This is a genomic window from Desulfovibrio inopinatus DSM 10711 (genome assembly GCF_000429305.1).
GTDB classification, from domain to species: domain Bacteria; phylum Desulfobacterota; class Desulfovibrionia; order Desulfovibrionales; family Desulfovibrionaceae; genus Alteridesulfovibrio; species Alteridesulfovibrio inopinatus.
The window spans coordinates 3,890-61,560 of record NZ_KE386883.1; the positions used below are offsets into that span (position 1 = coordinate 3,890).

A 57,671-nucleotide genomic window follows, 5' to 3' on the forward strand; every position below is an offset into this window, starting at 1 on the left:
CTGATGGCCACTCACTTGGCCAGACTGATGGCCACTCACAAAAAATATTTTCCAGAAGTCAGATTGCGTCTCGCTTAACCGCCCGACAGAACGCCGTGCTTGAATATATTTTGAGTACTTCCGCTCCCATCATCAAATTTCGCGACATCGCCAACGCCGTTGGCAGCACAGAGACGGCTGTACGCAGTATTTTACGACGACTCCAGGCGCTCGACTATCTTTCATTCCGCAAAGCACGTGATGGGAATATTCAAGGCATAGAAATCACTTTGCATGAAGCGATTTCACGCCCACAGCAGCAACCATATTCACGCTATGCTCCAATTCCATCGACTGGAAACCACAATGTCAGAACGCCAAATATTGCAAAACACAGCGATCGTAACGCGATACAACACAAACTTTTGCATCTCAACGATGATGACATCAATTTCCATTGGGCAAATATATATCGTATCGGATTACGACAGACGCATATACAGCATATTGTTGAACGATTGAACGAAGTGGAAAAGTCATGCTATCGTGTCTTTCTCGCATTGGACCATGCAGATTTCGCTCTTAGTCAAGCAAACACCACGCACAGCACAGATGATACAGACGACAATGCGTCGAATACATTGACAGATATTATCCATACCATTGCCAAAAACGGCTATTACACACGGCCGGATGGCTATATTTCACCGGAAGAACGCGCAGAACTCGACGCTGCAGAAGAAGCACGGCGCCTTGCCCGCGCTCGCCAAGCGCGTGAAGACGCTGAGTTTGATTTGTGACTGACACAGCTTCCCCCCAACGAACGCACAATACGTCTGGAAGGGCAGCAGGGAACGGAACGACAGTGGCTCAAACAGCAATGGAGAGGAGATCACCGCACGAATGACGCATAATTAATATTCGTTTGGTGGTACATTGTACCAATGTCTTTTATATTAAAAATGCGATAAACAGATACGCGTTGTCCATCCCTCCAGGGAACGTCATGTTTGACGAACGGGAGAGCAAGCACAGAGAGGATCTCGTCTGCTTTTTTCTCTATCCGACGAAAAACACGTCAAAAATAGGGAAAAAAGAACGCAAATGGAATGGAATGCAAAGAACGGTCAGACGAGAGGTATTAAGCAAAGGCAGAATGGATACAATGAAGAACACTCACGAGGGGAGACCAAGCCATGAACCTAATTCAATACACTGGAATGATTAATAAAAATAATCATTCAAAAATGAATAATATAATGTTATAAAACAATAAGTTAGCAGGAAACTATATCTGTCACAAGATATTTTATTAAATAGTTGCTCAAAAAAGCGAAACCCCGGTGTTGGCGCACCAGGGTTTCAAAAAAGGGCAACGTAACTTCCCGAACCGGTTCAAAGCTTACCCAGCATCCGGTCGCGGGATCCACCGTCTGAGGAGGTCATCATGTCGAACATCGAAAACGAATGTCCGAACCAGAACCAAAAACCTCAAATGCTTACATGACAAGGAAACCGATCATGTGAGCATGTGGCGTCTTGCTATATCCTCAGCGTGTTCGTCTTCCTTGTAATAAGCATTTGATTCCCTGCTCGTCAAGGTTGATCCTGTATTTCAACAGGACTTCTGCATTTTCTTGATGAGCCAGAAAGGAAAAACAATGTCTTGTTACGTTTTGACACCTCGTTTGATCCCATCTCGCACCGCGGAATGGTTCACGGCACATAAAAGACGTACTGTTCATACGACTCGCCTCGTGGAATGTGATCTGCGCGTTATCGTTATTGATAACCATGGACCCCAACAATGAGAAACGCCGCCCGGAATCGACGGACGGCGTATGGTGAAGACGCCTTACACGTTTTCACGCTCTTTTCATGCGATGCTCATCGCATGACGCGGTCTCGTGTTTCCGGTCTCGCAAGGACCGAACATGACGCAGTTTGCCATCAAAACAGGAAAGTTTTCCAAGAAAGTCACCTGGGGCAATATTCGCCCCGGCGACATTTCTTCATATATTGCCGGAATACATCCATCACGCCTGGCCGGCGGCCAGGAAGGCATCTGGATTGGCGCCAAAACACAGAATGGAAGTTTTTGGCCGATTCTCGACGTTGAAAGTGACGACCACGAGAATGTGGCCGAAAACATCCGAGCGGCACAAACCTTGTTGTGTCATCTTTCTGACTTGGAACTCTTGGACGGGCTGGAAATTCTTGCTACCGGTCGCGGTTTTCGATTTGTGTGGCCGGTGCTCATCCCGCACGAGTACGGCTCCGCCTTCCTCGAACTCCTGAAGGATCTCCCGGGAGTCGACGCAGCGCCCACAAAAAGCGGCAATCCCATCAGATTGTTTGCCTATCGTGGACATCGTAAGCAGGGCGGTGACCTTGATCGACACGATCACATGCTGTCTTCGTGGGTGGACCTGACAGACGCCTATTTCGATGCCGCGGCGTATTGTCGTCTGGTTGCCGGCAAACCCGATCCGCATCGCATCGCGCAATGGGCAACACGCATCGCGCCGGTGAATCCCTTATCGGAACCATGGACACGGCTGCTTCAGAGTTATCAACGCCGTGTCACCATGAAACGCAATGTGGTGTCGTTTCGTCGCCCGCGCAAAGTCGGCATCAACTGGGAGCAGATTCTTGCCGCGGCCGCTCCCTATCAGCCCAGACCACGACACACGCCATACGGCGAAATGTACACGCTCAACGCCTGCCCGGTCTGCGGACGCAAAGACAAGGCCTGGATATCTTCCAATGGCCGTCTCAAATGCTGGCGTTCCTCGTGTGAAGCCGCAGTGTATGACGGAGGCTTGCACCCAGCCCAATGGGTAGAAGGCTACGAAGGCACCACACAGGAGATGGAATCGTTTCACGACGTACGGCAACATCGTACTCTCGATGATGCGCGAAGCGATATCCACAGCGCGCTCCATAGTCATGAGGACATCGTGTTGCGTGTTGATCCCGGTGTTGGCAAGACATTTGCCGCCATTCGCTATGCACTGCACGAGGCGCAACACAAGCTCGTTCTGTTCACGCTCCCCACCAATGGATTAGCCGAAGAAATGGAACAAGCCGCTCTGGACGCCGCTCAAGAGATGGAGCTTGGCGGTCTCGTGAATATTCTGGCACTTCGAGGACGAACGCCCGGCTCCAGTGATCGACGAGACGAGAAAGGGCAGTGCATCGACGCGACATGCTACCGATATGGCGCCGTCAAACAAGCGGCGGACCGCGGATTTTCCCCAGCCCTGACGGTGTGCGCGACATGCCCCCACAATCCCAAACGCAAGGGATGTCTCGATGTCTGCCCGTATTACGACAGCGCCAAGATTCCCCCGTACGGACTCATTTTCACGTCGCATCAAAAAGCGGCCGCGTTGCCGGATGACGTACGTTCGCGGGTCGATGTCTGGTTGGTCGATGAAAACCCGGTGCGCGATATGATTGAAAACCGCATGGTGCTGCCGGGAGCATTGGACAACATCGCCGCTCGATTGCCGGGAAAAAGTGCTCGCGTCATCGAGCAAATTGCCCAATGCGCGAACGAGTTATTACGCACCATGGACGGGACATTCACGTCCGGACGTCTCTATGCCACGACACCACCAGCGCAATGGGGCGATGCCCCCTCGTTATGGAGCTTATGCGCTGTGTCGGAAGAAGAGCGGCAGCGTTTGGCCGACGATCTCGATGCGCTCTACGGCATTCGCGACAATGAAAAGCCGGGTGCCTGGCAACAGCGTATTATGTCTGAAGATGTCTCGCTTGCCGCGTTACGCTGGCTCTGGACCGCGTTGGGGGATCAACATGAAGAAAAGGCGGCGCCGATTGCCTATGTCCACGTTCGGCGACATCACACCCAGCCCATAGAATACCGCACCGTGCGCAATATTGCTCCGGACATGGCGCAAGCGCGTCTGGTCGTTCTGGATGGAACCGGCGACAAGACCGAGCTGGATATGTTGTTCGGGAGAACCTTTCACGAAGTTGACGGCAGCGTCGATATGAGCGGCCGGCGCGTCTGGTTGCGTGTGGGACTCGGCAAACTCAAAGCACGCAAAATGAATCCAGCGGCATTGCGGCGCAAACTGGAAAAATGCCTGCACCATCTCAAACCCACCGATCAACGCGTCCTCATTGCCACACACCTGGCCATTGAAGACACCGTGCTCGACATGGCGCGGTCCATCGACCCGGACCGGGAATTTGCAACCATTCATTACTGGAACAGTCAGGGAACGAACCAGTACGCCCAGTTTGATGCGGTCATCGCCTTTGGAACGCCCACTCCGAATAAAAGCGCGGTGTATGATCATGCCGCCACCTTGTTTGACGACAAAGACCAGCAAGGCGCCTGGATGGAGCGTCTTGGGCAACGCGATCTTGTGCAAGCTCTCCATCGTATTCGGCCCATTCACGGAGAAAAAACCGTCATTGTCATGGGCTCGTCCTGGCCCACGGTCATGGGAGCGCCCGTCATTTACGACCAGCGCCAGGGCAAGAGCGAAGCCATGAGCGAAGCCATTACGCGCGCGCGAACCATGATGGACGGGCTCGGGGTCTATCTGCCCGACCTCATGCCATATTTTGGGGTAGGATTTCGCGGACGTCACAAGGAGGTAGAGGCCGCATTGGCGGAACTCAACGAAAGTGCCAAAACAACCGTGTGCATTCTTATACAGCGTTTTCTTAGAATCCACACGACTGAAAACGGACTTTCTCGGGTTATTCTTTCAGACACTCATGCCGCATCGAGTATCCTGGAAGCCATGAAACAAGACGGTCATCCGGAATTGCGCTGGCGCTTGAAGGGCTCAACGTATTGGAACAACGCCGTGGGCTATATCGAAGCCTTCATGGATGTTTGCCAGGCGCTGGGCATAGATACCGAACAGCTTGAAATCGAAGGAAAATTTATGACGCCAGCAGACGACAACGTTGCCGGCAATGTGCTGTATGCCCGTTCGGGACGCCATTTACTCCCAGATTCCAGCCTCGTGGCGTCACACGCCATGCCGCTTGATACAACTCGCTGGGCCGATCCGCCGAATGGAATGCAGCGACGAAAGCGATATGGTTGTTTTTGATAGGGGAGGGGGATGTTTTTGACACGAATAAGCATTCTTGTGTCATGTTCAAGTTAAATGCTATTTTCTTATTACCTGAATTTGGATGTCCTTTGGTCTTCTTTTTTCAAGTTCCTGTGTTCCAAGAGTTTCATAAAAATTTTTTCGAATAGTCTTCAGTTTGCCTGGTACAATATCAAACATCACGGGATCGCCTCTTTTGCTGCAGAGCAGCATAATTTTTATTGCCATAAAAAAAGGGAAGTAGTCTTTTGCGGGCTTATTGAAAATAACTTTTGTCTGGTCAGCTCCGTCCCACGTTGGAGATACAAAAGGAAACCCATCCTCCATATGATGTTGCGGAAAATTGAGAGGAGGAAACATAGAAATGTTCTTATCTTGAACTTTTACAAAAGCCTCATAGTCTTGAGCATGTTCCCAAAAGCGTTCAGGGTATTGAAGATACGCGTTGTCTACAGAAAAACCAGCCATCATTGCGAGTTCAGAGAATGTTTTGAATGTAAACCAGCGCACGTGATCTTCATTCCAGTAGCCATGAGTTCCAAGAGGCCAGTTTCCATGCATCAGCGCAAAAGGCACTTCCCAATATTGGGCATTTGGAGAGACGAGGATGATTTTTCCATCATCAGAGAGATATTTATTGATAATGCCAAGAAACTTCCAAGGGTTATAGATGTGTTCTAAAACGTCATGCAGTATAATCCAATTGAAATAGTTGAAGTATTTTTCTGGCAAGTCTTCATTGACAAGATCAATATTCCATGCGCCATCAAGTTCCTTTTCAACGTCAGGCCGTGGTCTCAACTCAAGGCCATAACACTCAGTACAGCCCTTGTTGTAAATGAGATTCATCAACAACCAGCCATCTCCATAGCCGATATCAAGAATTTTTGAAGAGTTCTCTGGAATCAAGTCGTAGGCTTCGTTTCGGTGTAATCCATCGTTGAGTAACTTTGTAATCTCTTCAGAAGGAGTTTTATGCATTATCAACCCGCTTGTATAAAAATATGGCTATGCCATTCGCTCCGAATTTACTTTGGAGCAGGCTATAAGCAAACGATCAAAACCTTGGTCGCGCCACCAGCGTCAATTGAGGTGGTAGTAGTATTCATTCCGATATTTTTGCAAGTTCTTCTTTTTAACGCCGTGATACGTCCTGAGAATACACGCTTTTGCATTGGAAACGACGATGTTGATGCATTTCAAAAAGGAAAAATTGGGTTCTTCATCTACGTGGTATACAACGTCTGAGATGTGTTCATGATCAATGCCTTTTGTAGACTTCGCTGCGATGTCCAACCTCAACGACCAAGATAATAAGCTGATCGTCTTCAATTTTTGCCAGTATGCGATAATCACCAACACGATACCGCCAGAAGTCCCCAAGAGGACCGGACAAGCATTTGCCAAGGTTGCGCGGTTCCGTTGTGGTACGTTCAAGAAGGAATTTAATGATCCGGTTAGCGGTCTTCTTATCTATCTTTGAAAGCGCCTTTTCCGCTTTGGGTGTAAATTTAATCTCCCAGGCCAAGGCGATTCACCACGTCTTCAGCAGGAATGCTTTCCTCTTTATTTGCTCTGAACTCTGCATATGATTCAGCCGCTAAGTAATAGTCTTCGAGGTCTTCGAGATGTGCAAGGATTGCTTCACGGGCGTAAAATGTTTTGGTTCGACCTGTTTTTTGGGCCAAATTTTCAAGGCGTTGCTCAATTTCTTTCGGTATGCGTATCGCAAGCATAACTGGCCCTCCTTGATATACTTGTATAGCGATTATATGCAAATTTGTCTACTTCTCTTATCTTTTTCTGGCCCGAGAGAACGCCAGGGGCAAGGCCGTTACGGTGTTCTGCGAGGCGTTAGAATCCTCACTCAAACCGGTCATACATTGCGTGATGACACTCTTTGAGAAAGACTAACATTTCAGCATAATCACCATTTTCATAGAATCGGATCATTTTTTCATTATATTCAATCTGCCGTTTGGCTGGAATCGAGAGCGGTGGAAATCCATAGCTCATCACATGCCCATTCAGCATGAGTAAGCCCGTTCGTTTATTCCCATCGTAAAAAAACTGGTTACGCGCAAAATCTAAATGCAGCCTGTAAGCCTGCTCACAAATATCATGCAATTTTTTGATATGTATGAGCATTTCCGAGAAGTTTTTGTCGAGAGTTTCAGCACGAGGTGGTGTATACTCCGTTCCAGCTATCCCAACTTGACCAGACCGAAATTGCCCTATTTCAAGCACTTCATCTTTGGCTATAATCGCTTGAATTGAACAAGCAATTTCTTTTGATAGAGAAAAAGTATCAGTTGAAACGAATGTAATAATTTTTTCCCATCCTAAAATTTGCTGCTTTAATTTCTCTTCGTCTGTAATTTTATGACCGCCTACTGTAATGCCTTGAATGTAGGTTTGCACCTCTGGCATCGTAAACGGCATTCCTTCGAGTTTTTGAATATCAAAAACAAGTTCAGAAAATACTTTCCTGGCTATAAATAGCGCTTTCTTTTTGTTTTGTTTCATCATTATATTTTTTGCCAAGTCGTTCTTGGCAGAATGTACAAATATTTTCTCCTTGTATCTTTGCAGACACCTTACATTGGGGTGAAATATTTGTAAGCGCTCACGGGGGATGGACAAATATCAAACAATGCACGTGTGGAGAAGCTTGAAGCGAGACAGAATCAAGATTCCTCCAATTTCAACGAGCCTCCGTCAACCAACTGATAGCCCTTTCAAGCCCAAACAGACAAGTTCCCCAAAGGCCAAGTGGAAAGGCTCTCGGCAACAATGGGTCAAAACTGTTGGAGAAAACGTCAACGGCTTGACGGCTTAATAATTAACCCGTAACAATTTGACATCTCTACAGGATTGACAGCAAAAATTCATTCTATCATTCACTGTATGAGTAATTTGCTGATAAAAAATGTATGAGTTCGGCAATACTGTGTACTCCCTTAGAAAAATCAATTTTTTTTGGGGGGAGGACAACTTTTCCATGTCGAGAATGGTTCACTGATAACTATATCAATAAAAAACGAGAATATTTCCTTAACAAGTCCGTTGAGCCAAAACAGCGTTCATATAAAAATATGTGGCTATGCCATTTGCTCCGAAATTCCCACCGACTTTACTTTGGAGCAGGCCATAAGCAAGCGATCAAATACTTGGTCACGCCACCAGCGCCGATTGAACCGGTAACAGTTTCATTCAGGTATTTTGGAAAGTGCTTCTTTTGCACATTGTGATATGTTCCGGGAACAAACGTTTTTGCATTGGAAACAACGATGTTGATCCATTTTAAAAAGGAAAAATTGGTTCTTCATTTACGAGATATTAAGGCCAGAAATATCACGTTTATCTGATATCATAAGGAAGGTATCTCGAAACCATTTGAGGAGCGGCGTTCTTGTTTTATGCAGCATAGTCTCTGCTGTGAGTGACGTTTGATATGTACACTTTTTACATTGGAATACTGTCCGCATTTCGGGCATTCAAACCCATGAAGTCAACGAAATGAATACAACCTTTGCTCACAGGCAGCCTCGTTTGGATATCTTTTTTGAAAACCAAAGAAACGTATGTTTTCATACTGTTTGGGTATAGCAGGTCTCCACTTCGAGGATTATTCAAGAAAGAATCACTCTTCGGACCTCAAATCTCCACATGAAAATAATACAATAAATTAATATAATTATTATTTATTTAGACAGATAGTGGTCTCTTTCATGGAGAGAGTCATAGAAAAAGATTACTTCCACCTCCAACCTGGAACAAAGATTGCTGAAACACACAACAGAAAGTATTTTTTGGTTAAGCCGTCAATATATTGACCCGATACGAAAACAGACCCAAATACCTGGAATGACATCTTGAGCGCACATAAAATACTCTCTCTGGAATGCTTGAAAAAAGAGCTCTCAACAGCAAGAGAGGCGAATACAATCGTCCATTGCCATGGTGTTTTCGATATATTGCACCCTGGGCACATTCGCCATCTTAAACAGGCCAAAGAGATGGGAGACCTTCTCGTTGTTACCATCACGCCGGACCATTATGTGAATAAAGGTCCGGATCGCCCAGTATTTAATGCTGAATATCGTGCAGAGGTTCTTGCTGCTCTTGGCATGGTCGACTATGTTTCGGTCAATAAATGGCCTACAGCCGTTGAGCTTATACAATATCTACAGCCCCATTTTTATGTAAAAGGGGATGAATACAGCGTTGCGGAAAAGGATATTACAGGGAAGATTGTCGATGAAGAAGAAGCGGTCAAATCCGTCGGTGGAGAACTCAAATTTACCTATGATGTCGTCTTCAGCTCATCCAACCTTGCAAACCGTTGTTTTCCACAACTCTCTGAAAATGGAAAAAAATTTATAGCAGACTTCACCTCAAAGCACTCCAAGGAAGAGATTTTGAATGATTTGAAATCTCTTCAAGATCTCAAGGTGCTGGTCATTGGTGAAACCATCATTGACGAATACAATTTTTGCGACACGTTGGGGAAGTCCGGCAAAGAACCTATCATCGCCTCCAAACTCCTCTGGACGGAAAAATATATTGGCGGAATCCTCGCTATTGCCAACCACGTGGGGTCGTTTACGGACAATGTTGAGCTTGTCACCCAGCTCGGCGAGGTCGACTCCCAGATCGAGTTCATCAACGAAAAATTACGAACCAATATCACGCAACACTTTTTGCCTATCCGTCAAGCTCCCACCATTGTCAAAAGTCGTTTCGTAGAGCGATATCCTTTTCAAAAGCTTTTCGAGGTCTATACCATCAGTAATTGCGATCCGACTCCCGAAGACGCGAAGGATCTCTATGAAAAGATGGAAGAATTGGTCCCTCAAGCAGATTTGGTCATTGTTGCCGATTATGGACACGGCATGCTGCTGCCGGAACATAGAAATCTTCTCTCGGAAAAAGCAAAGTTCCTCGCCATGAACACCCAGCAAAATGCTGGAAACCAAGGTTTTCACGTTTTTTCAGCTTACTCGAGGGCAGACTTCATATCCATTTCAGAAAATGAATTGAGATTGGAGGCGCGTTGCCGTTCACGAAGAATTGAAGATCTCATTAAAGAGGCCTCCGAGAAATGTTCATGCAGTAAGGTGCTTATCACCCAGGGTGAAAAAGGCTGTATTTGCTATGATCAGGAAACAGGCTTCGTTAAAATTCCGGCATTTACTCAAAAAGTCGTCGACCGCATTGGCGCCGGTGACACCGTTTTATCTATAGCCTCCATGTGTGCCGCCAAAGGAATGCCTGCAGATGTCATTGGCTTTCTCGGCAGCGTTGCCGGAGCGCAGGCAGTTGGAGACATGTGCAACAAGAGCTTTCTGGATAAGGTTGCTTTTGGAAAACACATTACTTCCCTTTTGTCATAAGGAAGACATTATGTCCTCACTCATGCGAGCACAACACTATTTTTCCGAATTGGGAAGGCTTCTTGCTGCCACCGAAGTAACCAATAGTAGCGGAGAATCTCTTGATTTTCAGGAAGCTACAGATCGAGCAGCCCAATTTATTCATTCTTTACGTCAAAGAAGTGGTGTTGTTGCTATAATTGGCAATGGAGGGAGTTCAGCCATTGCTTCACATATGCAAAACGATTTGGTGGCAGCGTCCTTACGGGCCGTTTGCATGCATGATCCTGCTATTTTATCCGCGACAGCCAATGATTTTGGTTACGAGCGGAGCTTTGAGCGTCCTATGAATCATTGGGTTCAAAAAGGCGATGTGCTCATAGCCATCAGCAGCTCCGGACAATCACACAATATTCTCAACGCTGTTCAAAAGGCATCACAGAATAATGGGTATATTATTACTATGTCCGGCTTTAAAAAGGACAATCCCTTGCGTCAGCTCGGTGATTTGAATTTCTATGTTCCGGATGCAGTATACGGCACGGTGGAGTCAGTCCATGGATGCATTGGCCACTACCTCACTGACCTTATTCAGCAAATAGCGCAAATGGAGGTATAGTATGGTATTCTGGATTGTAGTCGCTCTCGTGCTGATATGCGTTGTCGCATGTGGCATACTCAGAATTCGGCACAACAAAAAAAAGAAAACATTTCAAGATATTTATCCACTCTTCTAAATCATGTTCGATCAGATCTACACCACTGCCGCTCACATTCTGTTTGGAGTGTTCATCGGCTTTATCCTCCTCAATGTTCTTGCATGGGCTCTGATCCAAATCATCCCCAAAAAGCGGCTTGTTCTGAGCCGTGACCGTATACGCTGGGCTCCACCCAAAATTCTGTCTCTCTACGAAACCGGTGATAACTATACGTGGTTCGGTTTGAAAAGTGAGGAGGAGTTCCAAGCCTACTGGCAGGAATCGTTCCCAAGCGCCATTAATATCGCCTATGAAGCGTTTTCTGAATTTCAACATCATGAACGGACAGGGAAATATTGGAATGTCTCACCACATGGCTTTCGTCATGGCTTAGACCAAGGCCCCTGGCCGCCTCATCCTGATAACTACAACATTTTTTTCTTTGGAGGCTCAACCGCCTACCATATAGGTCCAGACTGGACGAGTATCGCCTCCCAGCTCCAAAAAAATCTTGGCACATTGGCCGACAAACCGGTCAAGGTCTACAATTTTGGACGTTGTGCGTTTTTTTCCACTCAAGAAAAAGTACTTTTTCTTCAATTGCTTTCCAATGGGTACACCCCAGACCTTGCTCTTTTTCTTGATGGTCTCAATGATTCGATCAAGGTAGACCTCGAAACTGCTACTTCGACGTTGTACAAAGAACTTCTTCGTGAGCGTTCGAGTCAACAAAAAGAACTTTCCGAATTCCAGCTCCAATCCAAAACGCGCTGGATTCGTCTGAAGTTATTTCTTCTTTCCCTCCCTGTAACGCGATTACTTGAAAAAGGGATGGATTTGTTGTCTCCAGCAGAGGTTGATGATGCGGTACACCATAGACAAAAGTACACAGCATATTCATCAACAGACATAGATAAAATAGTACATCGTATATTAACAAACTATCAGCAGATTGTCCTTTTGGCAGATCACTATGGAGTGACTCCCTTCTTTGTTGTTCAGCCTGTCCCCGCTTACAAGTATGATCTTCGTTACCACCAAGGCATGGTGTATGGTCTGGGACTCAATGAAGCCGTTAAAGACGTCTATCCACAGCTTCTGCCTGCATTGAAAAACAGTTCGTTTGCAAAAAACACCATCGACCTTTCAGCAATACAAGAAGGTTCAACGAAAAACCATTATATAGATGAAGCGCACTATACGGCACCATTTGCCAATGAAATAGCACTTCAAATTGCTGAAAATATCAAACAACATCCACTCTTACAAAGAGAGAACCAAAGGAAATAGCTCCCATGTTGGATATGATAGCATATAGGCAATACGAAACCATAGCCCGTGCTGCGCTTCCCAATTGGCAGATTGCCCAACGTCATAACCTGGACCATTTTGAAAAGACGGGTTTTCCTGTTCGTCTGACAACGCTGGCGGAAACACGCCAATTGTTCGATACCATGCAGGAGCATGGTTTCGCCAAATACCAGGAGGACTTTGGGGGCTTGAGCGAAGCGGATTTTACGACGTTAGTAGAAACGTGTGCCGCTTTGATCAATTTCCAACTCGTCCACTATCCTGAGCAGACTCCGCTTGTTCCTGTAGATACAGCGCTGGCAGCTTTGTGTTCTTGGAAGTACATAACAGGTCTGCAACCGAATCTTCGTTCGGTCTTGGAAATCGGCCCCGGCTGCGGCTTTCTTTCTCTTTTCGCCTCCCGTTTCCAACAGCTCGACAACTATTCCACGGTCGAATGCTGCGAAAGTTTTTACCTGCTTCAACACTACATCAATATTTTTGCCTTTGGCCAAGAATTCAGCCAAATGGCTTTTCCTCCCCGCACAGCCAATTATTACATACGTCCTGATGATGATCTTGTTGATTCCTTCACTTTAGCCGAAGGATTGCGCCCCAGGCGTCGAGCTTTTCAATATCCATGGTGGCGACTGCGCACTCTGCGGCAAACCGAAGAAAAATTCGACGTCATTGTCTCGAACTCGAATCTTCTTGAGTTCAATGCCGAGGCTTTGCAAGACTATCTGGAACTTTTCAAAGAAAAAGTGGCTGATAACGGCATCATCTTTGTTCAAGGATTCGGTTTCGAAACGCCTGAAAAGAATAAAGGCTATCTTTTCAAGCGACTCTATGAACGGGGAATTGCACCCATGTTCGTGACCCTCGGCTCCTTGTCCAAAGACAGGACGTTTTGGGCCGGAACAACACAAGGGGATTGCTCCTTCATTACAGAAGGTGATGTCAGAACGTTCGGCAGTGATTTCGCGGTACTGATTACCGAACGTCACGAGAGATTTGCAGAGTGCTATGATATGGCACACTACAAAAATGCATTCAGTGTGGATGACCCTCGCCTCGGTTGTTTTTTCAGTCCACCGCCTGCGGATGCAAAGCAATATTCCAAGAAGGATATCGTTAAAGCCGCTTGCGAACTGGTTATGCAACAAGGCTAAAGGAAAACAGGATGCATTTTATCCATTCTCCCGGCCAATTACCCGATGGGCGCCGGATATGCATTTACGGCATGGGCACACGCGGAGCGGAACTCTTTCAAGCAATATCCGAAACAACGGATTTAGACGTGCTGTGTTTTGTCGATTCGTTCACATCAAGTGAATATCTCGGCAAGCCAGTGCATAAACTGGATACATTTGCTCGATTGTACGAGCCTCAGAAAGACTATGTCGTTATTGCTTCGGCCTTTTATGCGGAAATTTCCATAGGCCTCGTTCAGGCTGGAATTCATGAGTGGAGTGTTTACGAAGAACTTCCTGACATGGGGGAAGCACGCAACAGCGCAGGCTCCATGTTCCAACGATGTTCCAATCCTTTAGGATATCGTGACCACGAAACCATGGCTAAAAAGAGTCTGCCGAATTGGCGCATTGCACAACGACATAACCTGGATCACTTCGAGAGATTCGGCTTTCCGGTACGTATTTCCACGTTTCAGGAAACGCGCCCGCTTCTGAACACCATGCAAGAAGGGCGGTTTGAGAAACTTCAAGATGAGTTGGGCGGTTTAGAGCCTGCCGATGTGACAACGCTGAGAGATGCCTGTATTGAGCTTGTGACATTTCAAAGGCGCCACTATCCTGGCAACAATGTTGTGATTCCCTTGGATACAATGTTGGCGATGCTCGTCGTCTATAAAAAGCTCACAGCCGTTGCTCCCGGTTTTCGCTCCATACTGGAAGTTGGGCCGGGGTGTGGATACTTGTCTTTTTTTCTCAAGGGACACCCAGGCCTGCAAAATTATACGTTAACGGAAAGCTGCGAGAGTTTTTATATTTTGCAAGACGCGGTCAATCGCCATGTTTTTGGCGAAGGTTTTCAGCAAATGATCCACGCTGAACCTGTCGAAGAATGGTTTATCCGTGATGACGATCCGTTGCAGAAGGTCTTTACCATGACGTCCATGGAAGCTGTAAAGAAAGCCCGACATTATCCTTGGTGGAGACTGGGTGACATTGCGGCCTCTCAAAATAGTTTTGATGTCGTCAACTCCAATGCAAATCTCCTCGAATTCAACCCTGATGCCTTACGGGACTATTTGAGTCTGTTTCATCGTACAGTAAAGGCTGAAGGTGTCTTTTTTGTCCATTGTTTTGGATGTGAAACTCCGGAAAAAAATAGACTGTACCTCTACGAAAATCTTTATCAAGCCGGATTCGCCCCACTTTTCATTTCCCATGGAGCACACATCAAAGCCAGGGAAGCATGGCAGATGCATATAGCTGGGCAGTGCGAATGCATTCAGTCTCATGATGCAAGAAAATTTGTTGTTGGCCATGGTGTCTTTGTCAAAGAAGGGCATCCTCTGTTTGCTTCCAACTACTCCAAGGATAATTACAAAGATATGTATATAACTGATTTTACAGGTATAGAGACCTTTTTTAAATCGCCATCCGAGAAAAGTAGATTCTATTCCAAAGAAGAGATCATTTCCACGATTCATGAGCAATTGCATGTTGCCATGCAGGAGAAAAAGGCATGAACACCGCAAGGAAAGTTTCTCTGGTTGTGCCCACGTACAACCAGGCGTCATACCTGGGTGCCTGTCTGGACTCCATTATGTTCCAGGATTACCCCAATATAGAAATTGTTATCGTCAACGATTGCTCCACAGATGCAACGCGGGAAGTCATTGAGGACTTCGTGGCTGCTGTTCCCACCGAAATGGTTTCCTATGCTTCGTATTTCAACGAAGACACCGGCAATATTGAACGGACGGAACACCATCGATATCCTCAGAAAGGCCGTGAAATCGTCGTTATACATAACGAGCAAAATATGGGGTCCACGCGGACATACAATCGTGGTTTTCAAGCGACGACCGGCGAATATTGTACATACATCGCTTCTGACGATATGTGCCACCCTCAAATGATCTCAGAACTTGTTGCCCCTCTTGATCGGGACGAAGCCGATTTTTGCTATTCGGATATGTTCATTTTCAACGATCAAGGACGAATTCTTCGGGAATTCAACGTTCCCGAATATTCTTTTGAAGCGTGTTTTACGAATTGGTATCTCTGCGGCGTCTCCAAACTCTACCGCCGCACACTCCATGAAGAGTTTGGTTGGTATAATAACGATTACCTTGCCAACGATCATGAATTGTATCTTCGTCTGGCCCTTGGTGGTGTTCGCTTTAAGCATGTTCCCAAGACATTGTATTCCGTCCGCATCCATGAAAATCGGGAAGTCGGCGTACACAGCTCTTCCAACTGGACAAAACTCTTGAATGAATCGCGCTCTCTGGTACAGGCGGCACGCCGAGCGATTGCTGAAGAAAAGATTGGAGGCAAATAATGGCGGTTTGTCTGGTTACAGGAGCAGGAGGCCTCATAGGGAGCTGCACAGCTCGCTTCATGGCCGAGCAAGGATTTGATGTCGTTGGAGTGGACAACGACATGCGTAGTTACTTTTTCGGTAATGAAAGTTCTACCAAGTGGAATATTACAAGCCTTTCTTCCAGCCTCACACGGTATACCCACTGCGAGAACGATATTCGCGATCAAGCCGCCATGGAGCGCCTTTTTGTTCACTACGGCAAAAATATACAAGCGATTGTCCATGCCGCTGCACAACCCTCTCACGATTGGGCAGCCCGAGAGCCGTTGACGGACTTTTCCATCAATGCTTCCGCCACGGTCTTGCTGCTGGAACTCACGCGCAAGCATTGCCCAGAGGCACCTTTTATCTTTACCTCGACCAATAAAGTATACGGGGATACACCGAATAGCCTTCCTCTGAGAGAGACCGATACCCGTTTTACTGTAGAGCCGTCACATCCCTACTCTCAGCACGGGATAGATGAGTCCATGTCCATTGACGTGAGCACGCACAGCGTCTTTGGCGCGTCAAAAGTCGCGGCTGATGTCATGGTTCAAGAGTATGGGCGCTATTTTGATATGAATACGGTGTGCTTTCGAGGGGGGTGCCTTACCGGAGCCGACCATTCCGGAGCGCAACTGCACGGCTTTTTGTCGTATCTCATCAAGTGCGGCGTCAACAGAACCCCGTATACGGTGTTTGGCTACAAGGGCAAACAGGTACGCGATAACATTCACGCCCAGGATCTGATTACCATGTTCTGGGAGTACATCCAAAATCCCCGTCCGGGAGAAGTCTACAATGCTGGCGGCGGCGTGCATTCCAATTGCTCTGTATTGGAGGCGATCACGCTGTTCGAGGAAGTGATGGGAATCCCCTTCAACTTTTCCTACCAAGACCAAAACAGAGTTGGAGATCACCTCTGGTGGATCAGCGATGTCAGGAAATTCCGTCAGCACTATCCAAACTGGAGCTATACCTATGACCTGCGCGCCATTTTTACGGAGATGGCAACCATCATCAAGGAACGAGGGAAAAATTGAGCGACGCACAGCGTTTTTTCTGGCTTGAAGAGGCCCAGCAGACGTACCTGCAGAAGACGTTTTTTGACGTGCCCATGCCCAGAGGACGAGAAGAGCTTGTCTATCGATCCGCATTGCAACATATGGATCAGCGGATAGTGGACGGCAAAAAACATATCGTCTTCAACTCATATTACTTGCAACCCGCTGTCTGCAAAAAAGCATGGGCATTACAAAAGACAGGCAAGTATTTTCTCACGTTCGTTGGCTGCTGCATACGCCAAGATCATGCTCCGCTCCGGTTCTTTGACCAGTGCTATGAGGCTGAGGATTACGATGAGTTGTATAGCATACTCGCGTCCTCCGCTCCGTGGGCTATATCTTCTGTTATTCAGCCGCTTATCAATGGTGCCATTGCTGTGGAAGCGGCCCAGAAAAACGGGTCGTTGGCTATTATCGATATCAATGATTCCGTGTACTACATGAACAACGATCCCTTTAGCTTTGAATGCATGCTCGAAGCGAAGATTCTTGATCAGAGTGCGGCCATCGTTCACAAGATGCCCAACTGGGGCGTTGACAAAATGCGCGATGCCTGGCGCTTCAATACCCCGGATTGGCAAATTCACAGTCTTCCGGAGCCGGAGCTGTTTCAGCCGTGTAGTGAATACGACGGGACACGTAACCCAAAATTTGTTTTTGCGGGCGGGATCATTCCGTACCATATCGCTATTACGAAGGGACATGAAAACCACATCATGACTCCGCTGATCCATGACATTTGCGGCAACGAAGGTGATATGACGTTCGTTGTGAACCAAAACGCCCGCAATATGTTCTGGGAAGAGCATAAGCGCTATATTGATTTTCAGGATGTCTACCCCAATTTTTCGTTTCAAAAAGGTGTTCCGTTTTTCGAACTGCCCGCGAAATTGGCCGCGCACGATTTTGCCATTTACTGGGAGAACATTCCTGAATCCAGCTATAACCCCGATCATTTCGCTATCAACATGGCAACCAAGATTTTCAGTTATGTTGAAGCCGGACTCCCCATTCTGGTGCATACCAAAGCACCGTACATCCTCAAGACCGTCATGGATAACGGGTTTGGCCTCACTTATGAGCTTAACGACTTGGCGAAGGCCCCAAAACTTGCTCGGGATTGTGACTATGCGTCATTGTGCGACAAGCTGAACGCATACAGAAACAGCGTCAACAGCGATCTGGCCAAGGCGCAGCTTGAACAGATATTTGCAATCGAATAAGGATCTTTATGTCGCATATACAGCTCGTCGGTCTTGCGGAAACCAAACCGTTGGATGGAAAACTGTGGAAGCTCCCTTTTGCTTTTCCCATCATCATCAGCCAATTGCAGAAAACGACACATACGTTCGACCATCTCGATACGTATTTGAATCGGCTCACCTTAGAAGAGCTCAGCAGCAAGCTGCAAAAGTCCGATAGTCGTATTTTCGGCATTAGTGCCTGGTCGCATAACTATTTACATGTCAAACAGCTTTCAGCCGATATCCGCAAGGCACACAAAGATGCCATTATCATCGTCGGCGGCATTATTTCGGGTAATGATCAAGTCCTTCTTGAAAAGACGGATGTAGACATTGTTTCCACGTGCCCGGAAGGTGAATCCGTTCTTCCTGATCTGTTGGATGAACTGGGGAGACCGCACCCCGATTTGCGCTCGGTCAACGGCATCTCATTTAAAGATAACAAGACCGGAACGATCGTCAGGACCGAGTCGCACAAGATAATGAATCAGATCGAATTTCAAAACCAGGAATTCCCGGCATACGAATATTTCGATGAAGAGCTGAAAGAGATCGCCTATAATCTGAATTCATGTACGGACCATCCCGTTCAGGCCTTTCCTATATTGACGTCACGAGGATGCCCCTTTCATTGTACATTCTGCGGTCACCTCTATGGCCACCGCATGCTCAGGAAAAAGTGGGAAACGCTCCTCGATGAATTCGACTTTTTGATCAATCGCTATGGTTTTACCGGGTTCTACGCATACGACACCAATATGTTCCTTAACGCCAAGGATATCGAAGAATACTGCCAGCTTTATGATGAGCGAGGAATGAATTTCAAGCTCATCGGCAGCTTGCGCCTCTCCTTTGGCAGTTACGACTTGTACAAAAAACTGGCGGATCATGGGGTTGCCGTTGGGCTGTTCGGCCTTGAGACCGGGAGCCAAGACATGCTCAAACGCATGAAAAAGAACCTGAATCACCAAGAGGCCAGACAAAGGCTCAAGGCTGCTATCGACGCCGGAATCACGATGCATGGCAACTTTATCTTCGGTACGCCGGGTGAAAACGTCCGAACCATCGCTGAAACGCGCTCGTTTATGTTGTTTATTGAAGACCTTATCGAAAAACAAAAGCGTGATTTCAAAAAGCAGGGCAAGATGAATACGTCCGGATACGGCTGGACGATCCTGATTCCTTCGCCCTCATCCGAGCTGTACCACGAAGCGATGGGTGAAAAACTCATCACGGACGAGGATGAATATCTCACCTCCCTCAGCGACGAAAAATTTCAGCGTCTGCTCACAGGCAGCTCTTCAAAGATCGCTCTGGCGCAGGAGGCAGGAAACCTCAATATGAGTGAGTTTACCTCACGTCGCGCTCTGGCGCATTACATCAAATTCAACTGGCATTACGTCAAAGTGCTGGCTGCCCTCCGCCATAGACAAAGACTCTTTTCAAACCCAAAGGCTGTGCTCAACAGCGCGGGGATCGCTGCCAAGAACTATGTAGCGTATCTCTTCCATACTGCTGTGGATACACTGAAAGGGCGCAAGGGCTACGTGCCACGAGACAAAAGGGGCCTGCCTCCGTTGATCCCCGAGCCGGGTATGACTTCGCGGCGAGGGTAAGCGCATGAAGCGGCATACAAAAGATTCACTCGTCAGCAGTATTTTGCTCGACGACGTATTTATGAATATGCGTGCGGAAGCTGTCGCTCACTTCATTGCGTCGTTACCGAACGAGGAAAAATTGGTCTTGTATGGGTGCGGTACCATCGCCCGTATTCTGGCTATGCAGCATGCCGAAGAACTCACAAAGGCAAACGTCATCTTTGCTACAACCGATGCTCCACGGGAAAATACATTTCACGGTTTTCCGTGGACCAAGGCCTCCCAGATTCCTCTCGATACGAGCAAAGTCCTTCTTCTGTCGGCAACGTATGAAGATGCCATGTGTGAAGAGATTGGCTTTCTCCACAACACCGATGTGATATTCCTCAAGCAGGCTCTTACCGAGGGTATCAATGAGAGCCTCCTCACCAAAGCGTTGCAGCATGTTTCGCATGAAATGGACAACGTGTTGCAATGCCTGGCGGATCGATTTTCCGACGATGACGACGTCATCTGTTTTCTGGATCCGGATCTCTCCATGCCCTATCTCGAAATGTATGCCAGCATGCGCAAAGCAGGAAAGAAGCTGGTGCTTCTTTCTCGGAGCCACGTACCGAGCAAGATTCCTTATGATAAGATGGAAGAATACGGCTTTGCGGACTTTTTTTACGAAGCCCCATCTCTCCATTATCTTTGGGTTATGATACCACGGCTTTTGCAAAAAGCGAATTTCTCTATCGTCAATGCGTGGTGCCTCTATTACACATTTTCTATTTTTAACCATGTTATAGAGACATCGAAAGCGCCCGTGGTTGTCTGGCTTGATTCCATTCTGAGTCAGGTGGTGCAAGTTGATGGAGCCCGACAACATCTTCTTGAAGAGCAAGGCATAGACGAGAAGCGAGCAACGGCACTCGAAAAAACGCTTTCCCATCGCGCAGCGGGATTGGTCTCGCGTATCCCTACGCAGATGATCGACAAGATGAAAGAACAGCATGAAAGCAAGGTGCCCTCACTTCTTTTCTACAGGCCGCTTCTCCCCATTGAGGCGCCCGTACAACGTACTCACGAAAGTAATCGTCCTCCCAAAGTCATTTTTGTGTGCTCTCTGCACACGAGACCCGATGTGACACTCAACATTGGTTGGCCTTTGGAGAGCATTTATGAACCCATCGAAGTCTTTACCAATCAGGGTATTGAATTTCATATTTTCAACCCTCTCGATGTCGGTGGGGGCTATGGTACGCTCAGAGAGATGGACCGAAAGAACCATCTACTCCATTATAGCGGAGCTATTCATCCAGAGGATTTACTCCAAGAAATTGCTGACAGCGATTACCTTTGGCTTGGGAGAAGGGTTCCGCCCTGCCCTTCCGGCTATCATGAAACTCACTTGCCGTTGACGATCTTCCAAGCTGTTTCCGCAGGCACTCCTGTGATTGTCTCATCCGAGCTTTCCTCTCTTGCTCAACTCGTGACCGACTTTAATTTGGGCTTTGTCCTTGCAAGCGAGGACTGGAAAAACGTTCGAAAACATATGGAAGCATTTGACTACGAAACATCGTTGCAAGACATAAAAGAATTTAGAAAATCCTTATCTCCGGAACGGATGGCCCTTCGACTTACCGATTTTTATGAAACGATCCACCGGAGCGAGAGGTAAAATAGACATGCCCCTCTCTCTCTCCGATCCCGGTTTGCGTGCAGAGCTTCACCGGCTTATCGCCAAAGCGTCAGACTGGGAAGCCGAGCGCGTCGAGATCGTCGCGTCCTGGCTGGAAAACCTGCCGGCGCACGAAAGCATCGGTTTTTATGGCTGTGGCAGCCTCGCACAGAAACTCGCCGTTGAGCACCCCGACATTCTCCGAAAGCGGCCGGTTCGTTTTTTTTCAACACAGCAAGAAGGATTGTCTTCTTTTCACGGATTTCCCAAAAGCGACCTTGCCGCCGTCCTTGCCGAGCCGCCCAAACATATTGCCCTGTTGTCAGCGACGTATCACCATGCCATGCGAAACAACCTGGCCCCCCTGCAAGACGTCCAAATATACGGTCTTGAAGATATCGTCGCAAACCACGTTCGCCCACAGGTACTGCAATCGTGTCTGGAGCGTATGCAAAAAGAAGCGCAAGACGTAAGAGCACAACTTGTGCAGTCCATCCCTGTCGGGGAACGGACGCTCTGCATCCAGATGATGAATTTCGGCTCTGTCTATCGCCTGAAGCCTTTCCGACGTATCAAGGAAGCCGGTTATCGACTTGCTGTTTTCGCTCCCCGGAATGCCGCCTTTCCCATTCCTCCCGACGACATGATAGAGCAAGGGTACGTTGATTTTATTTATACAGCTCCTTCCGATGAAACTTTGCAACTTGTTCTGTTACTCCTTCTCGAAGAGGATGATCTTTTCACCCTGTTTGAATTCCCGAAGCATTTTTCCAATATCTGGTACATCGCCAAAGTCACCGAGGTGGCTAAAGCCAAGACGATTGCCTACGCCGATAACTTTCTCTCAACTTTTTTTGAAAATAAAGACCACGCCAGAGAATTCAGCTCGCACATGAAGTTGGAAAAAAGCTCTATTGAAACGCTTTACGAATCCTTTTTTCGGCATGTAAATGCTCTTATTTACAAGGATTCTTCCAACGTACTCAACAATTTTTGCAATAGATTTTCAGCTCGTCCACAATGCCTTCATTTCTTGCCGTATATCGAGGGAGGTATGCTGCCCCATGCCCCACATGAAAGATATTCACAAAAGGATGGCATCACGCGCATAGCGTTTGCCCATAGCCTTCATCAAGGCTTCTATAAGGAATGGTACGACAAGGCGGTCTTTAAGGAGCTTATCGCTCGGATTACGGACACCGGGCTTGGTTTCACCGTCTTCAACAGCATGGATAAGAACGGTTCCGGCTGGGAAGAATTCATGGAGCTGGAGCAACAGAACCCGCTCTTTGCATATCGTTCTTGCCTGCCTTACGATCAATTGCTTGATGAGTTGCGCTACTATGATTTCGGTTGGCTCGGCTTCCTTTTTCCCCAGAAGGCTTCGGACTTTGTCCGCACGAATTTACAGCTCAAAATATTCGCCTATGCCCAAGCCGGATTGCCAACCATCGTATCACCTGAATTCGAATATTGTGAGCAACTTCTGCAACAATACGGTTTGGGTCTTGCTCTTCCTGCTCACGATCTGGAAAACTTGCCTGTCATCCTGAACAACTTTGATAGAACGACGTGTCAAAACAATATCGAATCGTTTTGTCGTCAACTTTCTGTGGACAACCACGTTGGTGATATGATCACCTTTTACAATATCTTAGCGGATGTGGAGCAACGTTCATGACCCGATGTCCTCTTTGTCAGGAAACCATGCGCCAAGCATATACGCACCCGAACGCTTTTTTTGCCGACCGAGATGTCAATCTGCCCTTGGTCATGGAAATTTGTCCTGCATGTGGTTTCCTCTTTCAATCGAGTGCCGCCACCCCCGAATACGAAGACGTCATGAACACGGGGTATGGGGAGTATTACGGCAAGGACATTTTCGCTTTTCCACGCCGAGATCGAGAAAGCCTCAAAGCCCTGGATATGTTGCTGCGTAATCTTCCTGACGTTCCCATGCCCTCTCTCCTTGAAATCGGCTCCAATAAAGGAGATCTGCTGTATATGGTCAAGGAGAAGCGACCGGAATGCAACGTACTCGGCATCGATCCCGGTATGTCGAATGACAGAGGGGTGCCCACAGTTCGGGAATATTTTCGTCCAGAACTCTTCGCCTCGACATTCGATGTGGTCATACTCAAACATATTTTGGAGCACTTCACAGACCCGAAAGGCTTTTTGCAGGGCGTTTCTCGCGTTCTGTCCGACAATGGACTCCTCTATGTCGACGTTCCCAACCTGAATTGGATTTTGCAGGATGGAACGGAAGGGTTTGTACTCCACCACGTAGGGTATTTTACCCTGAATACGCTTCGCATAGCTCTGGAAGGTTTTGAAGTGGTCGAGGCAGAGGAAGAGGCATCATTGCGCGCCGTGTTTCGCAAATCTTCTTCCCCAGCGCCCGTTACGCAGGAAGATGTCTCGGGGGTAGCCGCACAATGCGCCTTGTTGGAAGAGAACAGAAAGAAGGTCATGAACCGCATCCTCACGGCCGCACACAATGGAACACCTCTGATTTTTTATGGGGCGTACACCATATTTCGTCTGCTCTATAGAGAAATTCGTTACCAGGCTCCCCAAGCAGCATGCTCATTTTACGACGATAACTATGATGGCGAGAGCGAACCTGTTTTCGGTCTGAAGCGTTGTAAAGAACTCCATCAGGATGCCCTTGTCATCCTCTGCTCCAATAATAGCGAGACATTGGATGCTATGGAACAACGCCTGCAGGGCAGGAACCTGAACATCGTCCGCCCTTGGAGATCGCATGAGTGAAGAACGTGAAAGCAAAAAAGTGGTTGTTTTCGGGGCCGGTGGATTTATTGGCTCCGTCTTGACGCAATTACTTGGTAATATGGGCTGGGATGTGCGCCCCATGACTCGCAATGAATGCGACATGGCCTCGGCCGAAAGCATGGCTCAGGCGGTTGCCTCTCTTGATCCTGGTATGTCCGCCGTTCTCTGTGCCAGTATCAGTCGAGTTCAGGAAGACTCTATTCAGTCATTTCTGGAAAACATTATGATGGCTGAAAATTTTGCTGCGGCCGCACGACCGGGACAGTTTCGATCAATCATTTTTCTCAGTTCGACCGACGTTTACGGCAACAAGCCGATATGTCCTCTGACGGAACGTACTTTGACAGAACCTGCCGGATACTATGCGCTTTCCAAATTTGCCAGCGAGCGTATTCTATCCAATTCTGAGAATCTCGATTGCCCCATTGCCTCACTGAGGCTGCCGGGGATCTTCGGCCCGACCGACGACGGCAAGAGCATTCTTGGTCTCTTTGCAAAACGTATTGTCACTGGACAGACCATTCGTCTTTTTGGAGATGGCTCTACTTTGCGCGATTTTGTCCTAGTAGATGATTTATGCTCCGTCATTCTTGCTTTGCTGAACAAACCATACAATGGAGTTCTCAATATCGCTGCCGGAAAAAGCCATAAGTTGATTGATATTCTGCAACTCATGGCCGAAAAAGCAGGCTGCGAACTCATTATTCAACGCGAGCCACCCGGAGAACGATCCAATGATCTTGTCTTTGATGTCAGTGCCATGCATGGCGCGGTAGGGCCTCTGTACATGACGCCTTTGGAGACAGGTATCAATCGGCTCATCAAGCACGTTAAAGAGAGGATAGGCGCAACATGCTGAATGTTCTTCATTCTTTTGCGAACCTGAAGGCAAACACCATCGCCATTTATGGCGCTGGAGCCTACGGACTGTCTGTACGGAACGATATTGCTCAAGAGCGCCCAGATATCACGGTTGCCTGTTTTTTGGATACGTTCAAGCCGAGCGGCACCATTGATGATTTCGATTTGGTCAACATTAACGACGTCGATACGACACTGTTGCAATCTCTTGATGCCATAATCATTGCTTCGGCAAACTATGAAGACATTGGCGAGAAAGTTGAAAAACTGGGTTTCTCCTCTCTCTATATTCTTATGCGTTCGCTGGAAGACGAGAAGTTACGCCAAGATAAAAATGTTTTTGAAGCGACGGAAGCGCTCATCTCCGAACGTGATTACCACCGCTATTTTCACACCATGTATTACTGGCGCTACTTGGCTTTGCGCCAAGAGCACTTTGGAGACCCTGCACCGGTGCCACCTCTCATGACATCCATCCCTCCAGAAATGCGAGAGGCGTTCACCATGGGCGGACAATGTGAGATTTTGGACTACAAAGTATGGGATAAGCGCTATCCGTCCAACTATCCGCTTATTTACACCGACGAAGAAGTAGACGACTGCCTGCGGCGCATCGATGAAGGGGAAAACAGTATATATGGTCAGTTGGATGTCTGGTTCCGCGAAGCGCTTCAGAAGTACCCGATTGAAGGGACGGAAGTTGCCGTTATGGGATCACTGACTCCCTGGTACGAAAGTCTCTGCATCAAGTTCGGGGGTCACCCTGTGACCATTGATTACAATGCCATCATTTCCAAAACAAAACGTATCTCCACGCTGACGACCGAGGAACTCAAGTCGAGGAAGTCCGGCTTTGACCACGCGATTTCCATTTCCTCGTTCGAACATGACGGTCTGGGCGCGTATGGTGATCCCATCGATCCGGACGGTGATTTGAAGGCCATGCGCAACATGAAAAACGTTATTAAACCAGGCGGACTCATGTTCTTCAACGTGCCGGTTTCCTGGGACGACATGATCTATTTTAACGAATTTCGTTCCTATGGAAGAGTCAGACTCGCCATGATGTTCGAGGGTTTCGAGCTTGTCGACTCTTGGGGATATAGTGAATCACGACTCCAAGCCGAACCCAAGAAGGTGTTCAACCCTCTCTTCGTTCTCAAAAACAAATAAAAGAGCAACGAGTTCACGATATGAAAAAAGCCATAGTTATCGGCGGCGGGTTTTGCGGCTGCGTTGTCACGGAAATGTTGAGCAAGAAAGGATTCGAGGTCACTGTCGTCGAAGCCGGCGATTGTATCGGCGGCGGGTGCAGGACCTTCTTCTATCATGGCCATCCCTACACCATCGGCCCCAGACATATTCTGGTCGATGTCGACGAAATGTACACGTGGGAATACATGGAACGTTTTGTCGAAATGCGGGAACTGCAACACCACAGCCTCACCTACGTTAGCCAAGACGATCGGTTCTACACCTACCCCATCCACATGGATGACATCCAGTCTATGCCCGATAAAGATACCATCGAGGCTGAACTGGATAACCGCGGCGACGTCTCGCAATCCAAAGACTTCGAGGAATATTGGGTTAACTCCGTTGGTCAGACGCTCTACAACAAGTTCGTCAACACCTACTCAAAAAAGATGTGGGGAGTGAAGAACAACAAGGAAATCGACGATTTCGGCTTTTCTCCCAAAGGCGTGGCGCTGAAATCGGGTGATAAAGTAAGTTTTGAGGGGAGCAAGGTCATAGGATACCCGACCAACATCGAAGCGTTCAACCCCTTCTTCGATGCTTGTGTCCAAAACGCCACCGTCATCTACAACACCCCGGTGCAAAAGATCGACGTGGATAAAAAACGTGTGCTTGCCGGCGACCAATGGCTTGATGCCGATCTCATCGTCAGCACCATTTCGCCCGATATCGTTTTCGACTATTGCCACGGCGAACTGCGTTACATAGGCAGACACTTCATGAAGTTGATTCTGCCCTGCGAGCGCGTCACGCCGGAGCCATACTACTTTCTTTATTATGCGGGAGACGAGCCTTACACCCGCGTGGTGGAATACAAGTTGCTAACAGGATATGAATCGCCCAATACGCTGTTGGGCATCGAGATTCCTACGTTCGACAACAAAATGTATCCCTATCCAGTCAAAGCCGATATTGCCAAGGCCAAAAAATATCTCGAAATGTTTCCCGATGGCGTCCATTCCCTCGGTCGTATGGGAAAATATAACTACGATAATATGCATGTGGTCATTCGGGATTGCTTCAAGCTGATGGAGAACATCTAAGTTGGTTGTATGAAAAGCACCATCGCCATACTTGAGCTTGCCTCACCACAGGATCTTGATCCGAACGCCCGCATCGTTTTGTATGGTGCGGGCGACTATGGAATACATTACCTCGAACAACTCCGTCAGGAACGAAGCGACGTGGACGTCGTGTGTTTCCTTGACAGTTTTTGCGAACCGGGAGGCGTGTGCGAGGGGGTGCCCATCGTCAATATTGCCGACTTCGACTTTACTGAACAGCACGTGGATGTGGTTATCACGGCTGCTGGCGTCGCTCCCATCTCTCACGCATTGCAGGAACGAGGTCTTCAGCGCTGTTATACGCCTGTCGTTACCATGTATGGTGCACAATGGTTTCAGCACCGTGATATATTTGAAGCGCCGCTTGACTACGCCGCCCAAATGCAGGGCTATCGTTTTTGGGAAAACATTTATCGCTGGCGCTATCGTGCCTTGCTGCGAGAGCATTTTGGCTCCCCGGAACCGCTGTCGCCATTATCCGACACCATTCCTCAAGAACTGCTTGCAGCGTTTACCATGAACGGCGCATCGGAACTGATTCTTGACGTCCAAGATCAAAGGCATCCATCGAACTATTTGCTCGTCTACACGGATGATGAAATCGACGACTGCATTTCCAGGATCAAGCAAGGGGACTCCACCGTCTATGCCAAATTGGATGAATATGTACGCCAATCCCTGCAAGACCATCCCGTAGAGGGAAAAAGCATGGCTGTCTTCGGGTCCACGAGTCCATGGTATGAATCCATGTGCCTTGCGTATGGAGCACATCCGACCACGGTAGAATACTACCGGATCATCTCTCGAACTAACCGCTTGCGTACATTGACCGTGGATGAGCTCAAGGCAAGTAATGAGACATTCGATCACGCCATGTCCATCTCGTCTTTCGAGCACGACGGACTTGGAGCATACGGAGACCCCCTGAATCCCAACGCCGATCTTGAAGCTATGCAACGTGTGCGCGAGCTGCTCAACGACGGAGGACTGCTTTTCCTGAATGTTCCGGTTGCTAAGCAGGATATGCTGATTTTCAACGGGTGCAGAGTATACGGTGAACACCGTCTTCCCATGCTTTTTGAAGGATATACGCTCATTGATTCCTATGGTTACGATACCAAAAGAATGGATGCCGCACCCCGCGCCAGATTCGAACCCTTATTTGTTTTACAAAAAAGTTGAGTCTATGCACGCCAAGCCTTGCGCCATACTTGCACGTCCTTTAAGCAACAACGACCCTCTTTTCGCAGCACACGAGGGACGCTTGCTTTTTAGAGAAGCACTGCAAGAAATGCTCGCCCAACGTCTCTTTACGCAGGCTGTTGTCGCCGTTCCTGAAACGCTTTCTCCCGCCATGCGCGAAAAAGTAGAAGCGCTGGGCTTCCCGGTCTATTACGGGCATGAATCTCCACATATACGACTGGCCGAATTGTGCCGGCAGGCTTTTTTCGATTCCATTGGCGTCATCACGCCTTACGCCTGTCTTGTGAACAAAGACGCTCTCGATGAAGCGTGGGCAAAAGTCGATCACGGCGCAGATGGAGCATACGCTTCAGGCACCATTCCGGCGAAAGAGTTCACGGTTCTCGGTCGCAACGCGATTGCGGCCCTTTCTTCTCTGGACTCGTCCCCCTTTCCACCTGCTCTGCTTCCCAAGCGACTGCGTGAAACAGGTCTTGCGACATGCGTTCCTCTTGAGGGCATCGAAAGCCCGGCTGAACGTTTTGCCTGGGGAACATACTTTGCCGGGCATAATGCCGTGTTTCCTCCTGCTGTTTTGGACCTTTTTTTCCAGAAAACGGATCGTTCCGAGTGGTTCACGCGCTCTGCACATACACGGCTCCTTTACCAAGCAGCCCACATCAACAACTTGGCTCCTCTGGATGAAGCGCTGTTGCGCTGCGGCGATGATGGCGGAACCACTCTCGCCTCGCACGTTCATTTTCTCAGAACACTGTTGCCTCACCTGCCTACCCAAGGCGGAACGTTTCTTGAGGTGGGATGTAGTCGTATCCCGCTTGTGTCGAATCTGCTGATGAATCACTTCGAGAGAGGGGTTGCCATGGACCCCTTTACGTATTCTGAAGAAGGGCGCGATGCCGCTTTTGCCCTCTGCGATACACTTGAACAGCACGCTTCCGGACTTCTCCCCATTCCCGTGAAGTCAGGACATGGTCGTCCGGAAACGTTCAGTTCAACGTTGGAAGAACTGCACCTCGAAGAGTCCTCTGTTGATTTCTGCTTTTCTAAAGTCGTCCTTGAACATGTCAAAGATATTCCTTCGTTGTCTCGGGAATTGTTTCGGGTTCTGAAACCTGGAGCCTCCATGCTTCATCGCATCGACTTTCGCGACCATGGCGCCGAGGACGAGCCTGTCTATGTCAATTTTGACTTTCTTGCCTATTCCAAAGAGCAATGGCTGGCGAAAAACGAAGAAACCAACCTTTGGCGCATCAGCGATTTTGTCGAGTTGTGGCATGAAATCGGCTTTACGGTCGAGACTCTGGAACGTCAGCACCGCAAAGTAGCCCCGTCCCGTTTGCATCCGTCATGGGCTGAATATGATGATGAAGACCTTTACTGTTACGATGCAACCCTAAAAGCGACAAAACCGCACTAAAAAGGGAAGGATAACATGCCTCAGAGAGACTTCGTATCCAAATTACATAAGAAAACCACTCGTAATTACCTGGAACGGGTATGCGAACATGATAAGATCGAGTGTGGCACCATCGCCAAACAATACGGCAAGGACTATTGGGATGGTGACCGACGATACGGTTATGGCGGTTACCGCTATGATGGTCGATGGGAAGTTGTTGCTCAAGACATGATTGACCACTATGGCCTCAAGCCCGGCATGTCGATTCTTGATATCGGGTGCGGCAAAGCGCATCTGCTCTATGAATTCAAAAAGCTCATTCCCGACTTGAATGTTTGCGGAGTAGACATTTCAGAATGGGGTCTGCAAGATGCAAAAGAGGAAGTCCGTGAATTCCTTACACTTGCTCCAGCCCAAGACCTTCCTTTTGACGATAACCAGTTCGATCTTGTCTATTCGTTGGCCACGTTTCACAATTTCAAGATCATGGATTTGCAAAAAGCCATCCAGGAACTGAACCGTGTGGCCAAGAACCCTGCTCAATCCTACATCATGCTGGAATCATACCGCAACGAGGCAGAGCGTGTGAACATGATGTACTGGCAATTGACGTGCGAAAGTTTCTATTCCGTCGACGAATGGGAGTGGGTGTATAAGCACTTCGGATATGTCGGCGATTATTCCTTCATTTTTTTCGAGTAGCAAAGCCATGGAAAATATATACAGCCAAGCAAAGATATTCCATTTCAAGGACCGGCTCGATGCGTTGTCCCAAAAGAAAGCCGTAGCCCCGATACATATTCGCCTCAAGCCTATAAACGCTTGTAATCATCGTTGTTTTTATTGCTGCTATCGCAATGAAGACCTTTTCCTGAGCGAACTGATGAAGGAAAAGGATATGATTCCTGAGCAAAAAATGGCCGAGATAGCCCAGGACATGATCGATTGTGGCGTTAAGGCCGTGACCTTCACCGGTGGGGGGGAACCGCTCATATACCCTCATTTCGTCCAAACAGCCCGTACATTACTCAACGGTGGCGTCAAAGTGGCCACGTTGACGAACGGCTCAGCCCTCTGCGGGAGCGTCGCCCAGGTTCTGGCTGAAGGGGCAAGTTGGGTTCGCGTCTCCATGGATTCCACCGACGGCGAATCCATTCAGCAATCCAGAGGGACGGGACCGGAAGAATTTGACCGGATCATTGCCAATATCGAGGCTTTCTCTCAAAAGAAACACCGTGACTGCGAGCTTGGGGTGAACTTTATCGTCACCAAACTCAATGCGCATAAAGTCTATGATTTCATCAAGCTCTTGCGCGAGGTGGGGGCGGACCATGTGAAGGTTTCGGAATGCGTGGTCGGCACCGATGACAAGCAAAACAACGCGTATCACAAGGAACACTTCGCAAAAACGTTGGCCGAAGTGAAGCGCGCCCAAAGCGAGTTGTCACAAGACGGCTTCCGCGTAATCAATAAATTTCATGAGCTGGAGATTGAATATCAAAAGCCTTATGGCTGGTGCCCGTTCATTTGCGGTTTTCTCAACGTCATCGCCGCCGATCTGCGCGTCTACACCTGCCAAGACAAAGCGTATTCCACCGAAGGCATCCTCGGATCGCTCAAAGACCAAAGTTTAAAGGAATTCTGGCATTCCGATGCGTTTCAAAAGGCGGCGCTCGGTATTTCACCTTTACGGGATTGCCATCACCACTGCGTGCAGCATGGTAAGAATATGGCACTGATCGATTATTTGAGCACGGATACCCGCCACCTGGAATTCGTATAAAAGGAGCCCACGTGTTACGCGAAGAGAACGAACAAACACCAGAACGCAAGGCCGCTTTTGATCAAGCAATGGCCGAGGCTCGTTATTACGTTGAAAATCCGGATGCACTCCGCAAGGAAGTGGATACGTGGGAGAAAGAACGGGACCAAACACACTTGTATGCCCCGCATCCCGATCAATATGCCTATCGTATGATGAACTACAGGGGGTTCGTCCGTTTTCCCGAACGCCTCTGGAACTTCCTTATCGTCAAAGAAAACCTTCGCGACGAACACTGCATTTCCCTCCCGGTCATGATGGACATTGAACCGGACAGTCGATGCAATTTTCGCTGTATCATGTGCGCACGAGCCAAAGAAGGCGTTAAGGCAAAAGGCAGTCCTCGCCTGAAGCTCGAAGATTTCAAAAAATTCATGGATGCAAACCCGCAGTTTGTGGAAGTCAAGGTTCAGGGTGTTGGCGAGCCGCTGTTAAATCCCGACATCTTCGACATGATCAGCTACGCCATTTCCCGTGATACCTGGGTACGGACCACGGTGAATGGTTCGTTGCTGCACAAAAACGAAAATTACAAGAGGCTCATCGATTCCGGCATCGGAGAAGTCCAAACCTCATTCGATGGGACGACCAAGGAAACGTTCGAGCGCATCCGTGTCGGCTCCGACTTCGATCGTATTGTAGCCAATCTGAAGCTCATGAACGACTATGCCGCAAAGATGGACCGCGATTACACCCGTATGTGGGTTTTGCTGCAAAACAACAATCGGAGCGAACTTCTCGACTTTATCACGCTTGCGGCGAAAATGGGCTTTCGCAGGTTGACCTACTCCGTCGTACTTACCGGATGGGGCGAGGAGGATTGCTTCGACAACTTGAAGACAAAAGCCTTTTCCGACGAAGAAGAAGGCAAAATCCTTGAAAAGGCTCGAAAAGAAGGAATTGACGTCTCCGTATGGAACTGCACGGATCGATTCCGCGTCGATTCTCCGGAAACCGTGTGCCCTGTTCCCTTTACCAGAGCCTTTATCGCCTCAGATTTGCGCATCATTCCTTGCGGAACCATCGGGTATTCCCAAGACGTCAATTACGGCCAAGCCCTCGACTTCAAAAAGCACTGGAATTCTAAAATATACCGGGCGTTTCGGCGGGCTCATCTGACAGGAAACATTCCAGCTTTTTGCAGAGAATGTTACGATTTGGACAACGTACCGACCAAGGATTCTGAAGGATGAACGTCTTATTGTTGACCGGCGCTCCCCGGTCCAGCCGCATTCACGATTTTTTGTCCAGCCAGTGTGATTCGTTGGACGTGTCCTCCGATGTGCTTGTGCTTGATGATCTGATAAAGAAGAACATCGATTATATGGTTTGCCATGGGTACCCGCACATTCTTCGCCCGGAAGTGACCCAGGCATTCCATCGCCGTATCATCAATTTGCATAACACCTATCTTCCTTGGGGACGAGGCATGATGGGGAATGTCTGGAGTTATTTTGAAGATGCACCCAAGGGCGTCTCCTTGCACTTCATCGATGCCGGGGTTGATTCAGGAGAAATCATTCATCGCCGTAGCATCCCGCTTGGACTTGATGAGACGTTGCAAAGCTCGTGGAACATTCTCATGGATGCTTTGGAAGAGCTCTTCATTGCCCAATGGCCCACCATTGTGTCGGGCCAATTTCTCCCTGTCTCCCAATCCTCTTTGCGGGAACTCGGCTCGTACCATGATCGCTCCATGTCCAAGGCGTTCATGGAGTTGTTGCCGGAAAAGTGGAAAACTCCCGTCTCCACCGTGGCGGATCTCGGAAGAGCATTTCGCAAAAATCCGAAGGCGTTTGAAGAGAAATATGGTGTGACACTATATGCACAGAAGGAAAATGCACCTCTTTCTCCTGCATTTATGCGCTCTGTCGACTTTGACCCCCAAGGAGAAATTACTGTTCGAGAAGCAACCGCGGATGATCTGCTGCAAAATTGGCTTTGGGTCAACGACCCTCTCACAAGAAAGATGTTCAAACAAAACGAGTATATAGGATGGTCAGAGCATTGTGATTGGTATGAAAGAATGCTCAATAACGAAGAAGTCGTCTTGTGTATCGGCATGCTTGGAGAACATCGTATAGGCAATGTGCGCTTCGATAGGCGCATGGATCGCAGCTACGAAATGAGTATCAACCTCGATCCCAGCTTTCGTTATAAAGGCTTTGGCTCGCAGATGCTTACCAAGGCTATTTCGCTTGTACGGCAAAGCCGTGATGTTGAATTGCTTTTCGCCATGGCGAAAAAGGTCAACGTGGCGTCCATCCGTGTTTTCGAGAAAAGCGGTGTCCCGGCTGTGGAACGCCAAGACAAGCATCCCGGCATGACTCGTTTCGAGCCGGAAATCGAAGTGTACATGGAAAAGACCTTCTCTTAAACAACGTACACGAAGGATAATATCCACAATGAGCAAAGAGAAATTGGCTATCCATGGTGGTGAAAAAGTACGCAAAACGCCCATGCCGCCGCGCAAGGCATTTGGCCAAGCAGAACGAGCACTCCTCCAGGAAGCGATTGACTATTACGTCTCACGCGATGAGGACCCACCATATCAGGGACACTACGAGCAAAAATTCTGCGACGCCTTTTCCCAGTACATGGGCGGTGGGTTTACAGATGCCGTTGCGAGCGGAACCGCATCTGTTTACATTGCTCTGGCTGCACTGAATCTCCCCAAGGGCAGCGAAGTCATTATTTCGCCTGTGACCGATAGTGGCCCACTCAACTGCATCATTATGCAGGGATATATTCCGGTTGTGGCTGACAGTGCTCCCGGCTCCTATAACATGGGAGTTGATCAATTTTTAGATCGGCTTACAAGCAAGACCTCGGCTATTCTCGCTGTCCACAGTGCAGGCGAACCGCTTGAAATCGATCGATTGGTGAAGGAAGCCCACAAGCATGGCGTGAAAGTCTTGGAAGATTGTAGTCAGTGCCCTGGTGGACGCTGGAACGGTCAGCTTGTGGGGACGGTTGGTGACATTGCCGCTTTTTCCACGATGTATCGTAAAACACTGACAGCCGGAGCCAGTGGTGGGCTCGTCTGGTCGCCTGATCTGGATACATACCGTCTGGCCCTTGGGCATGCGGATAGAGGCAAACCCTCATGGCGTACAGACCTGGATCTCCGGAATCCTGGACACGCTCTTTTTCCTGCTCTCAACATGAATACCGATGAGCTTTCATGCGCCATTGGTCTGGCCTCGTTGGCCCGTTTGGATCAATGTGTCGCGGACCGCGTTGCATTTGTGAGTCGTTTCATTGAAGCACTTGGCGAATCACGTGTTTGCAGTCCTTACCCTTTCCACGACGGCTTTTCCCCTTTTTACTACCCCGTCATGGTGGACAGCGAAAAAATCACCTGTACCAAGACGGAATTCGCCCTGGCTGTGCGAGCCGAAGGAATAGGCCTTGGAGAGCATTACGGTTGCCTTGTTTCGACATGGGAATTTGCACAGCAGTATCTTTCCGACGATTTCGATACACCCAACGCCCGTCATGTTCGCGACAACTCATTTAATCTCTACGTCAACGAGCGCTACGGTGAGCAAGAGGTCGAGGATATTATTCAAGCCATACGCAAGGTGGAAGCGTGGTACTGCTGCTAGGATGCAAACGAGGCGGTCATTTTGAATAAGATCATGATTACAGGAGCCAATGGTATGATCGGCTCCAGCCTCACCCAAGCGTTTGGACACCAAGCTGTTCCACTGGGGAAAACGGATCTGGATATTACCAATCCGGTACGTTTCCGGGAGCTTTGCCTGAAGCACAAGCCGTCCATCGTGATCAATGCCGCCGGAGTATACGATCCCACGCCTCAAGTTGCTTTGGAGATGAATGTGCAAGCCCCCGGCAAACTCGCCCAATGTTGCGCGGAGCTGGGAATTCGATTCGTTTTTCTGAGCACGTCACGTGTTTTTGGCGCTCCGGGAAATCGTCCTTGGCTGGAAAGCGATATTCCGGACCCCATAGACGACTATGGGAAGAACAAACTCGAAGGAGAACGGCTGGTTCGGAAAGCTGCACAGACCGGTGATGTGTGTATATTGAGGTTGCCCATGGTTCTGGGTGTTCCTCGTAATCCGGAAAACCAAATCATCACACGACTTCTGTTACAGGTCGCGCAGGGGAAAAAAGTACAGGTGGCAAACGATGTTATGCATTCTCCGGTGGATGTCGAAACACTGGGGACAACAATTCGAAATACTCTTGATGCCGGCGTCACAGGAATGCTCCACATTGGGAGCGCCGATGAAGCCACACTGTACGACATTTTCAAGCTCACCACAGAGTTGTTGGGATTTCAGGCCGAAATTGAGCCCGTCAAGTCCGCAGAACTTGGAAACAGACCGCATCCCATCAACCTTGCTCTGTCCAGCACGAGACGAGACCCCTGTCCTGGCTGGCGTGATGCTGTAAAGAATTTTGTCGAAGCCATAAGGAACAGCGCGTTCTTACGCTAAAGGAGCACATGATTTATGGCCTATGCTTATTGTGCCGCCCACTTGCCTGCGAGAGAACTGTATATCTACGGTGCTGGAAGTCGAGGACGCGATCTGTTGCAGCGGATACGCTTGTATCGACCGGACATCACCGTTCTCGGCTTTATCGATTCCAATAAAGAAGGAACAGATAACGGCCTACACATTCATCGTTTCCAGCAATTTGCTCTCTCCGAACGTCATAAAACAGCATGTATCGTCATTGCTTCACAGTATGCCATGGAGATACGTGCGTCTTTGCTGGCCGAAGGTTTTACCGATATATGGATTTATGAAACGAGCGGCATCACGGCGTTGACGGAATCGTTATTCGCCCATGCGCCGACTCCCGACAAACTCACCATTCTTGATGTGGGTTCACGTTTTTGCGAAGGTAACTTTCAAGAATGGGATTTGCTTCTCCCTCCTGAACAGCTCCATGTTATCGGTTTCGATCCGGGAGAAGGAGCCAGCGAAGATGCTCGCCGGCACCTGGAACAGCGCGGCGTTGAATGTGAAATGTATCCTCTCGGCTTATGGAGTAAAAAAGGGACAATCCCTTTTTATGATATTGCGCCACAGGGACATGCCTCCTGCTATCCGCTCAACGAGGCGTTTGTAAAAAGATTACGTTATGCCCTTGCAGACGGCCCCATCACCTTCGACGAAACCCGCCCCGTTGGGAAGATCGATATAGAAGTTGATACCCTCGATACCTGGTGGGGAAATGCGAAACGCACAAGTCCCGACTTTGCCAAACTCGATATCCAGGGTGGTGAGCTTGAAGTTCTCAAGGGCGGTACGGCGGTCTTGGACGAACTTGTCGGTCTCAAAGTCGAAGTCTGGTTTGCAGAATTCTACAAAGGTGCTCCCATGTTTTCGGACGTAGATATCTTTGTACGCAAACATGGTTTCAACTACTCCATCGTTCCAACGGACGCGTGGTTGCCCACTATCCATGGTCGAAAAGCTGCCCCCGTGAATACGAAACGACTCGGTGCCTTCAAAGCAAATGGACAAACCGTCACGGCCGATGTCTTCTTTTTGCGTGATCCCATCGCCATGGACTTTGACGAGCTGTGCACGGCAAAATTCTTTACCGCGCATAAGATGTTGGCATTGGTGGCGTTGTGTGAATGTTTTGCACAATATGATTTTGCCTTGGAATTGGCGCAATGGCTCCCTGACGCCTTCAACCGCGCGGGACGTCAAGACGACGCGACGTGGTTCGCTCGAGCATGTGATGAGGGAACGAAGAAATATATCACCCTGGAAAAGGAAGAGTCGCGACATGCAGCCATATCTTCCGAACGTGCCGAATCAGGAAGCGCATGAAAACGCAATATGATTGGTCTTCCCTGGCGGGAGAACCCGTGAAGGAAGAGCGCCTTGTTTCCAAGGGACGCAACAGCCAAGTCTATCGTCTTGTCGGCATGGATGGAAAAGTGCTTCTTGGGAAACGCTATTTCTCCCGACCGCAAGACGGCCGAGACAGGCTCGCGGCTGAATTGACGGGGTTGCGTCTCGTTGCCAAAGCCGGGGTGAATGCGCCCGTCGTGATCGCCACGGACGAGAACGCGAAAGCTGTTATCATGGAATTTGTGCATGGTGATGCCGTGTGTACGCCGCGAAACGAAGACATCAAGCAGGCTGTGGATTTTCTCGTGCGGATCAACCAGCCCTCCACCCGCATCGAGGCGACAGGCATTTCACTTGCTTCCGAAGCATGTTTTTCCGGAAAAGCACTGGAAGCAAACCTCTACGCACGGCTTGGCAATATCCTTGCTACCCGTGTGGAATGCGATATTTTTTCTCGGGTCCACGTCCTCGCTGCCTCCCTTGAGAAATATATTGCTCAATATGCTGAACGCGCGCGATGCGCGTTGCAGTCTCAGGGAAAAAGCTGGGATGAGGAACTCACGCCTGAAAATTGTGTCTTATCGCCCTCGGATTTTGGATTTCATAATGCCTTACGTCGTCCCGATGGCAGCTTATGCTTTTTGGATTTTGAATATTTCGGCTGGGATGACCCGGCAAAAACGCTCTGCGATTTCGTCCAGCATCCTGCTATGCATATGAACACAGAGCAAAAAACGTCTTTTATTCGCCTTTTTGCCGATGTCTTCGGACACATGGCGTTTACGGCGCGTGCGCGGGAATTCTTTCCTCTCTTCCGTTTGAAGTGGTGCTTTATTTTTCTCAATGAATTCGTGGCTCAAGATAGAGCGCGAAGAGAGTTCGCCGGCTGCCTGGAAGACTCGTCCAGAGACGCCATCCTCGAACAGCAATTGGGCAAATCCCAAAAGTACATGGAAACTCTACATGAAAAAGATGAATGGTTTCGCTCAGTCTTGGCATGACAAGGCCATGGCCGCCCCGTTGGATGATCGATCTCGGGAACTGCGCCGGGACGTGATCAAAATACTTGAATGCAGCCGTCGTGGTCATCTGGGGTCTTCGCTTTCTCTCATTGAGGTGCTCCGGGTGCTCTACGATGATATTCTGCGCTTTGATCCTGCCCGGCCCGACTGGCCCGAACGTGATCGGTGCATTCTCAGCAAGGGGCATGGCTGCATTCCGCTGTATGTCTTCTTGGCTGAAAAGGGATTCTTCCCCAAGTCCGAACTTGCGTCTTTCTGCCAATATGAAGGCCTTCTCGGTGGACATCCCGACGCCACCAAAATTCCCGGTGTCGAGGCCAGCACGGGCAGTCTGGGACACGGACTTTCCATCGGCGTAGGTATGGCATTAAGCGCCCGTTTGGACAAAAGAGATTCCAAGGTCTTCGTCATTGTCGGTGACGGGGAATGTAACGAAGGCAGCGTGTGGGAAGCCTGCATGAGTGCTGGTGTGAACGCCTTGGATAATCTTTGTCTTCTTGTCGATTACAATAAATACCAATCGTATGATGCCACATGCTGCGTGCAGGACCTGGAGCCGCTGGCGGACAAATTTGAGAGTTTCCGCATGGCCACACGGCATGTCAATGGACATAATGTTGCCGAACTGCAAGAGACCCTCCGGCAGGTTCCCTTTGAAAAGGGAAGGCCATCGGCCATCATTTGCCACACCGTCAAAGGCAAAGGCATATCCTTTGCCGAGAACAATCTGGAATGGCACCACAAAAGCAGCATCTCCGATGAGATGATGAAATCGATATCCTGTGCACTGGACGAAGCGCCTTAGATCTGCACACACGCGAGACGGCAGAAAGGATAGTTATGAGAAAAAAATGTCTCAATATGGTCCATGAGCTGGCCCGAAAAGACCAACGGGTCTGCTTTATCGGTTCGGATCTTGGGTTTAAAACCCTCGATACATTCCGCCAAGAGTTCCCCGAACGCTTTTTCATGGAAGGCGTCAGTGAGGCGAATGTCGTTGGCATGGCCGCTGGTTTGGCAATGGATGGCCGCGTCGTCTACGTCAATACGATTGCCACCTTCCTGACTCGCCGCGCCCTCGATCAAGTCGCCATTGATCTCTGTCAGCACAAGGTCAATGTTCGCCTTATCGGCAACGGCGGTGGGCTTGTTTACGCTCCATTGGGGTCGACACACTTGGCCCTGGAAGACATCACGCTCATGCGTTGTCTCCCAAACATGACTGTAGTTTGCCCCTGCGATGCCGATGAAATGGAACGCTTCATGCTCCAGACGGGAGACTACTCCGGCCCCATCTATATCAGACTCGGCAAAGGCTACGACCCCATTGTCTCGAAAGAGGAAAACGGCTTCACCATCGGCAAAGGCATCGCCTACCGTCAGGGAGACGATCTCCTGCTCGTCACAACGGGAGTCACTTTGCAGCAGGCCGTCACCGCGGCCGAAGAGCTGGAAAAAGACGGAATCAGCGCCGGCATTCTTCACATGCATACAGTGAAACCGTTCGATGCCGAGTTGTTGATTCACATGGCGGCATCCGGCAAGCCGATTATCTCCATTGAGGAACATACGCTCAACGGGGGCTTGGGAAGTGCCGTCGCCGAAACACTGGTGGATAATTTTGCTGGAAACCGTTTGCTTCGGCTCGGCATTCCAGACATTTTCCCCGATTACTACGGATCACAAAACGATCTTATGCACCGTTTGGGAATCGATGCCGCAGGAATCCTGCAGGCCGCCAAGCGTCTGCTCGACCGATAATATTTCGTCGGCCTTTTCCCCGAAAAGCATAACCTCTAGGCGAAGTCGCAAGACTCTTAAGGCAAAAGTATATGACACAAAAACGCCCTACGGCGCTGGTCACAGGGGGAGCAGGGTTCATTGGAAGTCACTTGGTGGACCGCCTGCTGGACGAAGGCTACCGCGTCCGCGTTATTGATAACTTCTCCACCGGCAGACCCGATAACCTGGCCCATCAAGCCAACTCTCCTGATTTGGAGTTGTTGCAAGCGGACATCGCTGATTACGCCTCGATCGAAAAAGCGTTTCAGGGAGTGGACCACGTCTATCACCTGGCCGCGTTGGCGGATATCGTGCCTTCCATCCAGCAGCCCCGTGAATATTACTTATCCAACGTGGATGGAACGTTCAACGTCATGGAGGCTTCCAAAAACGCCGGTATCAAGCGTTTCATGTATACGGCGTCATCGTCCTGTTACGGTATTCCCGATACCTACCCCACCCCGGAGACAGCCGAAATACGGCCTCAATATCCCTACGCGCTGACCAAATATCTCGGAGAACAGACGGCGTTGCACTGGGGACAAGTGTACAAGTTTCCTGTCGTTTCTCTGCGACTCTTCAATGTGTTCGGTCCTCGCTCGCGGACATCCGGAACCTATGGCGCGGTATTCGGTGTTTTTCTCGCTCAAAAACTCGCGGGCAAGCCTTTCACGATTGTCGGCGACGGCACCCAAACCCGTGACTTCACCTATGTTACCGATATTGCCAATGCCATGTTCTGCGCCGTGCAGTCCGATATCGGCGGCGAAATATTCAATGTCGGTTCGGGAGGACACTACAGCGTTCTTCAACTTGTTGAACTGCTTGGCGGAGAACACACGTTTATTCCGAAGCGGCCGGGAGAACCGGACTGCACCTTTGCCGATATTACCAAGATCACCAAGCTCCTTGAATGGACACCTCGTATCTCCTTTGAACAAGGAGTTGCCGAAGTTCTGAAGAATATCGAATATTGGAAAGAGGCCCCTGTGTGGACTCCGGAAGCTATATCCGAAGCCACGGCAGACTGGTTTAAATATCTCTCCTAACGGAGCTATTGAAAAATAATGAGCAATCTCTTTAACGACGTTCTTGTTACCGGCGGCGCTGGATACGTGGGCAGTGCCTTGATTCCGCAAATGTTGGAACAGGGCTATAAAGTGCGCGTTCTCGACTTGTATCTTTATGGCGATGACGTTCTTGATGCCGTAAAGGACCACCCCAACCTCACCCAGATCAAGGGAGACATGCGAGATCGCGACCTGTTGGACAAGTCTGTCGCAGGATGTGATAGCGTCATTCATCTGGCATGCATTTCGAACGATCCGAGCTTTGAGCTGGACCCTGCCCTTGGGAAGTCCATCAACTACGATGCTTTCTTGAACCTTGTGGACGCGTCCAAAAAAGCCGGCGTCAAGCGCTTTACCTACGCCTCTTCTTCCAGCGTTTATGGAATTAAAGACGAGCCCAATGTCACCGAAGACCTTCCATTGGAGCCGTTGACGGATTACTCCAAATACAAAGCCATGTGCGAAGACGTCTTGATCAACGAAGCGAACGATACGTTCGTTCCAATCGTCATTCGCCCTTCCACGGTCTGCGGTTACGCTCCACGACTGCGGCTGGACGTTGTCGTCAACATCCTGACGAATCACGCCTACCACAATAAGAAAATCAAGGTCTTCGGCGGTGAACAGCTTCGTCCCAACATCCACATCACCGACATGGTCAATGTGTATCTTCATGTCATGCGTTGCGAAGATGCCGCAGTGAACTGCAAAATCTACAATGCAGGGTATATGAACCATAAGGTGAAAGACTTGGCGGAAATTGTTCGATCGAATGTTCAGGGAGATATTGATGTCGAAGTCGTTCCCACCGACGACAATCGTTCCTACCATGTCTCTTCGGAAAAAATTCGTAAAGAACTCGGCTTCGAGCCGGCCTTTTCAATCGAAGATGCCGTTCGCAGTCTGGTACAGGCTTTCGATGCCGGTCTTGTGCCCAACTCCTTTACCGACTCCAAGTACTTCAACATTAAGAGGATGCAAGAAGTCAACTTGAAGTAGCCCGCTTACAAATAGAAAGACTTCTCCGGGGACCGGTGAAGACATTCGCCGGTCCCCGGTTATCCCTATTGAGGCAAAATGATTGTTTTTCTCGGTAACTGCCAGGCTTCCATGCTGTGCAACATCTCCCTGTCCCGGGGAGAAAAGGCAAAGTACTTTTTTTTCCCTTCCATGAAATTTGGACCGCATCGCTTGTCCAAAGCCAAAGACCGGATACGTCGTGTTTTGGGCGATGCCGGACTGATGAAGGCCCAAAACAAAGGGCATTTCTATCTGTTGCCGAGCCTTGATGATATCGTCAGCCTACGCCCCCAGAAAATCGTCCTGACCTTTCCCCAAGAATATAGGCGGCATCCCGCCGATGCTCCTGAAATTCATATTCCCGACTCCGAAGGACGATTCGAAACACTCGCTTCTCTCAAAAAACTTGAAGAGGATGTCGGGCCGCTTCAATACAACCGTCTTCGAACCGGTAGAACACTCTCATCCTATTTCGACAACGTATCTGACATGCTCATGCGTTTGCGCAAAGCATTGCCCGATGTTCCCATCATTCTCGTCAAGCGCTTGTCGCATTTGGACCACTACGGGCCAAATCCATTTTCTTGGCTTCATTTTTGGGCAAATGGCTGGCGAGAAGGCTATGAGCGTATCGCTCGCCTGCAACGCCACATCGGGCTATGCCACGTCATCGATTACGACAAGATCATGGCCTCCATGATCTCTTCCGGGCGAACGGTCAATGAATTCACAGGGATGACGTTTTTTATCGATGGTGAAGGTTCCGATGCGACCCTGCGTATAGGACGTGATCTCGAACATCTTCACCCACGATTTCTTGCTGATGCGTATGACGAGATTCAGAATCCGACGTTCGAACCTCTCCCCGCGTCGTGGCCACCTCCATGGGGTGAAGAACTCTTGCGTCAGCCGTCGCAGGCTGAGTCGCTTCCCGCAGAACGTCTTCTTCCCTTTTCAGGCGCTGCCGTTCCATTCGCTCGCAGTTTTTTGTCCGACAATTTTCCCATCCCATGGAAAAACATCACAATGCGGCTGTTGGTCGTCCCTTTTTGCGATGCCCAAAGCATCGCTGTCAGAGAGATCGATGAACAAACCGTCATGCGGTACTTAGGCGATAAACGTAAAGTGGTACTTTATGGAGCGGGGGGACGCGGACGCCAGCTTCTGGCTTTTTTGCAGGAGACAGCTCCGACATGCGAAATTCTTGGCTTCATCGACTCGAACCCGAAACTTGTTGGAAGCACCGTTGCCGGTCTTACCGTGTATGATTTGCAGGGCGGTCTTGCAACCGGGGCTGAAGTTATCATTCCGGCTTCCTACGCTATCCATGAAATTTCTGAGAAAATACGTATGCAACAGCATCGGCTCGACGCGCCTGTGGCCATTGCAACGGGAATCCATGAGCTGTTTACGCTCCATTGTTTCTCCGCCCTGCGTGAAGTCATTACTCCTGAAAATTGATATCCGAAAAGGCAAAGCATGATCCATAACGTCAAGCAACTTCCTGGCCCGGCAAAAATTTGTATCTATGGTGCCGGTGGCCGAGGAACAAAACTCTTGGCCGACATTCGAGCATACCGGCCAGACCTGGATGTCCTTTGCTTTGTTGATTCATTTCGCCCTTCAGGCATGTTCCATGGAATTCCTTTAAGAAATATAGCCGATCTTCAGCAAGACCGTCTCGATTATATCATTATCAGCTCTTATAAATATGATAAAATTGTTGAAGTACTTTCGGAGAGGAATATTGCGCTGCCATATTACGTTTATCTCGACCTTCTTCCTGAATGTAGTCAAAATAAATATCCTTTAGAAACAAGCAAAGTGCAATATGACGCTCTCATGCACTTTGATTCGTTATCGAAAATTCCGCTTCAGCAATTGAATATTACAGTTACAAACGCCTGTAACTGCCGTTGCATTTTCTGCACGTATCAAAAATATACAGAAAAACGCTCTGTCATGAGTCTACAGACGTTCCAAAAGACCGTCGATTTTATGGGTCAACATGGTATAACGACCGTTGATTTCAGCCCGCTTATAGGTGAAACGCTTCTTGATCCAGGCATTGCCGATAAAATACGCTATGCCAAAGAAGCCGGTATGCGTTCCATCAAAATGACGACGAATGGCGTTTTGTTAGGCAACGATATTGATCTGTTGAAGTTGCTGATCGAGGAACTTGATACCATATCCATCAGTATTCCGGGACTGACAAGAGAAGCATACAGAGACGTCTTCCAGGTGGACGTCTACGATAAAATCCTTCATGGACTGCGTTCAGCCGGAGAAATCAAAGCGGGAATGCGCAAAGGGGCACATATCAACTTATGTCACCGCAGTTATAGAAGACCAGAAGCAATCTTTAAAGACGACGGGTTCCTCAAGCTGCTCCCTTTTCTCAAATCCGGCATCATTTTTTTTGATCCTGGTGACGGTTGCGTAGACTTTGACAATTGGTCCGGCGCTCTCGACAAAGAAACGCTTCTGGGTGAAATGCGCCTCAAAAAAACCAAACCGTCTCCCAATGCCTTCCCATGCGATTTCATCATGAACAGCTCCATCACCGTGCTTCCTGATGGTGCCTTCCGCCTCTGTCCCTGTCGATTTCTAGACACGATCTATGATGACTTGGTCATCTGGAAACAAGGCATGGAACCGCAGGAGCAGCATATTTATGGTGCATATCACAAATCTCTTGTCGAAGATTGGCTTCACGGCAAGCGCCCTCGGGCTTGCGCGCAGTGCTCTCTTTACCGTCCGCACCCAGCTGTGGGAACAACCGACTTACTCTCAACCACCGAGAAATAAACATGCCGCTTCCACGCAGACAACTGAAACCGGTCGACGAGGAGCACGCCGCGCAATTCATGCGTGAACTTGATGCTTTGCGCGCTCAATCCCCGACTGCCCCCATCATCCTGGTCACCACGTTCAGCCTCGGATTCAACTATCTGAAGTTACTGTATTATTTGAAAAAAAATGGTGCCATCGTTGTGCTTATGACAGGTGCTCAGTACATCAACGGAGCACATGATATACAAAGCCTTTCAGGCAAAGGTTACTTTGATGCACTTTGGGTTGCAAATCCTTTCGTCCATGAAATGCCTTATCTCGCAAAGCACTATGATTTCGATATAATTCATGCGCTTGTAGGAACCTATAGTCCATATCCGTTTTCAGAGCTTTTACGACACGCCAAATCTCCTGTTATTATAGACTACATCGATTTTAGAGAGCTGATGTACGACGATGGAAATCACGTAGATAGAGAAGCACACAAGCATGCCTTCAATATCATTGATAGTGAGCTTGAATTCACTCTATGGCATGATATTTTCACTCTGGCTGACGGCATTATTTATAAGGATTCCCCCTTATTCTTCAATCATCTTACACAAAAACATAAACATACACCAAAGGCTATAGAATTTCAGTCATATGTCTGTAAAGAATGGATATGTGATAACAAACGAAATAAGAATGAATTCCCTGTACGAGCTGTTTTTGCTGGAGGACTCCAGCAAAACAAAGGGCAACATGATTATAAGACCTGCGAAACAACATTTGATGTAGCAAAAACTCTCGTCAAACAGGGATTTGAGTTTACGATATACAATGGCTGCGACGCTGGACAAGGCGGATTTGAGCATTATAATCAACTTGCACAGGAAGAAAGCCTTTTTCACTACAACACTGCAATCCCCAATGACATGTTGGCACAAGCATTATGCACGCATGATATCGGTTGGAACTACCAACATTTTGAACAAGGGACTGAAACGGCTTTCTGTCATGGAAATGTAATGAGTTCAAAGATTTTCAACTTCCTTGAAGCCGGTTTACCTATTATTTCATCGAAATATACTGGGTACGTCACCCACTATCTGAAAACGCACTCCATTGGCTTTGGAGTGACTCAAGAAGATATTGCCGACTTCCGGAACGTTGTTCGTTCTCAGGACTGGAAGAGTATTTACGCTGCCGTAATACGGGCACAAGACGATCTGAGTATGGAACGGCATTTCCCACGTTTAGCAGCCCACTATGAGGATGTTTGCAAGAAAAAGCTCTTTCATTCGAACAACTAAGCTGACACGTTGAAACAAATAACGCTCTTGATGCGAAGACGTGTCTCCATAAACGAGTGATATGTATGATACAGTTTGAAGGAAAAGATCGTACAGTTCTGGCTTGGATTCCAGCCCGCGGTGGTTCCAAAGGAGTCCCCCGTAAAGCCTTGCGAAATCTGGGAGGCAAGCCGATTATTGCCTATACCATCGAGGCGGCACTCGAAATCACGGGAGTGGACAAAGTTCTCGTCAACACCGATGATGAAGAAATAAGGGAAGTAAGCCTCAAGTTTGGTGCCGAAGTCCCGTTTTTACGTCCTCAAGAGCTTGCCCAGGATGATTCAAATCTGGGCCACGTTGTCCACCATATGAATGTGTGGCTGGAAGAACACGAAAATTTTAGAAGCGATATCGGTATCGGCATGAGTCCAACGTACCCTTTTCGCAAACGTCATCGTATCAATGACGCCATCGCTCTGGCTTACGCGGACAGGACTGTAGGTAATGTACGCAGTGTCATCAGAAGTAAAATACATGGCGAGAACTATTGGACACAGCATAACGGTCTTGTAGAACCATTTCTTTTTAATAAAATGGAGTGCAACCCAAGGGCAGACCGATTTATCAATCTCTTCGCATTCAATATTATCTTCAACTATAGATATCATGCATACAGCGATTGTCGATTCAGCATGCCTGATCCATATGAGATAACGACAATGGAAGCTATTGATATAGATACCATTGAAGATTTTACTTTGGCCAGAATCATTGCAGAAAGAGGCCTTTTCTCCTATGAATGAAACGCATCACAAAGAACATATAGCCTCTGATAACGTAGAGGAAATCATTTTTCTCGGTAAAATATTTCGTGAGTATATTGTATGTGATTTTCCGAGAATGATTGTCCACCAAGATTATCCACTGCTACGTCATTATGATATCGAAAAATTTCAAAAAGCAACATGCACGTCATCTCTTCCCGTTGTTTCTGGATGTAAAGTCAAACTAGATTATCACCCATACAGACTTCTTTGGAAAACACAGAGTAAGCAACTCTGCTATTGTGTGGACGTCGATACTTCTATCAGAGGAACACGACAACAATATCCGCATGTTTTTACCTTCATACCAGCGCTCCTTTTTATCCCGGCAGGCATTGCATTTCCTCAATCAATGCATCATCCCGATCTTACGATGTATGTCATTGAACGAAAAAAACTCCTTGATGCCACGGATGAGATAGAAAGTCTGCAAATCCAATGCATCACCCAAGCGCACGATCAAGACTGAGCCACGAGGGAAAACGACGTGATTTTTGTTGATGGACAACCACAAACTGTTATGGCCTGGATTCCGGCCAGGGGTGGGTCGAAAGGGCTTCCTAGAAAAGCCTTACTTGACCTGCAAGGCCTTCCCGTCATTGCCCACACCATCAAGGCCGCTCTGGATGCCAAATATGTGGATAGAGTGCTCGTCAATACGGATGATGAAGAGATACGGCAGGTCAGTATCGCCCATGGAGCGGAGGTTCCTTTTCTGAGACCGGCGAAGATGGCCGAGGACGATTCGCCCTTAGAAGAGGCACTTCAATTTCAATACGATTGGCTCAAACGCGAGGAAGGCGCCATACCGGGGATCATGATCGGCATGAGCCCTACACACCCGTTCAGATGTCATGGCAGACTCGATTCTGCCCTTGAAAAAGCGGCCTCCGACGCCAACATAATGAATGTTCGTGGAGTGGCCCCGTGTATTTCCTGCTTGGAAAACTACTGGATACCCACAACAGGCAAAAAAGTTGCGCCCTTTTGGGATGGGGAAATTCAAAAAGATTGTACTACCGTTTTTCAAAATCTTTTTTCATACAATATCGTCTTAGAGTGCCGAATACATCTCGACACACATCCCATTTTCGGGCGGCCCGTTGCATCGCACCTGACGCAACTTGAGACGATAGACCTTGATGACCCTCATGATATGGCGCTGGCTCGATTGATTGCCGCCAAAAAAAACTTGCTGGACACTGCATGTTTTGCTCCCCAGCCAGATATACCGTCAGACTCTCTGGTCCCAATTTATGGAAAACTTTTCCAGAAGAACGACAATACACAGCAAGCACAAGTTTTGGTGCATAAAGATTACCCTCTTATAGACGAAGAGGACGTAAGCGCCTTCACAGAGGCGACACAAGGCAGCAGCAATGTGGTGATTTCAGGATGTGATGTTGATGAAGACATTCACCCCTTTCGCTTGCTGAAACAAGATGAGCATGGCTATTTGCGTTATCTTGTTGATCTCCCCAACGAAATACGTGGAAAACGACAACACTACCCCACAATACGACGCTTTGTTCCTGCCCTTGTGTATCTTCCCCCAGGAACCAGCCTAGACGACCTGGCTCGACATTCCCCGGATATGTGGCTCTTGCCCAAAGAAAAACTTCTGGATGTAACGAACGAACTGGAACAGCTCTGTATTGAGATTACCCGCACCGCCATGTGATTTCATGTTGATGGTGCTATCTCAACAGGCGAGCCTGACAGAACGTTCGACTCTGGTTCCTATGAAGAACTGGCCCCAGAAACATCGCTGCAACATTCTTAGGAATGCGATGCGGAGAGACAGGGCGTAATAGAGTAATAAATAATGTGGAGACACCAAATGAATGGGCAAGTAATATATCACCTTAAGTCCATGCCGTACGGTGCAGAGGTACTCATTTATGGTACCGGGGGAGCTGGCGCTGAATTATTCGAGCACATACAGCGTGAACGTCAAGATATAACGGTGCTTGCTTTTGTTGATACGTATAAAGAAAGTGGAAATCATTGTAAAAAAGCAATCATCAATGTGGATAAGATTAATCAGTGTTATTATGGAAAGTATATCTTAATCGCTTCAGTGTATTTTAGAGAAATCTCAAACGAATTATTAAAGAGAGGAATTGAAAATTTCAGTATATACGCTGATTGCAGCGAAGACGACGAGTATTATTCTGGAATGTGCAAGGTTGCTCTGAAAGTTGAAAGCAATATCGTTCATTTTAACAATGAACTTCCTGATATAAAAACATTAAGAGAATCGACATTAATCTGTAATTTCCCTGTAAGTGTTGAATCTTCAAAAAGAATCTCAGTACGGTTGGGTCTTGAAGAAGGCATGTATGCAGCGACCAACATATTAGACAAATCATTTTCGCAGATAGACAAGGTTCTTTCTTCTGCTTCCTTGGATGTCATCAATGTGATCGATGTTGAGGGCGACCAAAAACACTTGGTTAAACTTCTTGTATATTTATCTGAGTTGAAAATTGGTTCTATTGTCGTTTGGAAACAGCCAAGCAAAATTAAATCAATAGTATCAATGTATAAATTTGGAATAACATATTTATCAATTCCAAAATGTGGATCTTCATCCATCATCGATCTCTTGCGAACGAATTTTGAAGACTCTTTCGATGAATCTTGCAAAGAACACCAAGTGCAGGAGCATTCTCTCCTCTTTCATGCTGATGTTACAGGCGAGCGCTTCAAAGGGCATCATTTCTTCACTGTGACACGTAACCCCTATACTCGCTTGGCCTCGCTCTACAACAGCAGAGTAAAGCCGGGACAGTACTTTTCCCCTGCCCTCATGAAAAATTATGGGGATGATTCATTTAAAACGTTCGTCCGTTTTGTCTCAAGTTGCCCTGACGCCATTGCCGAGCGCCATTTCCAGTCTCAAGCATATTTCCTCACCATTGAAGACGGCGTGCTTCTCGACGCTGAGATTATTCACCTTGAGGAAAACAGCCACTTACAGACCTTTTTGTCCGAGTATGTTCCCACAGTTCGCATGTCCCAACACAACAGGTCACGAAAGAAAGGCCAGGATTATATTGCTCAGTATTATACCCCTGAGCTTATTAGGCTGGTAAATCAACGCTATGCAACAGATTTTGAAATCTGCAAGTATCCAATGCATTGATATTCCAAGTGAAAACAGTAAATAAAATTATCTTCTTCAATTATTTCATTCTAAGATATTGATAGAGGGTTTCGCGACTAATACCAAATTCACGGGCCAGTTGCGCCTTTTTCTCTCCAGTTGCGACGCGCTGACGAAGCTCGTTCACGCGATCCGGCGTCAGCGCCTTTTTACGGCCTCGATAGACTCCGCGCTGTTTGGCGAGTGCTATTCCTTCACGCTGGCGCTCGCGAATCAATGCCCGCTCAAATTCGGCAAATGCACCGATAACCGAAAGCATTAAATTTGCCATCGGCGTATCTTCACCGGTAAAGTTCAAGCACTCCTTCAAGAACTCGATACGTATGCCGCGACATGTCAGTTTTTGCACCAGGCGGCGCAGGTCGTCCACGTTACGCGCCAAGCGGTCCATACTGTGTACAACCACGGTATCGCCCTCGCGCACAAAATCAAGCAAGGCGTCGAGCTGAGGACGTTGTGTGTCCTTGCCCGACGCCTTGTCCGTGAAAACTTTATCCACATGGACGTTTTCGAGTTGTCGTTCTGGATTCTGGTCGATGCTGCTGACGCGAATATAACCGATACGCTGGCCCTGCACGCTCCCTCCTGCGCCAAAAGTGTCAGGAAGAAGTCTAAGATGTCGTGTGACAGCAGTCAAGAAATAGAAAAGACAACCCTATCTTGACGCTTTTGACAGAAACATCTGACATCAGGTTGAAGTGTACCTCAACCTGACACAAAGACCGCTGAAAAGAGGCCATGCCGAGCATTCCAGCAAGAACGCCCTTGCACTCGTCATTTATTTGGAAAACAATTTAATCGCTTCTTTCAAATCTTCTTCAAAATCGACTTCAATGCACTTGTATTGTGAAATATCCATTGGTGCAAAAAACTTCCCTTGAGCAGCAAGAATTTCCACTGCGGATTCGAAATAATCCATATCACTGCACTGTTTCAGTGCATCTTTAAATGACGGTAAAAGTTCTTTGGTGACCATATTAATACCAATCGCCTCTCCAAGAGGATTGGGTACCGTCTTTGACAGCATGGAGATAAGACCATCTTCATTTATAGTATATTTGACTTCTTCTTCACCAACACTTTTTCTATCGACGCAGATGTAGCTTCCGATGTCTTTAACCAAATCCTGTATAATCTCGACGTCAAAGACGACATCGCCATTCATCCAAATCACATCGTCATCAATGTCTTTTATTCCACACAGCAGGCTTTTCGCTGTATTGGTGATATAAAAAAAAGGATTATATCGATAGAATACATCGGGAAATTCTTCCATAATCAGCGTTTTCTTGAACCCGATGACAATGTATATCTGTTGCACCCCTGCTTCACGCAACAAACGAATTTGCCGACCAAGAATACGTTCTCCAGTGGGGAGCATGGAAAGCGATTTAGGAAATGGACGGCCGAGACGACTTCCAACCCCGGCAGCAAGAATAACTGCAATCATGAGACAATCTCCTTCATATTGAAGTGACTCTGGACGTATTCATTCAGTCGTTGAGCGCTCTTTCCATCAACATGTGTGAATATCTTACGGCACAATTGCTGGCGTTCTTCGGAAAAGTCCGTTGCATCGGCAAGCGTCTCTTCGATACTCCGCAAAAGGTCTTGAAACGTTGAGACTTTCTTTCCTGGTGTCATCGAATCATAGTCAAACAGCAACGCACGATTTTTTGTGATATATCTGTCGAAATCAAATGGGTAAAAAATAATGGGTCGATCCAACAACAGAAAATCAAAATATATCGAGGAATAGTCTGTAAGCAACACATCGCATTGCCCCATCAGGGGATAAATATCGCTTTGACTTGATGCAACACGAATTGCTGGGGGTAAATTTTTGAAATTAAGATTCACATACGGATGTAATTTCAAAACAACATACGCATTGTTTGCTTCTGCAACATGTGAAAGAGCCGCCAAGTCTATTGCACCGCAATGAAATGGATCATAGCCTTCATCACGAAACGTTGGCATGTAAAAAATTGTTTTCCCGCCCTTTTTTCGAAATCGTTTCAATTCAGCGTACAATTCGACATCCACATTGAACAAATCGTCTCGTGTTGGTTCACGAAACATCACATCATTACGTGGATATCCAAGAGTGGGGAAATCATGCGCGGCAAAAGCGCGAGAAAACGCCTGTTCCGTGCAAAATGGAGATGTCGAGATTACTGCATCGTAGCCCGAATATCCTCGTTTTAAATACTCTGCTCTCTCAGGCGTCATATTACTGGATGACTTTATTTCTGGAAAACCAATCGCTTTCAGAGGAACGCCATGCCAAATTTGCACTGTACGAGCACGCTGCATCAGTGGATATACAGGACTTTCATTTTTCCACCAAAAATCATCAGAAATAATCAGCGCAGCACGAGCTAAGACTTCAATACTATCATCTCTCCCAAAGAGAACGGACGGTAGCCCCTGCTCTTGCAGAAGAACATGCTCGTCACGATCAAACGTGAGAAACCGGCCATCAATTTCAGGAACATGCCGTGCAAAGTACAGAAACGCATATTTCACGTTATCAATCATCTGGCCACCGACACGCCCAGGAAATACAACGAGGTTGGCTTGTTTCGGCATGGATTTACCGATTTCATCAAACCGCTTCATGATATCACGAATATCTGCCACGTTCTCTCCTTCAGGACTGTATCACGCGAGGCATTGCCAGCAGAACAGATAACGATTGCTACGCGAGACGAAAACCACATCACATAAAAAGTCATGCACAATAAACACCAAGGAATACACAAAGTTCCAGAGATATTTTGACACGTAACACATTCGTACAAGCAAACAGCCCTCCCCAGCACCGAGGAAAAAATAACATATTATTGGTTTGTATATGTCATTCTTATTTTCCTTGAATCGCTGAAATTGCTGTATCAATGTGCTCTTTTACTATTGCTATATTCTTCTGTATAAGAGCAATATCTCCATCATATAATTCTTTCGCATCATATGCTGACATATTTGTTCCTCTCAATACACAACTAAATGGCCTTTTAAAAAGAGATGCTGTAGTATTTCCTTGTGCAATATGCTTTTCAATAAAATCATACACTCGTTTTTTATTATTCAAAAATTTAACTACATCATAATCTGTTTCATATCGAGGAAGGGGAGGCATCGATACTCCTGACGGATATACAATATTATTTCCATCGAGAATTTTTGAATTAAATCGTACGAGTCCTGTTGTTGATATGTCATACACATGTATTGGCTCTGTAGACTCACTGAGCATCATTTTAGATTTAATCCACTGAATTCCTGCTATATATTGATTGCTTGTGATGACGGAAAATTCATCAGCAAAACGCATATATATGGAACGAGAATAAAATGTTGGATCAAAAAGCAGATACTCACCTTCTTGAGTAAACTGGAAATTGGTTTGACTTTCAACTCCGTTTCCATCTCGAGGGGGAGTATTGCTTCCACAATCATTCCCAATAAATACAATAGGATTTCCTCCAAGAAGACGTGCCGTTGAATAGGCTCCTGACGAGGTACTTGGGGAGATCTCATCTATTTTTGGAAAAACATCACGTTCAAACGGATACATATTCCAGGCTTTAAAGACTCGTGAAAAATTCTTCGCATATTTATAAATAGCACCCATTGGGTTTGCGACAAGAATGGTATCAAATTTTCTCTCTCCAAGCATATTGAAATATTGATCCCATGCTTCCACATTAATATCTTGAACATATATAATATCTGGAACAATATCGGCTTGAATGATCTTTTCAACTGCCCGCCCCGCAACAAGTAAAATACATGAATCGCGCTTTTCTCGAATAAAATTCATATCCAAAGACGGGCCCGGCATGACAATAAAGATAGGCTTTCCATGCAGTACATTATGTAATGAATACAAATGATTCATATCATTTATATATTCAGTATTTCGTATTGTGCTTATTTCTGAGTCGATGGATTGAAGACGAATATTTTGACGGTGTGGATACACGCGGTGATACTGAGGAAAAACATAATGCACCATATTCGACATGATGATGTGCATAAACAGTTCAAACGCAATTGGATTTCTTAAATCTTTTTCTTTTACTCTAAACCAAATACCTTGTGATAATAAGGCTGCATCAATAGAATTGATGACACTATAAATTGCCTTCAATGTCATACGACACGAAAATATCTTTTCATTACCAAAGAAAAGTTCAAGAGTATTCGACTCAAGTTTTATTTCTAAACGCCCATTCCTATCCAAAGCAGACCTCCGAAGCTGAATACACGAGAATAAGGTGTTCCCTGATGCCTCTTTTGTTCTTTCTTGTACGCATTTTAGATGCTTTTCTCCAGAGTAAAGTCTCGTTGCTACTTCACGAGCACTCCTCCACATATTTTCCTTTTTTCAATCTTCCTCGATTGCCTTTGGAGATTCTTGGGCACCGACTTGGGCGTATATGGTGTTCTGGCGGTATTGGACTCTGCACAAACTCATACGCCACAACGGATTGTCCCTGACAAAAGAGGCACGGAATACCCACCGTAATGACATTCGCTGAACCATTCTTACGTACACAAAGATACACACGCATGTTGCAGAACACGGGAGAATAGATTGCCGTAGTGATGTCCGTTGGCGGAGACTGTAGCGGAAAAAGAAATAGATTCTGGTCAAAATGCAGCGGTAAGGAGCACGTCACAGTATTACGATTGCTTCCGTGCAAGAAGAATACAATCACACTCTTTCAGATCAGATAAAAATACATTTTTATCAAATTTCTGTATTTCTCTGCATTGCTGTTCACTGAGCGTATAGCTACACAGTGTCTCAAAGTGCTGTACTTCTAGAAAATTGGCAAAGAGATTTTTCCAGGCGCGAGGCAATACTCTATTCTGATAGAATTTATTTCTGTTGATTTCCTCCCATTTCTCTTCGGTATATTCCAGATAACTAAACGCGTGATAGCCTGATATGTTACTAAAAGACCTGTGATCTCGGGTTACAATTTTCTGAAAAGAAAATCCTCCAGGCCGGAGAACTCGACGAATCTCTGAAATACATTTCTCTGGATCCCGTACATGCTCGAGCACGGCGAACGAAATAACAACATCAACACTTTCATCTTCAAGGGGAATGGAGCTTAGTCGGTGAGGGAAAAAAAACGGCACTTTTGAAGCATCAAGCAACACAGTGGAACCGTTTTGTATAAATAACTCATGAAATCGTTGTGCGAGATTGTCTTTTTCTACATCTGCCCCTTCCTGAGAAATGAACTCGTCAAAAAACGAAACATATCGTTGATATGAATCCGAGACGTCCGGGTATTGCATGCCGAAGCTGTTCGCATCGACAGATACAACCGAATGTCCCATAGAATAGAGGCAGCACTCAAGGCCAAGAAAACCACCGGGACCAATGTGTAAAATTGTATTATTCGGTTTTGTTATCGCATGTTCGGCATCATATCTCAAAAACAGGTTCAGGTTTCTCAATGAGCTAGCTGGATACTTGCCTGCGGTGATGAAGTCCTGCCCTCTGGAGTATCCCATTGATTCCAGCTGGAGAGAGACGGCATCCTTTCCCGATATTGTCGTTATAATAATAAAAATATTATGCAGCTCACGCAACGTGCTGGGTGGTATGATGGGTTTTTCGAAAAGTTTTTTCCCCCACATCGTAGGATCATTGTCCGTCACGGCTTCTACATAAAAAGGGGTTTCAGAACTTTTATTTGCAGTGAGGAAATCAACACTTCCTTGCCCGGCACCAAACAGAATAACTTTTTTATCGGTGCTTAACGATTGCAGCATGCCGACATCAAGCCACTTGTAGGCATCTCCTGATGGTGTCAGAGTTTCACTCAAAATACGCCTCCGCTGGTATCAACATGGTACAGAAAGACTGCATGGGCTTGAAAAAAGAACAAGAGATACCCAGTCCCTATTATACTCTTACGCCAACTCTTCGTAAAACGTCGCCAAATCGGTAGTCAGTCTTTTTTCAGTCCAGACCGTTTCCATAAAATGACGTGACGCTGCACCGCGCTGTTCTCGTTCGTCATCATCAAGCGCGAGATGACGCAACGCGGTTTCCAGTTCGTCGGCATGACGAGCAATCACCCATGGCAAATCATCGCACCCGAAATATTCACGGATGCGGGCAATCGTATGATCACTGAGGCCGGCAATGGTGGGCAGTCCTTGGGAAAGTGCTTCCAAAGAAGCCATGCCGTAATATCCTTGCATGTGGTCAAAGGCGATATCACACGATTGTTTACGTGCTAAACAGTCGTTGTGTGTGGCGTTGTCGATCATATCCAATTCAAAATGCGGCAATTCCGACGTAATCTTGTCATGCACCGCGAGAAGATCATCGGTATTTTTGAGATCTTTTCGGGTTGGTGAATGCGCGATACGTATTTTTCCGTCCGCAAGTCGTGGGTTCGGCATGTATCTCGAATCGTGTTCGGGAATGAGATTCGGCTGCCAACGGGCGGCAGGCAGCTTGAACAACAGATCCGGAGTACTGACCAAAAGATTTTTACGGTTCAAGTCGGCGTATTTCTTTTGAAATATTTCCGGATTGCCCCGAAAGACATGGTGTCCGTGGTGGTGGTGAACAATGCGTTTCTTGTCGTCCAGGAATTGCGCGGCGGTAAAAGGACCAAGTTGCATATGCTCATCGGCAAGCATGTGAAAATGAAAAACATCGGCCTCGTCTAAAACCGATTCAAGTTCTTCAAGGCCTGCGTCATCGAGCCATGGAACATGGAGATCTTTTTCATACAAATGATTATAGCGCAGTTCCAACGTCACGATCCGGCAAGAGTGGTCTGTGTGACGAGTCAAAGCCCGCCGCAACAAAGAACAGACCCCTGCCGGATCGTTTTCTGTAATCATGACA

47 protein-coding genes and 1 pseudogene (1 of these 48 cut by a window edge) are annotated in these 57,671 nt (G+C 47.6%); 38 read left to right on the forward strand and 10 right to left on the reverse strand.

Annotated features, from left to right (window positions below):
* Both G451_RS31895 and G451_RS0126030 read left to right on the forward strand, forming a co-directional pair.
* Nucleotides 1-779, forward strand: a pseudogene (locus G451_RS31895) (hypothetical protein); the annotation flags it as partial.
* A gap of 1,134 nt (nt 780-1,913) precedes the next feature.
* Nucleotides 1,914-5,081: a DEAD/DEAH box helicase family protein gene (locus G451_RS0126030; protein WP_027186520.1), complete on the forward strand. Its 3,168-nt coding sequence runs from the start codon at nt 1,914-1,916 to the stop codon at nt 5,079-5,081.
* 60 nt (nt 5,082-5,141) lie between these two features.
* Here G451_RS0126030 and G451_RS0126035 read toward each other — a convergent pair whose 3' ends face one another.
* From G451_RS0126035 to G451_RS0126055, 4 genes are all read right to left on the reverse strand, one after another.
* A complete protein-coding gene (locus G451_RS0126035) occupies nt 5,142-6,065 on the reverse strand; it encodes a class I SAM-dependent methyltransferase (protein WP_027186521.1) in 924 nt (307 codons plus the stop codon).
* A 280-nt stretch (nt 6,066-6,345) separates the two neighbouring features.
* Nucleotides 6,346-6,612: a type II toxin-antitoxin system RelE family toxin gene (locus G451_RS0126045; RefSeq protein WP_027186523.1), complete on the reverse strand. Its 267-nt coding sequence runs from the start codon at nt 6,610-6,612 to the stop codon at nt 6,346-6,348.
* Complete coding sequence (gene relB / locus G451_RS0126050) at nt 6,596-6,820, reverse strand: type II toxin-antitoxin system RelB family antitoxin (RefSeq protein ID WP_027186524.1); 225 nt, start codon at nt 6,818-6,820, stop codon at nt 6,596-6,598. Before relB ends, G451_RS0126045 begins: the two co-directional genes overlap by 17 nt.
* A gap of 127 nt (nt 6,821-6,947) precedes the next feature.
* Complete coding sequence (locus tag G451_RS0126055) at nt 6,948-7,613, reverse strand: Fic family protein (protein ID WP_245587878.1); 666 nt, start codon at nt 7,611-7,613, stop codon at nt 6,948-6,950.
* A gap of 1,346 nt (nt 7,614-8,959) precedes the next feature.
* Here G451_RS0126055 and G451_RS31900 point away from each other — a divergent pair.
* From G451_RS31900 to G451_RS0126245, 36 genes are all read left to right on the forward strand, one after another.
* Nucleotides 8,960-10,480, forward strand: coding sequence for a PfkB family carbohydrate kinase (locus G451_RS31900; RefSeq protein WP_034644203.1), 1,521 nt, complete (start codon nt 8,960-8,962; stop codon nt 10,478-10,480).
* Nucleotides 10,481-10,490: 10 nt separating this feature from the next.
* Complete coding sequence (locus G451_RS0126070) at nt 10,491-11,078, forward strand: D-sedoheptulose-7-phosphate isomerase (RefSeq protein ID WP_027186526.1); 588 nt, start codon at nt 10,491-10,493, stop codon at nt 11,076-11,078.
* A gap of 121 nt (nt 11,079-11,199) precedes the next feature.
* A complete protein-coding gene (locus tag G451_RS0126080; protein WP_027186527.1) occupies nt 11,200-12,447 on the forward strand; it encodes a hypothetical protein in 1,248 nt (415 codons plus the stop codon).
* A gap of 5 nt (nt 12,448-12,452) precedes the next feature.
* The gene (locus G451_RS0126085; RefSeq protein WP_027186528.1) at nt 12,453-13,619 is read left to right on the forward strand and encodes a hypothetical protein; all 1,167 of its coding nucleotides are present in this window, start codon (nt 12,453-12,455) and stop codon (nt 13,617-13,619) included.
* A gap of 11 nt (nt 13,620-13,630) precedes the next feature.
* Nucleotides 13,631-15,163 (forward strand): hypothetical protein, encoded by a 1,533-nt coding sequence (locus G451_RS0126090; protein WP_027186529.1) that lies wholly within the window; start codon nt 13,631-13,633, stop codon nt 15,161-15,163.
* A complete protein-coding gene (locus tag G451_RS0126095; protein WP_027186530.1) occupies nt 15,160-15,981 on the forward strand; it encodes a glycosyltransferase family 2 protein in 822 nt (273 codons plus the stop codon). The genes G451_RS0126090 and G451_RS0126095 overlap by 4 nt, the downstream gene beginning before the upstream one ends.
* Nucleotides 15,981-17,048, forward strand: coding sequence for an NAD-dependent epimerase/dehydratase family protein (locus G451_RS0126100; protein ID WP_027186531.1), 1,068 nt, complete (start codon nt 15,981-15,983; stop codon nt 17,046-17,048). Before G451_RS0126095 ends, G451_RS0126100 begins: the two co-directional genes overlap by 1 nt.
* Entirely contained in the window at nt 17,045-18,292 is a 1,248-nt protein-coding gene (locus G451_RS0126105) for a glycosyltransferase (RefSeq protein WP_027186532.1), read from the forward strand. Before G451_RS0126100 ends, G451_RS0126105 begins: the two co-directional genes overlap by 4 nt.
* Before the next feature lie 8 nt (nt 18,293-18,300).
* Entirely contained in the window at nt 18,301-19,929 is a 1,629-nt protein-coding gene (locus G451_RS0126110; RefSeq protein ID WP_027186533.1) for a B12-binding domain-containing radical SAM protein, read from the forward strand.
* Between the two features lie 4 nt (nt 19,930-19,933).
* Entirely contained in the window at nt 19,934-21,574 is a 1,641-nt protein-coding gene (locus G451_RS0126115; protein WP_027186534.1) for a glycosyltransferase, read from the forward strand.
* 7 nt (nt 21,575-21,581) lie between these two features.
* Nucleotides 21,582-23,255, forward strand: a complete 1,674-nt coding sequence (locus G451_RS0126120) for a hypothetical protein (protein ID WP_027186535.1) — start codon at nt 21,582-21,584, stop codon at nt 23,253-23,255.
* Nucleotides 23,252-24,349, forward strand: a complete 1,098-nt coding sequence (locus G451_RS0126125) for a class I SAM-dependent methyltransferase (RefSeq protein ID WP_027186536.1) — start codon at nt 23,252-23,254, stop codon at nt 24,347-24,349. Before G451_RS0126120 ends, G451_RS0126125 begins: the two co-directional genes overlap by 4 nt.
* Nucleotides 24,342-25,229: an NAD-dependent epimerase/dehydratase family protein gene (locus tag G451_RS0126130; RefSeq protein WP_027186537.1), complete on the forward strand. Its 888-nt coding sequence runs from the start codon at nt 24,342-24,344 to the stop codon at nt 25,227-25,229. The genes G451_RS0126125 and G451_RS0126130 overlap by 8 nt, the downstream gene beginning before the upstream one ends.
* Nucleotides 25,223-26,404: a DUF268 domain-containing protein gene (locus tag G451_RS34885; protein ID WP_027186538.1), complete on the forward strand. Its 1,182-nt coding sequence runs from the start codon at nt 25,223-25,225 to the stop codon at nt 26,402-26,404. Before G451_RS0126130 ends, G451_RS34885 begins: the two co-directional genes overlap by 7 nt.
* A 20-nt stretch (nt 26,405-26,424) precedes the next feature.
* Nucleotides 26,425-27,531, forward strand: a complete 1,107-nt coding sequence (locus tag G451_RS31905; protein WP_034644208.1) for a UDP-galactopyranose mutase — start codon at nt 26,425-26,427, stop codon at nt 27,529-27,531.
* Between the two features lie 9 nt (nt 27,532-27,540).
* Complete coding sequence (locus G451_RS33460; RefSeq protein WP_051261938.1) at nt 27,541-28,734, forward strand: DUF268 domain-containing protein; 1,194 nt, start codon at nt 27,541-27,543, stop codon at nt 28,732-28,734.
* 82 nt (nt 28,735-28,816) lie between these two features.
* Nucleotides 28,817-30,172 carry a methyltransferase domain-containing protein gene (locus G451_RS0126150; protein ID WP_169727948.1) on the forward strand — a complete coding sequence of 452 codons (1,356 nt, stop codon included), beginning with the start codon at nt 28,817-28,819 and terminating at the stop codon, nt 30,170-30,172.
* 15 nt (nt 30,173-30,187) lie between these two features.
* Nucleotides 30,188-30,856, forward strand: a complete 669-nt coding sequence (locus tag G451_RS0126155) for a class I SAM-dependent methyltransferase (protein WP_027186541.1) — start codon at nt 30,188-30,190, stop codon at nt 30,854-30,856.
* A gap of 7 nt (nt 30,857-30,863) precedes the next feature.
* Complete coding sequence (locus tag G451_RS0126160; protein WP_027186542.1) at nt 30,864-31,937, forward strand: radical SAM/SPASM domain-containing protein; 1,074 nt, start codon at nt 30,864-30,866, stop codon at nt 31,935-31,937.
* Between the two features lie 11 nt (nt 31,938-31,948).
* Entirely contained in the window at nt 31,949-33,169 is a 1,221-nt protein-coding gene (locus G451_RS0126165) for a radical SAM protein (RefSeq protein WP_027186543.1), read from the forward strand.
* On the forward strand, nt 33,166-34,353 hold the full coding sequence (locus G451_RS0126170; RefSeq protein WP_027186544.1) for a GNAT family N-acetyltransferase: 1,188 nt from the start codon (nt 33,166-33,168) through the stop codon (nt 34,351-34,353). Before G451_RS0126165 ends, G451_RS0126170 begins: the two co-directional genes overlap by 4 nt.
* A 28-nt stretch (nt 34,354-34,381) precedes the next feature.
* The gene (locus G451_RS0126175) at nt 34,382-35,584 is read left to right on the forward strand and encodes a DegT/DnrJ/EryC1/StrS family aminotransferase (protein WP_027186545.1); all 1,203 of its coding nucleotides are present in this window, start codon (nt 34,382-34,384) and stop codon (nt 35,582-35,584) included.
* A gap of 21 nt (nt 35,585-35,605) precedes the next feature.
* The gene (locus G451_RS0126180) at nt 35,606-36,442 is read left to right on the forward strand and encodes an SDR family oxidoreductase (RefSeq protein ID WP_156921835.1); all 837 of its coding nucleotides are present in this window, start codon (nt 35,606-35,608) and stop codon (nt 36,440-36,442) included.
* A 15-nt stretch (nt 36,443-36,457) separates the two neighbouring features.
* Nucleotides 36,458-37,795: an FkbM family methyltransferase gene (locus tag G451_RS0126185; protein WP_027186547.1), complete on the forward strand. Its 1,338-nt coding sequence runs from the start codon at nt 36,458-36,460 to the stop codon at nt 37,793-37,795.
* Nucleotides 37,792-38,820 carry a phosphotransferase gene (locus tag G451_RS0126190; RefSeq protein WP_027186548.1) on the forward strand — a complete coding sequence of 343 codons (1,029 nt, stop codon included), beginning with the start codon at nt 37,792-37,794 and terminating at the stop codon, nt 38,818-38,820. The genes G451_RS0126185 and G451_RS0126190 overlap by 4 nt, the downstream gene beginning before the upstream one ends.
* On the forward strand, nt 38,783-39,646 hold the full coding sequence (locus G451_RS0126195; protein WP_084448814.1) for a transketolase: 864 nt from the start codon (nt 38,783-38,785) through the stop codon (nt 39,644-39,646). Before G451_RS0126190 ends, G451_RS0126195 begins: the two co-directional genes overlap by 38 nt.
* A gap of 35 nt (nt 39,647-39,681) precedes the next feature.
* A complete protein-coding gene (locus tag G451_RS0126200; RefSeq protein ID WP_027186550.1) occupies nt 39,682-40,602 on the forward strand; it encodes a transketolase family protein in 921 nt (306 codons plus the stop codon).
* A gap of 71 nt (nt 40,603-40,673) precedes the next feature.
* Nucleotides 40,674-41,672: an SDR family oxidoreductase gene (locus G451_RS0126205; RefSeq protein WP_027186551.1), complete on the forward strand. Its 999-nt coding sequence runs from the start codon at nt 40,674-40,676 to the stop codon at nt 41,670-41,672.
* An 18-nt stretch (nt 41,673-41,690) separates the two neighbouring features.
* Nucleotides 41,691-42,692: an NAD-dependent epimerase/dehydratase family protein gene (locus tag G451_RS0126210; protein WP_027186552.1), complete on the forward strand. Its 1,002-nt coding sequence runs from the start codon at nt 41,691-41,693 to the stop codon at nt 42,690-42,692.
* A 78-nt stretch (nt 42,693-42,770) separates the two neighbouring features.
* Nucleotides 42,771-44,174, forward strand: coding sequence for a nucleoside-diphosphate sugar epimerase/dehydratase (locus G451_RS0126215; protein ID WP_027186553.1), 1,404 nt, complete (start codon nt 42,771-42,773; stop codon nt 44,172-44,174).
* 18 nt (nt 44,175-44,192) lie between these two features.
* Entirely contained in the window at nt 44,193-45,524 is a 1,332-nt protein-coding gene (locus G451_RS0126220; protein ID WP_027186554.1) for a radical SAM protein, read from the forward strand.
* Nucleotides 45,525-45,583: 59 nt separating this feature from the next.
* A complete protein-coding gene (locus tag G451_RS0126225) occupies nt 45,584-46,804 on the forward strand; it encodes a glycosyltransferase family protein (RefSeq protein WP_156921836.1) in 1,221 nt (406 codons plus the stop codon).
* Nucleotides 46,805-46,869: 65 nt separating this feature from the next.
* On the forward strand, nt 46,870-47,589 hold the full coding sequence (locus tag G451_RS33465) for an acylneuraminate cytidylyltransferase family protein (RefSeq protein WP_051261940.1): 720 nt from the start codon (nt 46,870-46,872) through the stop codon (nt 47,587-47,589).
* Entirely contained in the window at nt 47,582-48,079 is a 498-nt protein-coding gene (locus G451_RS0126235; RefSeq protein ID WP_027186556.1) for a hypothetical protein, read from the forward strand. Before G451_RS33465 ends, G451_RS0126235 begins: the two co-directional genes overlap by 8 nt.
* 18 nt (nt 48,080-48,097) lie before the next feature.
* Nucleotides 48,098-49,291, forward strand: a complete 1,194-nt coding sequence (locus tag G451_RS33470) for an acylneuraminate cytidylyltransferase family protein (RefSeq protein WP_051261941.1) — start codon at nt 48,098-48,100, stop codon at nt 49,289-49,291.
* Between the two features lie 159 nt (nt 49,292-49,450).
* Complete coding sequence (locus G451_RS0126245; RefSeq protein ID WP_027186557.1) at nt 49,451-50,758, forward strand: sulfotransferase family 2 domain-containing protein; 1,308 nt, start codon at nt 49,451-49,453, stop codon at nt 50,756-50,758.
* A 40-nt stretch (nt 50,759-50,798) separates the two neighbouring features.
* On the opposite strand, the gene G451_RS0126250 is transcribed toward G451_RS0126245, so the two are convergent.
* From G451_RS0126250 to G451_RS0126280, 6 genes are all read right to left on the reverse strand, one after another.
* Complete coding sequence (locus G451_RS0126250; RefSeq protein WP_027186558.1) at nt 50,799-51,356, reverse strand: recombinase family protein; 558 nt, start codon at nt 51,354-51,356, stop codon at nt 50,799-50,801.
* 201 nt (nt 51,357-51,557) lie between these two features.
* Entirely contained in the window at nt 51,558-52,229 is a 672-nt protein-coding gene (locus tag G451_RS0126255) for a phosphocholine cytidylyltransferase family protein (RefSeq protein WP_027186559.1), read from the reverse strand.
* Nucleotides 52,226-53,422 carry a CDP-glycerol glycerophosphotransferase family protein gene (locus tag G451_RS0126260; RefSeq protein WP_245587879.1) on the reverse strand — a complete coding sequence of 399 codons (1,197 nt, stop codon included), beginning with the start codon at nt 53,420-53,422 and terminating at the stop codon, nt 52,226-52,228. The genes G451_RS0126255 and G451_RS0126260 overlap by 4 nt, the downstream gene beginning before the upstream one ends.
* Nucleotides 53,423-53,645: 223 nt before the next feature.
* The gene (locus G451_RS0126265) at nt 53,646-55,028 is read right to left on the reverse strand and encodes a 6-hydroxymethylpterin diphosphokinase MptE-like protein (protein ID WP_169727949.1); all 1,383 of its coding nucleotides are present in this window, start codon (nt 55,026-55,028) and stop codon (nt 53,646-53,648) included.
* Nucleotides 55,029-55,471: 443 nt separating this feature from the next.
* Nucleotides 55,472-56,632: a class I SAM-dependent methyltransferase gene (locus G451_RS0126275; protein ID WP_027186563.1), complete on the reverse strand. Its 1,161-nt coding sequence runs from the start codon at nt 56,630-56,632 to the stop codon at nt 55,472-55,474.
* 87 nt (nt 56,633-56,719) lie between these two features.
* Nucleotides 56,720-57,671, reverse strand: the 3' portion of a protein-coding gene (locus G451_RS0126280; RefSeq protein ID WP_027186564.1) for a glycosyltransferase. The gene runs 8 nt beyond the window's last position; 952 of the gene's 960 nt are visible here — the last part of the coding sequence; its start codon lies beyond the right edge, outside the window; the stop codon is at nt 56,720-56,722.

Excerpts from the sequence above, each read along its gene's own strand:
- G451_RS0126125 (WP_027186536.1), top strand. The coding sequence starts at position 23,252 with ATGACCCGATGTCCTCTTTGTCAGGAAACCATGCGCCAAGCATATACG.
- G451_RS0126155 (WP_027186541.1), top strand. The coding sequence starts at position 30,188 with ATGCCTCAGAGAGACTTCGTATCCAAATTACATAAGAAAACCACTCGT.
- relB (WP_027186524.1), bottom strand. The coding sequence starts at position 6,820 with ATGCTTGCGATACGCATACCGAAAGAAATTGAGCAACGCCTTGAAAAT.
- G451_RS0126220 (WP_027186554.1), top strand. The coding sequence starts at position 44,193 with ATGATCCATAACGTCAAGCAACTTCCTGGCCCGGCAAAAATTTGTATC.
- G451_RS0126130 (WP_027186537.1), top strand. The coding sequence starts at position 24,342 with ATGAGTGAAGAACGTGAAAGCAAAAAAGTGGTTGTTTTCGGGGCCGGT.
- G451_RS0126030 (WP_027186520.1), top strand. The coding sequence starts at position 1,914 with ATGACGCAGTTTGCCATCAAAACAGGAAAGTTTTCCAAGAAAGTCACC.
- G451_RS0126195 (WP_084448814.1), top strand. The coding sequence starts at position 38,783 with ATGAAAAAGATGAATGGTTTCGCTCAGTCTTGGCATGACAAGGCCATG.
- G451_RS0126070 (WP_027186526.1), top strand. The coding sequence starts at position 10,491 with ATGTCCTCACTCATGCGAGCACAACACTATTTTTCCGAATTGGGAAGG.
- G451_RS0126245 (WP_027186557.1), top strand. The coding sequence starts at position 49,451 with ATGAATGGGCAAGTAATATATCACCTTAAGTCCATGCCGTACGGTGCA.
- G451_RS0126175 (WP_027186545.1), top strand. The coding sequence starts at position 34,382 with ATGAGCAAAGAGAAATTGGCTATCCATGGTGGTGAAAAAGTACGCAAA.
- G451_RS0126185 (WP_027186547.1), top strand. The coding sequence starts at position 36,458 with ATGGCCTATGCTTATTGTGCCGCCCACTTGCCTGCGAGAGAACTGTAT.
- G451_RS0126225 (WP_156921836.1), top strand. The coding sequence starts at position 45,584 with ATGCGTGAACTTGATGCTTTGCGCGCTCAATCCCCGACTGCCCCCATC.
- G451_RS0126235 (WP_027186556.1), top strand. The coding sequence starts at position 47,582 with ATGAATGAAACGCATCACAAAGAACATATAGCCTCTGATAACGTAGAG.
- G451_RS0126110 (WP_027186533.1), top strand. The coding sequence starts at position 18,301 with ATGTCGCATATACAGCTCGTCGGTCTTGCGGAAACCAAACCGTTGGAT.
- G451_RS0126200 (WP_027186550.1), top strand. The coding sequence starts at position 39,682 with ATGAGAAAAAAATGTCTCAATATGGTCCATGAGCTGGCCCGAAAAGAC.
- G451_RS0126215 (WP_027186553.1), top strand. The coding sequence starts at position 42,771 with ATGATTGTTTTTCTCGGTAACTGCCAGGCTTCCATGCTGTGCAACATC.
- G451_RS31905 (WP_034644208.1), top strand. The coding sequence starts at position 26,425 with ATGAAAAAAGCCATAGTTATCGGCGGCGGGTTTTGCGGCTGCGTTGTC.
- G451_RS0126095 (WP_027186530.1), top strand. The coding sequence starts at position 15,160 with ATGAACACCGCAAGGAAAGTTTCTCTGGTTGTGCCCACGTACAACCAG.
- G451_RS0126255 (WP_027186559.1), bottom strand. The coding sequence starts at position 52,229 with ATGATTGCAGTTATTCTTGCTGCCGGGGTTGGAAGTCGTCTCGGCCGT.
- G451_RS0126100 (WP_027186531.1), top strand. The coding sequence starts at position 15,981 with ATGGCGGTTTGTCTGGTTACAGGAGCAGGAGGCCTCATAGGGAGCTGC.
- G451_RS0126055 (WP_245587878.1), bottom strand. The coding sequence starts at position 7,613 with ATGATGAAACAAAACAAAAAGAAAGCGCTATTTATAGCCAGGAAAGTA.
- G451_RS0126210 (WP_027186552.1), top strand. The coding sequence starts at position 41,691 with ATGAGCAATCTCTTTAACGACGTTCTTGTTACCGGCGGCGCTGGATAC.
- G451_RS0126115 (WP_027186534.1), top strand. The coding sequence starts at position 19,934 with ATGAAGCGGCATACAAAAGATTCACTCGTCAGCAGTATTTTGCTCGAC.
- G451_RS0126190 (WP_027186548.1), top strand. The coding sequence starts at position 37,792 with ATGAAAACGCAATATGATTGGTCTTCCCTGGCGGGAGAACCCGTGAAG.
- G451_RS33465 (WP_051261940.1), top strand. The coding sequence starts at position 46,870 with ATGATACAGTTTGAAGGAAAAGATCGTACAGTTCTGGCTTGGATTCCA.
- G451_RS0126170 (WP_027186544.1), top strand. The coding sequence starts at position 33,166 with ATGAACGTCTTATTGTTGACCGGCGCTCCCCGGTCCAGCCGCATTCAC.
- G451_RS34885 (WP_027186538.1), top strand. The coding sequence starts at position 25,223 with ATGCTGAATGTTCTTCATTCTTTTGCGAACCTGAAGGCAAACACCATC.
- G451_RS0126035 (WP_027186521.1), bottom strand. The coding sequence starts at position 6,065 with ATGCATAAAACTCCTTCTGAAGAGATTACAAAGTTACTCAACGATGGA.
- G451_RS0126085 (WP_027186528.1), top strand. The coding sequence starts at position 12,453 with ATGTTGGATATGATAGCATATAGGCAATACGAAACCATAGCCCGTGCT.
- G451_RS0126205 (WP_027186551.1), top strand. The coding sequence starts at position 40,674 with ATGACACAAAAACGCCCTACGGCGCTGGTCACAGGGGGAGCAGGGTTC.
- G451_RS0126120 (WP_027186535.1), top strand. The coding sequence starts at position 21,582 with ATGCCCCTCTCTCTCTCCGATCCCGGTTTGCGTGCAGAGCTTCACCGG.
- G451_RS0126090 (WP_027186529.1), top strand. The coding sequence starts at position 13,631 with ATGCATTTTATCCATTCTCCCGGCCAATTACCCGATGGGCGCCGGATA.
- G451_RS0126160 (WP_027186542.1), top strand. The coding sequence starts at position 30,864 with ATGGAAAATATATACAGCCAAGCAAAGATATTCCATTTCAAGGACCGG.
- G451_RS0126080 (WP_027186527.1), top strand. The coding sequence starts at position 11,200 with ATGTTCGATCAGATCTACACCACTGCCGCTCACATTCTGTTTGGAGTG.
- G451_RS33460 (WP_051261938.1), top strand. The coding sequence starts at position 27,541 with ATGAAAAGCACCATCGCCATACTTGAGCTTGCCTCACCACAGGATCTT.